Raw genomic sequence first — 57,671 nt, forward strand, 5'->3', positions numbered from 1 at the left:
GGCACAGTAGGTGTAGGGGATAGTTGTGCACCAAGCAACAATACGATTAATCCACGTTTTAAAATTCTAGCGGATACTTTATTAGCTGCTGGTTATGTGATTGTGGCACCTGACTATGAAGGTTTAGGTACTAGAGGCATGCATCCATACCTTAATTTAGGAAGTGAGGCTAAATCTGCAATTGCAGCAGTTAAAGCTGCTAAAGATCATTACGGTAGTCAGTTAAATAGTTCATGGATGTCAATTGGGCAGTCTCAAGGAGGCCATGCTTCATTAGGAACAGCTGAATTTGCTAATAACGACACTAACTACAAAGGAGCTGTTGCAACAGCACCAGCTTCTAGCCTTGGCGATATTATTTCTAAAATTGCTCCGCAAGCAATTAGAGACATTCTTCAGAAAGAGCAGGCTGGTACCGCACCTGTTGGTACGGCTGTGGAAGTGTATGCCGAGCTACTTGCATATGCTGCATATACCACAGTGGGTATTACTGCTTATGAACCTAAATTTAATTATCGTGCAATCTTTCAACAACGTTCTCAAAGTATAGCTGAGTTTGCAGAAGGCACTACGGGTGAAAATGGAGTCTGTTTAACTGATTTGCATAATAAATTTGCAGATGATATTCGAGATTTTCTTGCGACTAATACTGGTAAAACAGTTCTAGATTATCCAGGCCTAGCTGGTAATTTCCAGGAGAATCCAACGGTACAAAAATTCTTGGTAGATAATCAACCTGCTACCAAAAAAATTAATTCACCAGTCATGATTGTTCAAGGTACTGCGGATATGGCTGTACCATATCCTGTTACTAATGCCTTACAAGAGGGACTTAAAAAAATGGGAACTGATGTGACATTTGTACCTGTTGTTGGAGCTGCCCATACTCAGGCGATTGTATGTAGAAATGCTGAAATTTATCAATTTGTTCAATCTAAGATGCCAGCTAAAACAAATATAGTGCTTGATCCATCAGTAATAGATGCTAGTAAGAATGTTGAATGTACTGGAATAGCACAATAATTTTTTGTATTTAAAATCTTCAAATTAAAAAGGTCCTGAAAAGGGCCTTTTTTGTTATATTGTTACACAGTTTGATTTGATACTATTTGAGTTTGAAGAACTTATGAGCCAGCAACCTGTTGAAAAAAAATCTGTTCCTTGGTTATTAATGGGATTAGGTTTACTTATTCCTTTTCTAATTATTGGAATACTTTTCTTGGCTGCAAAAAGCGATGCTAAGAATAAAAAACAATATGAACAACAGCGTTTAGAGATGGCAAAAAGAATAGCTGAGAAAGAAGCTGCAAATTCTGAATCGAAATAGCTTGTTAATGAATATCCTTTTGTAATTGGCGTACAGTAGGAATATTTGTGTAACGCTTTACAAGGTAGCCTGCTTCAGTAAGCATTTGATCACGAATACGGTCTTCTTCTACTTTTTCAAGATGGGTAGGGTCATCTAGTTCAATGATGGCCATGACTTCCATCTTGTCGTTGAGCACAACAAAGTCAGTAACTTTACGATTGAACTGACTACGAATTTTATAGTCATTACTGGTAATTAATGCGCTAAACGCCACTTGTGCTAACACATGATAATTTGGAAAACTTTGTTTTAAACGTATAAACATTTGAGTTTCAAAGTTTGTAATGACAGGGCGAGCAAAGAATTTTTGTTTTGGAAATAAATAAGGGCGTAAACAAACAAGAAGAAAAATACAGGTGCTTACGCAACCTAAAACAATAAAAAATAAGTGACTCGATTCGAACATGTGAAGGCATCATACAAATAAAAACCCACTCATGATGAGTGGGTTTTTAAGAATCTTGGCTCTCCCACCTGGGCTCGAACCAGGGACCTGCGGATTAACAGTCCGTCGCTCTACCGACTGAGCTATGGGAGAATCTGGAAAAGGATTTTAGGCAGGAAAGAGGGCTGGGTCAAGCCTTAATAACAGAATTAGAGTGAATATCTAATCGTTTGGTTTAAAAATACTCGAAACATTGATTTTATTCAAAATAATGAAAAATTATTAAATCATTAGAAAAGAAAAAACCCGCAATAAATGCGGGCTTTTAGAATCTTGGCTCTCCCACCTGGGCTCGAACCAGGGACCTGCGGATTAACAGTCCGTCGCTCTACCGACTGAGCTATTGGAGAATCTGATGCGCATTTTATGGATGAAATCTAAAAGCGTCAATAAGAATATTAAAGAAAATGAATCGTTTGCTTGATTAATATGCTTTTGCTGTATTAAAAATAAAAAAACCACCCCAAATAGGGTGGTTTTTCATAAAGAAATAAAATTATTTCTCTACACCAGCTGGTTGACCTGCAAGTTTTGCATTTGCATAGTCCCAGTTCACAAGGCTTTCTAGGAAAGTTGCGATGTATTTAGGACGTAAGTTACGGAAATCGATGTAGTAAGCATGTTCCCATACGTCAATTGTTAATACAGCAATTTGGCCATGTGCAAGTGGAGTGTCTGCATTAGAAGTTTTAGTAATAGATAATTTACCGTTTACTTCATCAGCAACTAACCAAGCCCAACCTGAACCGAATTGAGTTGTTGCAGCAGCAGTAAATTCTTCTGCAAACTTTTCGTAGCTACCAAAAGCTTCGTCAATTTTAGCAGCGATTGCGCCAGTAGGCTTACCACCACCATTTGGCTTCATGCTGTTCCAGTAGAAAGTGTGGTTCCAAACTTGAGCAGCATTGTTGAAAATACCAGCTTTAGATGCATCACCAGCAGTCGCTTTAATGATTTCTTCTAAAGTTTTACCTTCAAGGTCAGTCCCTTTGATTAAGTTGTTTAAGTTAACAACATAGGTATTGTGGTGTTTATCGTGATGGTATTCTAAAGTTTCTTTACTAATATGTGGCGCTAAATCATCATAGCCATATGGAAGTGCAGGTAAAGTAATGGTTGTCATGTTCCTATTCCTTGCATTTGCTGGGTTATACAATTAAGTGGCTCTATTGTAAATGATTCTGGTAACAATAGGGCATCGTTTTAAAGAACTATACACAATAAAGATCTAATTAATACGCATAACACAGATTGAAAAAAAGACTTAATTAAATCGGATTATTCAATTCAAAATATTCAGCTTCAATTGAAAACTGTTTTGAGATCGCTTGTGCCAAACGCTGAACTCCATAACGCTCAGTAGCATGGTGACCACAGGCGAAATAGTGAACCCCTAATTCTTTTGCTTCATAAAAAGTTCGTTCACTGACTTCACCTGAAATATAAGCATCACAATTTTGCAAAGCAGCTTTAGCAATAAAATCTTGAGCGCCGCCTGTACAGAAGCCTACTTTTTGAATGCTTTGCTTTTCTGCTGGCAAATGAATCACTTTAAAATCAAAACTGTTTTGAAGCTGTGCTTTAAACTCATCTACAGAAACTGCTTGCTCTAAATAACCAATATTACCAATCGGATGTTTCTCGGTTAAATCGAGTGGTTCTAAATTCTTCAAGTTTAGTTTTTCTGCAATCGCTACATTGTTGCCCAAAGTTGGGTGTGCATCTAAAGGTAGATGATAAGCGACTAATGAAATATTATTTTGAATGAGTTTTTTAATGCGGTTGCCTCGCATTCCAGTAATTGGATACGGTTCACCCTTCCAAAAATAACCATGATGTACGAGTAATAAATCTGCATTTTGAGCAATTGCTGCATCAATCGCATCTTCGGAAGCAGTAACCGCACAAACGATACGTTTTACTTCAGTTGAACCTTCAATTTGCAGGCCATTTGGTGCGTAATCTTTAAATTCTGCCGCTTTTAAGGTTTGGTCGCACCACTGAATAATTTCATGCAAATTTGCCATGATATTTCCTGAATTGAGTAGTAAATAATTGCTAAAGCTATAGAAACATATTTTGTTGTGTAACTAAAGCTAGACAAATCTTTTTTGACTTTTTTATGTATATCGACATATTTAATTTAAAATGCTTAACTGAAAACTCTTTTTGTTCAATATATTAATTTAATTAAAAACTTCTTTGCGTAGAGGATATGAACGTGCGCCGCACCTTTACATGGTTACCTTGGGTGTTACTTATTATTGTAATTGCCAGTTTTATTGCATGGCAAAAATACCATCAGCCGAAACCAACTGTTGCAGTTGATGGGGTGCAAATGCCTGCTGAGAAAGTTGAACCACTCGTTGATACTTCGCGAGCGGGCGGGGTGGTATCTTATAGCGCTGCAGTAAAAGTTGCAGCGCCAGCAGTTGTTAATATTTTTACGACCCAGAAAGTTAAACAAAATCATCCATTATTAAGTGATCCGGTCTTCCGTGAGTTTTTTGGAAATCAGGTTCCTGAACAACAACAGCAAAATGAAAATAGCTTAGGCTCTGGGGTTATTGTACGAGCTGATGGTTATATTCTGACGAATAATCATGTGATTGCTCAAGCTGATCAGATTGTAGTTGCATTACATGACGGCCGTCGTGCAGAAGCAACGATTGTTGGAACAGACCCTGATACTGATTTAGCTGTAATTAAAATCGATTTAGATAAATTACCTGTATTGCCATTTAAGTTGAGTGGTAATGAAGTAGGTGATGTGGTCTTAGCAATTGGTAACCCATTTGGCGTAGGCCAAACGGTAACTCAAGGTATTATTTCTGCGACTGAACGCTCTGATTTAGGCATTAATACCTATGAAGACTTTATTCAAACAGATGCCGCAATTAACCCAGGTAACTCTGGTGGAGCATTAATTGATGTGGCTGGGAATTTAATCGGGGTAAATACTGCTATTTTCTCTCAGTCAGGTGGTTCTTTAGGAATTGGTTTTGCAATTCCTGCTAAAGTTTGCCAACAAGTTTTAAACTCGATTTTGAAAGATGGCCGTGTAGTCCGTGGATGGTTAGGTATTAGTTTAGTACCGCCTACACAAGAAGACGTATTAACACCTAAACAGCAAATTGGTGTTGTGGTTGCAGATGTCTTGAAAAATGGTCCAGCTGCATCAGCAGGTATTAAGATTGGTGATAAAATTATTCAGGTGAATAACCAACAAATCACTTCAGCATCTCATTTGATTAATTATGTTGCATTACAAGCGCCTAACAGCGAAATTAATGTAATGGTCGAGCGAGATGGGAAGCAACAAAACTTTGTGGTGACAGTAGGGGAAAGAAAAAACCAAAATACTCAATCGCAATTTATACCGCTGCCTAAACAGTAAAGATAAAAAAGCCTCGTAATGAGGCTTTTTTCTTGGTGTTAATTAAGTATGAGATAGTGCTTGATGCTGATGTTTGAACTCAGTTAAAGCATCAATACGGTACTGAATGAGCATTTCACCAATCTCAGCACCTTTAATGTTTTCAGGTAAATCCTGAACTTTAATAGAGCGAACGATTTGCATCGCATCCAACATGTACTGAGCTTGTGGATAAGGTCGGTCTTCTAAACCTAATCTTCCTTTAGCATCACATTCACATGCTTGTACAAAAGCTTCAACTCTCTCAGGACGACGTAATACATCTAGACGCTGTAATAGACGCCATACTGTTCCCGGTTTTAACGACATAATTTGATGACATTTTAGGTGTTCTTTACACACTGATAATGCCAACTGTCTAGTTTGAGTTGGAACTTTTAAACGTTCACATAACTCGGTAACAGGTTTTACTCCACGTTCTTCATGCATGATATGGCGAGGAAGTTCGTTAGCTGGAGTCAATGCTTTACCCAAATCATGTACTAAAACAGCAAATCGAACATCAAGTGAATAGTTTGATTTACAAGCTTGCTGTAATGACATTAAGGTATGTATGCCGCAGTCCACTTCTGGATGATATTCAGGGCGCTGTGGTACACCAAATAATGCGTCAATTTCAGGGAAAAGATGTTTCAACGCCCCACAGTCACGTAATGTCTGAAAATAAACATCCGCATGATCTTCTAAAAGTGCGCGAGAAGTCTCTTTCCATACACGTTCTGGTGTTAAGGCATCAAGCTCACCTGATTCGGCCATGGTTTGCATAAGCTGCATTGTCTCTGGCGCAATCTGAAAACCATATGAAGAATAGCGAGCCGCAAAGCGTGCAACACGTAAAACACGTAAAGGGTCTTCAGCAAAAGCTTCTGAAACATGACGCAAAGTTTTATTTTCTAAATCGGTTTGACCACCATATGGATCGTATAATTTGCCATCTTGATCCATTGCTATGGCATTGATGGTTAAATCACGGCGAATTAAATCTTCTTCTAAACTTACTGTGGTATCGGTAAAAAATTGAAAGCCGTGGTAGCCTTTACCAGATTTTCTTTCAGTACGTGCAAGTGCATATTCTTCTTTCGTTTCGGGATGAAGAAACACAGGAAAATCTTTGCCTACAGGTTGAAAACCTTGGGCGAGCATGTGTTCCGGCGTTGCACCGACAACAACATAATCTTTTTCTTGATAGGGATGCCCAAGTAAAAAATCACGGACGGCACCGCCTACTAAATACACTTGCATGAAAAAACCTCTATTCTTCAAGCAATCATGCTACAGAATAGAGGTTTTCTCAAGTCATTAGAGATGCTTTTCGTAAAAAGCAGTTTCTAAATTACTTTTCTTGTTGTTGGATTTCAGCAACAGTTAAAGCAGTCATATTGATAAGACGACGAGTTGTTGCTGTAGGTGTCAAAATATGAACAGGTTTTGCTGCACCAAGTAAAATTGGACCAATAGTAACGTTGTTACCAGAAGTTGCTTTCAACAAGTTAAATGAAATATTTGCTGCATCTAGGTTTGGCATAATGAGCAAGTTTGCCGAACCTTTGAAACGTGAGCCAGGGAATGCAAATTGACGAATGTTTTCGTCTAATGCTGCATCACCGTGCATTTCACCTTCAACTTCAAGCTCAGGAGCTTGCTCAGATAAAATACGATAAACTTCACGCATTTTTTGAGCACTTGAGTCAGTCTGGTCACTACCAAAACTTGAATGAGAAAGCAGGGCTACACGCGGAGTAATACCAAAACGACGTACTTCTTCAGCTGCTAAAATAGTCATTTCAGCAAGTTGTTCAGCAGTCGGGTTTGTATTTACGTATGTATCAGCAATAAACAAGTTACGATCTTCAAGCATTAATGCATTTAAGGTGAAGAAGTTATTCATACCTTCTTTTAGACCGATGACATTGCGTACAAAGTCAAGGTGAATGTTATAGCTACTGTAAGTACCACATAACATACCGTCTGCTTTACCGAATTTAACCAGTAGAGATGCAATTAATGTTGAACGGCGACGTGCTTCACGTTGAGCATATTCAACAGTAATACCTTTGCGTTGCATAGTTTGATAGTAGTCTTTCCAAAACTCTTCATACATCGGGTTTTGTTCTTGATCTACAATCTCAATGTTTACGCCATGTTGTAAACGTAAGCCTAATTTTTTGATATTAGCTTCAATTACAGCAGTACGACCTACTAAAATTGGTTTAGCTAAATCTTCATCAACTGCGATTTGCACTGCACGTAATACGCGCTCATCTTCACCTTCAGCATATGCGATGCGTTTAGGATCAGTTTTTGCTTGAGCAAAAATCGGTTTCATCAAGAATGCAGAGTTATAAACAAACTCAGATAATTTTTGACGGTATGCAGAGAAATCTTCGATCGGACGAGTTGCAACACCTGAATCCATTGCAGCTTTAGCAACAGCAGGGGCAATTTCTAAAATTAAACGTTGATCAAGTGGACGTGGAATTAAGTAGTCACGGCCAAATGAAGCAGATTTTTCGCCATAAGTTGCTGCATCTGCTTCTACGTGTGCCATACGTGCAATTGCATGTACACATGCAATTTTCATGTCTTCATTAATCGTTGTTGCACCAACGTCAAGCGCACCACGGAAAATGTAAGGGAAACATAATGCGTTGTTTACTTGGTTTGGATAGTCAGAACGACCAGTTGCCATGATTACATCAGGACGTACTTCATGTGCATGTTCAGGTAAAATTTCTGGATCTGGGTTTGCCAAAGCAAAAATAATAGGGTTCTCAGCCATCTGTTTCACCATTTCTTTGGTGAGAATACCAGCAGCAGAAAGACCCAAGAACATATCAGCACCAGCCATTACTTCATGTAACTGAGTCGCTTTAATGTCTTGAACATAACGTTTTTTCGATTCATCCAAGCCTTCACGTGAAGTAGTGAGTAGACCGCGAGAATCGGCAACAATGATATTTTCTTTATTTACGCCTAAAGCACAAAGTAAATCTAAACAAGAAAGGGCAGCAGCGCCTGCACCTGAAGCTACAATTTTGATTTCATCAATTTTCTTATTTACAAGTTGCAATGCATTAAGCAAAGCTGAACCTACAATGATACTTGTACCGTGTTGATCGTCATGGAATACAGGAATTTTCATGCGTTCGCGAAGTTTCTTTTCGATATAGAAACATTCTGGCGCTTTAATATCTTCGAGGTTGATACCACCGAAAGTTGGCTCAAGAGAGGCAACAATATCTACAATTTTATCTGGATCGTTTTCTGCAATTTCGATGTCAAATACGTCAACACCAGCAAACTTCTTGAAAAGTACGCCTTTACCTTCCATTACAGGTTTAGACGCTAATGGTCCAATATTACCTAAACCAAGAACAGCTGTACCGTTACTGACTACGGCAACCAAGTTTCCGCGAGCTGTATATTTAGCAGCAGCAGATGGATCACGTTCAATCTCTAAACATGGCGCAGCAACTCCTGGTGAGTAGGCTAGAGCCAAATCTCGTTGGTTGACAAGTTGCTTACTTGGGGTGACGCTGATTTTCCCTGGGTTTGGATATTCATGGTAATTTAAAGCGGCCTGTTTTAAAGATTGATCGTCCATCTGAGTCTCTATTTGATACAAAAAAGCAAACTAGTCAAATTGCTCATTTAGGGAGAGGCAACTCGCTTCTTTAACTATGCTTTAATTTTTACCAATTAAGAGAATAGTAGACGAATTGCCAATAGCCCCGTGGTGAGCTAAATGCTAAAGAATATAACACTACTTCTTTATTTCTCACAGTCAAAAACGCTCATTTTTGGAAAAAGCAGCATAGGTAAAATAGATGATTAGAACAATTAAGAAATATGCGGATTTGTTTGTAGATAAGGAATAATCTGCTCGGCAGGAATAGGGCGACTAAAGAAATAGCCTTGTAAAAAATCACATTGCTGTTTTTGTAGATAGGTGACTTGTTCTTTTGTTTCTACACCTTCAGCAACCAGTTTAAGTCCCATACTTTTACCCATCGCGATCATTGCATTTACTATTGCTTCTTGTTTGTGATCACCAATTTTAGAAATAAAAGCACGATCAATTTTTAATACGTCAATTGGGTACTCTGTCAGATAGGCTAAAGATGAATAACCCGTACCAAAGTCATCTAAGGCAATGGAGATATCTCGTTGTTTTATCGCATGTAATAGCGTTTTTACATTGGCAGTATTGTCTAGAAGGGCTGACTCTGTAATTTCAAGTTCGAGATCTGAACCTTGAATATTATATTTTTGCAAAACCTCATCTAAGTCGTTGAGTAATAAGCCTCGATGTATTTGTTGAGCGACAATATTTACAGAGACTTGAATATTGATATAACCAGCATTTTTCCACTCTTGGAGTTGCTTTCCAACTTTATCTAAAACAACTTTCCCAATATCTGAGATCAGGCTACTACGCTCAGCAAAAGGTATAAACATATTTGGCAGGATTAATCCTTTTTCAGGATGCTGCCAACGAATGAGTGCTTCAAAACTAATAATTGATTGATCGTGTAGATTAATTTTGGGCTGGTAATAAATGACAAATTCATCATTTTGGATGGCTTTACGTAGCTCTTGCTCTAAATCGGCAGTTTTATATGAGTGATTTGTTTTATTGCAGTAATAGCAAATTGTATTACCACCTAAACGTTTTGCCTCGGAAAGAGCTTGCTCTGCATGATTGTTGAGATGATCAATTTGTCTGCCATGTTCAGGAAAACATGCAACACCGATAGATGCGGTAATAAAATATTCGTGATTATCAATGTAAAAAGGTGCATTGAGTGCTTGTAAAATGTTTTGGCAATATTGCTCAACATTTGGATGAATTGGCGAAATTTCATAAATGATTGCAAAATCATCACTATTTAAATAGGCGACTAAAATCGCATTGATATTGATTAAGCGTAATCTTTGTGCGAACTGTTTAAGTAACTCATCACCACTATCATTATTTAAAAATTCATTGAAAGCTCGGAAGCGGTCAATATTTACCCGTATTAATGCTAGATTTTTAATGTTATATGAAGGGTTTACAAGATATTGATGTAATTGATTGTAGTAGTAAAGACGATTAGGCAGATGGGTGAGGCTATCGTAGTTTTTTAAGTAAGATAGGTGCTGCTCTTGGCGCTTTTGCTCAGTGAGGTCGCGTGCAAATCCAATATAATTGGTAATTTGATTGAATTCATCTTTGACCACATTGATATGCAACCATAAATATACGCTTTTACCAGAACTAAACTTTTCATCAAACTGGCCCATATATTCTCCTGTCTCCAGAAGTTGTTGCGTTATTGATGTATGAAACTGTTGTTGTAGTTCTTTTTGATTAATTGTAATGCTAAATAGTTCTTTATTCAGAAGTTCTGACTTAGAAAATCCGGTTAATTTTTCGTAGTAGGGATTACTATCAATATAGTTTAGGTGCTCATCTAAAATAAATATTCCTTCCGCAGCTTGCTCGAGCACAATTGCAGATAGTCTTAGATGTTCTTGGTCCTTTTTCTCTTGATGTATATCGCGGGTCATTCCTACCATACGAAGCGCTTTTTGTGTCTTTGGATCTCTAGTGATGACACGGCCTACATCATGAATCCATCTCCAAGAACCATCTCGACGTAAAATTCGAAAGGTGATATTAAAATGATCTGTAACGCCTTCCAAATGTTGTTTTAAACGTTCGTCAAAAAGTTTTTTATCGCTTGGGTGTATACGATCTAATATGGTATTGAGATGAATAACGGCGGTTTGAGTTTGTTTTTGTTGATCGAAAAATGTAATTTCCAATCTTTGACTTTCAATATCCCAATCCCAAGGTCGAATACCCGCAGTTTCATGTGCAAAAGCTAAATTATAGTGATGGCTTTCGAGTTGCTCATTCATTTTGGTGAGGTCATAGGTACGTTCACGTACTTTTTGCTCAAGTAAATGATTATTAAATTGAAGCTGGGCTTCAATATCTTTGGACTTATTCACTTCTTGTTGGAGTTGTACACATAATTCTTCAGCCCATTGGGTATGCTGGTCTGAAATTTGAACAAGCTGTTTATTTTTTAATAATAATTGAGAGATCTTTTGGTAATTGCGTTGAGTTGCATATGCACAAAGCACAGTTGCTACAAAGGTGAGGTTATAGGCGAAATAAAAAGGTAGCTGAGTTATGGGATTATGTGTGAATTGAGCAATTAATAGAGGGAGGGTACTAGGAATAAATAAGAGATAAAAATATCGGGGTTGCTGTGTTAAAAAAGTAAGGCCAATGATATGAGCCGAAGTAATAAATAAAGCAATTAAAATATGAGCATCTGGTAGTGCAATTAAGTCAGGAGGTAGATAAAAATGAATAATTGTGACATTTATTCCAATTAAAATTCCTGATAATAAACAAATACTTTGTAAGACACGATCAGCTTTTTTTGTAAAATCAATCGTGCGATAGTGGGTTAAAATATTTGGAATAAATAATAAGCAGACAAGAGCGACGACGGTAAGGCCAATAGACCAGCTAAATATTGTTATTGTAGATGAAAAATAGTAAGAAAAAATACCATATGAAATGAGGCACAGTAATATCAGGCTAATTAAATACCAGCGGATATATTGAGTTGAAAGTTTCAGCTGTTCAATTTTTGTTTGATGCTGTAGATATTCTTCCTGAAGCCCAGACATAAGATTTTTCTATCCTATTTTTTTACATATATACAGAAAGAATCTGATTTATCAGTGAAAAAGAATTTGAAATTTTATTCATACAATAAAAGTAAGTTGACTTTAAATAATGATTTAATCAATGTGCAGAGAACTTAGGTGGATAAAAATCGATAATTTAAAATAGACAAGGCAACAACAGGGGCAGTTTCTGTACGCAAAACTCGGTCACCAATGCACCAGTTCATAAATCCAGCTTGATTGGCTTGGGTAATTTCATTTTCACTTAGGCCACCTTCTGGGCCAATCAATAAGGCAAGTTCAGGCTGTATTCCCGCCAATACATCTTTTTGTTCTTTTTCTGGTGCTAAAACAAATTTAGATTGAGGAAGCTCAGAAGAACTTAACCATTCATGAAGAGAAATAGGCGCTAATACTTCTGGAACTAAGTTCAAGCCACATTGTTCACATGCTGCAATTGCAACAGCTTGCCAATGATCTAATTTTTTTTGATCGCGGTCGTATTTTAAGCGCATTTCACAACGCTCACTTGTTAGCAATTGAATCTGACTTACACCCAATTCAGTGGCTTTCTGAATGGCATAATCCATTCGATCGCCTTTACTCATGACTTGACCTAAAACAGCTTTAAAAGGGGCATCACGGTTTGCAGGGTTAAAATTCTCAATGGTGACAAACGCATTTTTTTTATTAATTTCGGACAAAGTCGCGAGATATTCACCACCTTGTCCATTAAATAGAGTCGCTTGTTCTTGTAGTTGTGCACGTAAAACACGCACCCAATGATGGAATACTGATTCTGTCAGTTGAATTGTTGAGCCAACTGTAAGTTCAGTTTCGATAAAAAAACGATTCATTGGGTACGCCTTACAAAATTAATTTAAACCAAGGTCAACAACAAGCTGACGAGTTGGTTCGACTTGGTTCATTGAGTAGAAGTGTAAGCTTGGTGCACCACCTGCAATGAGGCGTTCGCATAGCTTAACAACAACTTCATGACCAAAAGCTTTAATACTTTCACTGTCATCGCCATAGGCTTGTAATTGCTTACGAATCCAGCGAGGAATTTCAGCACCAGTACCATCTGCAAAGCGAATTAAATTACTTGCATTGGTAATAGGCATGATACCAGGAGCGACTGGAATGTTAATTCCAGCTTTTTCCAAACGCTCTATAAAATAAAAGTATGAGTCTGGATTAAAGAAGAATTGAGTAATTCCTGCATTGGCACCAGCTTGTACTTTTTCAATAAAACGTTGGATATCTGAGTCAAGGCTTTCGGCTTGAGGATGCATTTCTGGATAAGCCGCAACCTCAATATGAAAATGGTCGCCTGAGTGCTCACGAATAAAACGTACTAAATCTTGAGCATAAGGAAGTTCGCCAAGACCAACCTGTCCAGATGGTAAGTCACCACGTAAAGCGACAATACGGTCAATGCCTTGAGCTTTGTATAAATCGAGTAGTTCAGCAATACGCGTCTTATCATCACCAATACAAGAAAGGTGAGGGGCAACAGGAGTGCCTTTACCATTGAAATCTTCAATAGCAGCAAGTGTGCGTTCACGAGTAGAACCACCAGCACCATAAGTAATCGAGAAAAACTCTGGATTTAATTGCTGTAATTCTTGGTGAACAATACGAAGTTTTTCAGCACCGGCATCAGTTTTTGGCGGAAAAAACTCAAAAGAAATAGGTGTACGTTTAGTCATGTCAAATCCTTGTAAACAGCGAAACATTTTTAGAAAAAAGGGCAGTCGGTTCACCGTCTGCCCTTATGTTCTTAGTATTTGTAAGCGTCAGATTTGAATGGCCCCTCAACAGCAACGCCTAAATAATCAGCTTGCTCTTGAGTTAACTGAGTAAGTACACCACCGAAACCTGCAACCATTGCAGCAGCAACTTCTTCGTCAAGTTTCTTAGGAAGAACTTCTACGCGAATTTTTGCAGCTTTTTCACTTGCAGGTAGGTCGGCAAATTTCTCTTGGAATAAGTGAATTTGACCTAAAACTTGGTTAGCAAAAGAACCGTCCATTACACGTGATGGGTGACCAGTTGCATTACCTAAGTTTACAAGGCGGCCTTCAGAAAGAAGGATAAGGTAATCGTTTTCGTCTTCTGAACGATAAACTTGGTGAACTTGTGGCTTAACTTCAACCCACTTGTAACCACGTAAATAAGCCGTGTCAATTTCTGTATCGAAGTGACCGATGTTACATACAACTGCACCAGCTTTTAAGCTGTCTAACATTGCTGCATCGCACACGTGGTAGTTACCAGTAGTGGTTACAACAAGGTCAGTATTTCCAAGTAAGTCGTGGTTAATATCTTCTTTTTTGCCTGTTTGTACGCCGTTTTTGTATGGAGATACAACTTCATAGCCGTCCATACATGCTTGCATTGCACAAATCGGGTCAACTTCGGTTACACGAACGATCATGCCTTCTTGGCGTAAAGATTGAGCAGAACCTTTACCTACGTCGCCATAACCGATCACAAGTGCGCGACGGCCAGATAAAAGCATGTCAGTTGCACGTTTGATTGCGTCATTTAATGAATGACGGCAACCATATTTGTTGTCGTTTTTAGACTTGGTAACTGAGTCGTTTACGTTGATCGCAGGAACTTTCAAAGAACCGTCTTTCCACATTTCGATAAGACGTTGAACACCTGTTGTGGTTTCTTCGGTAATACCGTGAATACGTTCTAAAAGCGCAGGGTATTTTTCATGAACAAGAGCAGTTAAATCACCGCCATCGTCCAAGATCATGTTGGCATCCCAAGGTTGGCCATTTACATTAATCTGTTGCTCTAAACACCATACATATTCTTCTTCAGTTTCACCTTTCCAAGCAAAAACTGGAATACCGCGAGCAGCAATTGCTGCAGCAGCATGGTCTTGAGTTGAGAAAATGTTACATGATGTCCAGCGTACTTCAGCACCTAATTCAACAAGCGTTTCAATAAGAACCGCTGTTTGAATAGTCATGTGAATACAACCAAGAATTTTTGCACCAGCAAGTGGTTTTGAAGCTGCATAGCGTTTACGTAAGCCGATCAAAGCTGGCATTTCTGCTTCAGCAAGTTTAATTTCTTTACGGCCGTAATCAGCAAGAGAGATGTCAGCAACTTTGTAATCTGTAAATGAAGCATTAACCGCGTTCATCAGGATCTCCTAGGAAAAAATAGTATTGATCATTCTGTTCGCGGATGCCGTTGTTGGTTAAAACGAGCGTTTAACCGATCGTCGAGCCTGGCAAATTGATCTTTAGTGCCGATCAATTGTCGCAGCATCCCTCGACTAGCGAAACATTGTACTTGGAAAAGCTTTTAGTGCCAATCCAGTTTTGTTTATTATCTGCGTAATTATCACTTTAGATTCTAATTATGGCATTAAATATTCCCGAGTCGTTGGCAAGCCTAGAGTCAAACTGTGGCGTTTTTGCAGTTTGGATGGTGCTTCAGCATCATGGAGTACAAATTGATGTGGTTGAGCTGATTAATGTTTGCCGACACGATGAAGGAGGCACCTATACTATTGCCTTAGCTGTTGCTTTAAAGAAACTAGGATTTGAAGTGTCATTTCATTCAGATGAGGATCCTAGCATTAGCCAAAGCGAACGAATGAGCTATAAAGAAGCAAAGGTATTAAAAATTCCAACTGGACCAGCACTAAGCTATCAAGATATTCAAGCTGCAATTGAAAATGGAAAAATGGTGATTGTCTATTACGATACTTTAGCAGGTGTTGGAAATCAGTCGCTCATTTATTCTATAGATCAAAATGAAATCTGCTTTTTTGATAGTTTTGAACCTATGTCAGCGGCAGTTTTTGAAAAGCAGCGTCAAGTAGAGGGGATTTGCCGTCAGGCTATTGTGATTGATGATTGTAAGTTTCAGATGCATTCATCCAAATTGAATTAGATAAAAAGAGCCAGTAGAGTGCTGGCTCAATTGAAGTTATTTTTGTTGATATTCTTGAATCACTTCTAAAGCAGCGCGAAAAGCTTCTTGTGTAGCAGGGGCGCCGCAATATGGCAGGCTGTGTAATAAAGTTTCTTGAATCTCTTCAACTGTACAACCATTGTTGAGTGCACCACGAACATGGCCTTTGAGTTCAGTTGGTGATTTTAGTGCCGTGAGCATTGCCAAAGTAATTAATGAGCGATATTTACGAGGTAGCACACCTTCACGTTGCCAAGTCGATCCCCATGCATGCTCGTTAATCCAGTCTTGCACAGGCTGGGTAAAGGGTACGGTATTTTCTTGTGCACGCTTTACAAAAGCTTCTCCCATCACTTCTGTGCGAACTTTTAATCCATTTTCGTAATCTTGCTTAGACATTAATTTCTCCTAAAAATAAAAGCGTCGATTGACGCTTTTATGGCTGTTTATTAATTAATGCGAATCAAGTGTGATTGCAATAGTGAATTAGTGGAGGCATCAGTCACTAAATTTGATGAGGGTTCGACAAAGGAAGATCTTTATTTAAATCTTCATCAAACACATCTGTAAGCATGCTATCGAATCGAATTGCGTTGTATTGCAATAATTGTTGAGCTTCGCTTTCAGAAATAAAGCCTTCTTTTATCGCTTGTGCAATATTCTCTTCGAAAGTAAGTCCCGTAAATTTGCCTTTAGATTCAGCTTTTTTAAACTTATCCCAAAGTGGTTCAAGCGTTCGCAGGATTTGGAAAGTATGCTCTAAACGACCAGTTACATCATCGGCTTTGGTTGAATAAAATACATGATGTTTAAGCTGCTCTCTAAAAGGATGCTCCTGCATCATAAGTTCAGCGACTTGCTGTTTTAACTCATCGTCAGGTTTTGAAATGACACGTCCAAGAGGGAAACAGATCCATTTTACAAATGCTGCTGGAAGTTTAGCTGGGAAGTTTTCAAATAATCCCCAAAATGCTTCCTGAATATTCAAGAGCGCTTTTTGTAGAGCTAATTTAGCGTGAAGTTGTTCAGCTTCAGTTTTTTGTCCAGCTTCATAAAATTTTAATATCGCAGTAGAAATAAAGAGGTGCGCGTGAATATCTGCCAAGCGACCTGATAACATTTCTTTGCGTTTTAAGTCGCCTGCAAGTAGGCCAAGTGACATATCTGAAACAAGTGCGAAGTTGGCACTAAAACGATTAATCGTTTTATAGTAACTTGCAGTGAATTGATCTGCTGACTGAGGCGCATCGCTTGAGCCACCTGTCCAACCGTAGGCAAATGATCTAGCACCGCGGTTAAAGGTATAGGCTAAATGTTTAAATAACAAATCATCGAATTTTTTGACTGAGTTATTTTTATCTTCAGATTGAAGGAGTTGTAACTCTTCAAATAGATAAGGATGACAACGCATTGAGCCCTGACCAAAAATCATCAATGAACGGGTCAAAATATTTGCACCTTCTACCGTAATAGCAATTGGAATTGCTTGATAGGTAAGGGCAAGGAAATTACGTGGTCCAAGTTGAATAGCACGTCCTCCAGCAATATCCATTCCGTGATTTACGACTTTACGCATCGTTTCAGTTGCATAATATTTTGCCATAGCAGTCATCACGGCAGGTGTTCCACCTTGGTTTAGGCCACATGTCACTAAATAACGAAATGCTTCAAGCATATAGGCATCGCTGGCAATTTCACTGGTTGCTTCTTGTACGCCTTCAAATTTACCGACAGAAATATTAAATTGCTGGCGAATTTTCGCAAAAGCACCAACGGTTAAATAACTCATTTCACCTGCGGCTGTTGCTAGAGCTGGAAGGGAAATACCACGGCCTACACCTAAACATTCCATGAGCATTCGCCAGCCTTTTCCGGCATTTTCTTGACCACCAATAATCCAGTCAATAGGAATAAAAATATCTTCTCCTTCTACTGTTCCATTCATAAATGGTGAACCAGGATAATGGCGTGCTCCTATTTTTACACCCGTATGACTTGCAGGAATTAAGGCACAAGTAATACCGTATTCTGTTTTGTTTTTATCTCCCAGTAGGCCTTCTGGGTCATAAAGTTTAAAGGCTAGACCAACAACGGTGGCAATTGGCGCAAGCGTAATCCAGCGTTTAGAGAAATTCATGCGAAGTCCAAGGACTTGAGCACCTTCATATTCACCGTAGCAAACAACACCTGAATCTGGAATGGCGCCTGCATCTGAACCTGCTTCTGGGCTGGTTAAACCAAAGCATGGGATCTCTTCACCTTTAGCAAGGCCCGGTAAATATTGCTGTTTTTGTGCATCGGTACCGTAGTGCATGAGTAGCTCACCTGGTCCTAACGAGTTTGGAACCATACAACTCACAGCTGTGGTGAGTGAGCGGGAAGCAATTTTGCTCATAATACGGCTTTGGGCAAATGAGCTAAATTCTTTGCCACCAAAGGACTTTGGAATAATGAGGCCTAAAAAACCTTTATCTTTAATAAATTGCCAAACTTCTGGTGGTAGATCTTTTAAGTGATGATGGATCTCCCATTCATCTAGCATGCTACAAAGGAGCTCAACTTCATTGTCGATAAAACTTTGTTCTTCTGCTGACAAAGTTGGGTAGGGGTAATTTTCAAATTGTGACCAATCGGGTGCCCCCATAAATAATTCTTTTTCCCACCAACTGGTACCTGCCTCTAAAGCTTCTTGTTCAGTCGTACTGATGCTCGGCATTGAGTTTGCTAAAGTTTTATATGCAGGTTGAGTAATCAGATTAAAGCGTAATGGTGCAAATAAAATAATGATACTAAGGACAATAAGGGGAATACCTAAAAGGAGAGCCCATGGCGTTAGTATGAGTGCAGTAAGTATGGCTACAGCAATCGTAATAACACTACCAATGGTTCTGTTTAGATTAAAAAAGAAAATTGCCCATATTGCAAAAAGCTGAATGACAACGCTTAAAACAAAGAGTAGGAAAATCATACTTGCTCCTTGCTAGATAAGCCCTCAAGTTAGAAGTTACAAAAAAGCGAGGAGAGATTTAAGGCTTAACTAGCTAATTTTTAATGCTGTTTAAATTTAATTTTTTATGTCGCAATTGATGTATATGCTAGAGCAGGGATATATCGTACTTTTAGATATAAGATATTTTTAAGTGAAAGTGTAATGGGTTGTTTTATCGATTTGTCAAGAAATGTTATTGATTTTCTTATACAAATAAAAAGCCCTCTAACGTAGAGGGCTTTTATAGATATTTAATTTTTAAGCTTCGACAACTTGAACAGCGATTTTTTTAGCTGGATCTACTTTGCGACGAACTTCCGGCACTGGTTCACCGTGGTATTGACGATCAGCAAAGTAACTTGAACGAACCATTGGTGCAGACCAAATATTTCTAAAACCAAGTTTACGGCCATGCTCTGCATAACGTTCGAACTCTTCTGGCGTTACAAAGCGGTCAATTGGCGCGTGTTGTTTAGAAGGTTGTAAGTATTGACCAATAGTCACATAGTCAACATCATGAGCACGCAAGTCATCAAGCAAAGCAATAACTTCTTCTTCAGTTTCACCGATACCCACCATCAAACCACATTTTGTTGGGATATCAGGGCAATATTCTTTAAACATTTTTAATAAGTTTAAAGAATGTTGATAGTCTGAACCTGGGCGCATTGCTTTATATAGACGTGGCACAGTTTCGATGTTGTGGTTAAATACGTCTGGCGGACATTCAGTCATAATGCGTAAAGCAATATCCATACGTCCGCGGAAATCTGGTACTAAAATCTCAAGCAATGTATTTGGGCTTAGTGCACGAGCTTCTTTGATACAGTCCACAAAGTGTTGTGCACCGCCGTCAAGTAAGTCATCACGGTCAACCGAAGTAATTACTGCATATTTGAGCTTAAGATTAGCAATTGTCTCTGCCATGTGACGAGGTTCATCTGCATCGAGTGCATTTGGACGACCATGTGCTACATCACAGAAAGGGCAACGACGTGTACAAATATCACCCATGATCATGAATGTTGCTGTACCACCACCAAAACATTCTGGTAGGTTTGGACAAGCAGCTTCTTCACAAACGGTATGGAGTTTTTGAGCACGTAAAGTGGTTTTAATACGCTGAACTTCTTCTGGTGCCGTCATCTTGACACGAATCCAGTCAGGTTTACGCGGCACTTCAACCGTAGGTACAACTTTTACAGGAATTCTTGCGACTTTTTCTGCGCCACGAAGTTTTACACCCTGTTCAGGTTTACGGTGTTCTGACATATTTAACTTTTCCACTCGTTTATAGAGACATTGACATTGTATTATAGCGAACTTCTGCAGTTAATAGCGGAAAATAACTATTCATATAATAAATGTGGTTATTCAGAAATATAGGGTTGAGAAATACATAAATTCACCGCATATTAGCCATAATTTATTATAAAATATAGTCATTCAAGTGAGGAAGGAGCTTTCAATGCCACGTAAAAAAGAGGTCGTTAGTGGGAATTTCGTTAAATACGATGCGGTAGTTCTCGGTTCTGGACCTGCAGGTGAAGGCGCGGCAATGAAGCTTGCAAAAGCGGGTAAGCGTGTTGCAATTGTAGATGTGCGTGATCAACTGGGTGGTAACTGTGCACACGTAGGTACCATTCCAAGTAAAGCATTACGTCAAACAGTTTCTAGTATTATTCGCTATCAGCGCGATCCAATGTTTCAAAAAGTAGGTGAATGGAAACAGTTCACCATGAAACAGGTTTTGCGTAATGCACACAAAGTAATTCAACAACAGGTTGATACGCATACACGTTTTTACGATCGCAATAAAATCGGTGTATTCCACGGCCGTGCATATATTCAAGATAAAAATACAGTTTTAGTTTTTAGCCATGAAGGCATTAAAGAAACAATTATCTGTAAGCAAATCGTGATTGCTACAGGTAGTCGTCCTTATCATCCGCAAGGTTTAGACTTTGATCATCCTCGCGTATTCGATTCGGACAAAATCCTTGATCTTGATTATTCAATTCAAAAAATCATTATTTACGGCGCAGGTGTTATTGGCTGTGAATATGCCTCAATCTTTATTGGTCTAGATCATAAAGTTGACTTGATTAATACTCAGCAAAAATTATTAAGTTATCTAGATGATGAAATTGCTGATGCATTGTCTTATCACTTGCGTGAACAAGGTGTATTGATTCGTCATAATGAGCAAATGGATCACCTAGAAACGTTTGATGACCATGTTGTACTACATTTACAAAGTGGTAAAAAGATTAAAGCCGATGCGATTCTTTGGTGTAACGGTCGTTCAGGAAACACTGAAGGCTTAGGTCTTGAAAATGTTGGCTTAGTACCAAATAACCGTGGTCAACTTTCAGTAAATGATCAATATCAAACTGAAGTTGAAAATATTTATGCTGCTGGTGACGTGATTGGTTGGCCATCACTTGCTTCTGCTGCTTATGACCAAGGGCGTTGTGCTGGCGCAAACATGAGTGGTGAAGATGCGAAGCCAGTACGTGATATCCCAACAGGTATTTATACTATTCCAGAAATCTCATCAATTGGTAAAAATGAACAGGAACTAACGGAAGAGAAAATTCCGTATGAAGTAGGTCAAGCTTCTTTCCGTCATTTGGCTCGTGCGCAAATTACCGGTGATACAGTGGGTGAGTTAAAAATTCTTTTCCATCGCGACACTATGGAAATTTTAGGTATTCATTGTTTTGGTAATAACGCTGCCGAAATTATCCACATTGGGCAAGCAGTTATGCACAGCCCAAACAATACCTTGAAATATTTTGTTGAAACAACGTTTAACTATCCAACAATGGCAGAAGCATATCGTGTAGCTGCGCTTAATGGTATGAATCGTTTGTTTTGATTTTAAATAAGTTTTTCATAAAAAAGCCCGCAAACTTGCGGGCTTTTTTATTTTCATTAGACCATAGGTTTTTTATATTTTTATGACAATTTGCAGTATGCGTCTGGCTGTCTATATCTCTAGTGGGCACAAAATGCTTGATTAAAATATACAAATAAATCAGGAGTTTGTTTCCATAAAATGATTGAAGAGGCCAGCAGAGTAATCACGAGCAAAGTCATAATTGTTTTCAAAAGTAAGGCATTATGCGTCATGGATAACAGCCTCCTCATTTACAAAAAAATGTACGATTACCCCTAATATACTCAAAGCTATTGAACATAGCCAAATTGCATTGTAATTACCTGTTAAGTCATGGTTAACACCGCCAAGCCAGCCGCCAAAGAAAGAACCGACTTGATGGGTGAAAAACACAATACCACTTAACATTGAAAGGTATTTAACACCAAACATATTTGCCACGATGCCGTTGGTAAGTGGAACTGTAGAGAGCCATAGTAGCCCCATAATGACGCCAAAAGCATATACCGTATAAGTGCTTAGAGGTAATAGTAAAAAGGCGATGATTGCGATGCCTCGGCTACCGTAAAGTGCCATTAATAATTTAGGTTTTGAGAATCGATCTCCTAACCAACCTGCCCCATAAGTCCCCACAATATTAAATAACCCAACTAAAGCAAGAAACACGGTACCTGTAGCTGCATCAAAGCCGTGATCGATTAAATAGCCCGGCAGATGAACACCTAAAAAGACCACCTGAAATCCGCAGACTAAAAATCCTAAAGCTAACCACCAGAATGGCTTATGTTTTCTAGCAATATTCAGTACTTGTTTAAATGTGAGCTGTGGTTGAGCAATTGCTTTTGGTGTTTGATTGCTTGGTCCTTTTAGCATCCACGCTAGGGGAATGATAAACGCAATTAACAGTGCACTCACCATTAAAGCTGACGACCATCCTACCGTTTTAAGCAAGAGAAGGGTGGAAGGTAGCATAATAAACTGACCAAAAGAGCCTGCTGCACTGGCAATACCCATTGCCATACTTCTTTTTTCTGGAGGGGCAGCTCGGCCTACTGCACTCAGTAAAACCGTAAAAGAGGTTGCTGATAAAGCTAAACCAATAATAAGGCCTAAGCTTAAATTTAAAATGAGTACACTTGAACTAAAAGCCATTAAAAGTAGGCCTAGGGTATAAAGTAAGCCACCAACAGCAACCACAACTTTACTGCCATATTTATCTGCAATTGCTCCAGTAAAAGGCTGAACAGCTCCCCAGATCAGGTTCTGCATGGCTATCGCAAGACTAAAAACATGCTGTCCCCAGCCAAATTCATGGCTCATGGGTACAAGGTAGAGACCGAAACCATGACGGACACCTAATGAAAGGGCCAGAATAATTGCACTGCCAATCAGCATATAGATGAGGGACTGAGAAAATTGGTTGCCAGTTTTAGTCATGATTAATGGAAAATTATAATAATGATGATTTATTGTAGAAGATATATCGAAAAATATCGATATAGTTGGAGGGAATATTTAAGAAGAATTAAAAAGTTCTGAAGAATCGTATTTTATGAGAAGAAAATTAAAGAAGCAGACATCATTTTGATCTCTGCTTCTTGTAAAAATTAAGCTGCGGAATTACGTTCAAGTAATGCTTGTTCAAAAAGGACTTGTTCTTTTTCTTTATGTTCAGTCGTGAAGCGAATTAGAATTACGCTACAGCCTGCGACCATAACCAAACCACCTAAAATAAATAGACAAGTTTGAACATCTAGCAAACCTTTTAATAAGAAACCAGCTGCAACAGCACCCACATTGCCACCTGCGCCAATAATGCCTGCAACACCACCTAAAGCATTACGATCAATAAATGGTACGAGAGCATAAGTCGCGCCACAAGCCATGTGAGTAAACAAGGCAAAAATGGTCATAGAAATAATTGCAAGAGCGACCACATTCATTTGAGAGAAAAGAATCAAGAATAAACCTTCACCCAAAATCATGAGTACCAGTACTTTAGTGCGGCCATCTAAACCTTTTTTGAGTGCGACTTTATCGGAAATAATACCGCCAAGTGCACGAGCAAAGAGTGCAAGAAGACCAAATATCCCCGCGGTTAAACCAGCAGTTTTTAAATCCATTTTGAAATGATCAACATAGTACATTGCTGCAACGTTATGGATAAAAATTTCAATCCCGAAACATGCACCGTAAGCCACAAATAAAATCCAGACACGGTAGTTACGGGCAGCTTGCATCAAAATTGCCATGCCACCTTTTTTACCACTGCCAACTTCAATCCCTTGTGCGCGGACTTCTTTGAAGTTTCCTTGAGGACAGTCTTGGGTGAGTTTCCAGTAAAGAATACCAACAATGACCATCATTACGCCTGGTACGATTAGTGCAACACGCCAGCCCATAGTTTGTTCGACACCGAACATGACAATTGCACCAAGTAATAAAGGCATTAGAGCTTGGGTTGCACCGCCACCAGCATTACCCCAACCAGCTGCTGCCGCATTTGCTGTACCTACAACATTAGGTGCAAACATAACGCTTGTATGATATTGCGTAATAACAAAGCTTGCGCCAATTGCACCAATCAGTAAGCGGAAGAATAAAAAAGACTCATAACTGTTAGCAGCAGCAACCCCAAATACAGGAATACTGCCAAGCAAGAGAAGAGCTGTATAGGTAATCCTCGGGCCATATTTATCACAAAGTGGGCCGACAGCGAGTCGTACTAAAATCGTAATTGCAACGGCGGCAATATTGATATTGGCAATTTGGTCTTTGGTTAAGCCGAACTCACCTTTAATAACCGGCATTAATGGTGCGCAAGCAAACCATGCGAAGAAGCACACAAAGAATGCGAGCCATGTCATGTGGAAAGCGCGCATTGCAGGAGTAGAAAAGCTAAATAATTTTATTTCAGTTGCTTTTTTTGCATCTAGATTGATATTTGAAGACATACGCCGTCCCTCTGAACTGAACGAAATTTTAATTTGCATGGCAATTTATTGCCTATCTGCAGACCGATCAGAGCGGACATCGTTGGCCGTCTTGGTTTATTCATTGAATCATCGTTGACTCATCTCGCTATGAATAAAGCAAAGCTTGTGCCAAAAAATTAATTTTACTAAAAAGGAAAAATTACTTTCTAATTCTATTGAGTTAGTTTATTAAAAATAAAATTAATTAAAAAACAGAAATAAATCAGTAAATGCTCATAAGAGAGGAAGGCGGTAAATTTTTTCAATCGGCTTTATAAAAGTGCTCATTTTTTTAGCATTTTGATTTAAAAAGAAGCAAAATATAGAAAAAAAGAAAGCTATAAAAACGTGCATAAGTTTTTATAGCTTTGGGTGACACAAAAATTAGAAGCGGTAACCGACACCAACATATGTAATGAGTGGGTCAATATCAATTTTGGTATTCGCTTTAATTAGCTCTTTACCTGTATTTTGGTCAGTCACATATATTTTTGCTTCACTATTCATTTTGGAATATGAAACTGAACCAACAGCAAACCAGTTTGGGTTGAAGTCATAAGATGCACCTAGAGTCACAATAGGGGCAAAAGTATCGGTTGCTTCTAGTTTAACGATAGGATTTGCTGATGATGTGTTGCGATCTAATGCTGCACCAGCTTTACCATCATGGATATTCTGGATCATGTGACCCGCTTGAATTAAATCGGCCTCAATACCGGGATTCATTTTTAAATCATTAAAGTATGCATACATCACGCCAGCTCCGATATAAGGACGGAACTTATTTACCCCTGATTTACCAAATTGATAATGTAGTTCAACGGCTGGTAACCATGCACGAGCAGTCGCAGCCTTACCTCCCTGAGAAAGATCAGTAATATGCAGGTCTTGTTTTAAAGGAATATCTCCCCCCGCCTCGGAAATTCCATCTCCTATGATTCCTCCTATTAAAGATCCGTCTTTTAGAGGAGTCGCTTTTCCAGAAAGGGGAGCATAAATATTACCTTTTCCATTAATATCTACTTTAGGAGGAATACCACCTTTAATTTCTAAAGATAAATTGTCCGTAAAGTTGTAATTAAACATAAGACCAACAGTATCAACATCAGCAGCTTCTAAGCCAGAACCTTGTTGTTGCCATTGAGAAAGACCATTAACTTCTGCTGTACCTGCAAGTGATGAGGGAAGAGTGTCTGTAAACTTATCAAGAAGGCTAATAGTGCTATACCAGAATTTTCCTGAAGTTTTACTTTGGTCGATTGCATCTAAAACGGCTTTTGTAGATACATCTCCAACTTTAGATGTTGTACCTTCTGCAACGCTAGTATTGATATTGACAGGGTTTCCTGAGCCTTGAGGCATAGCATGGAGCCAACCAGCAGAGACAGAAAAACGTTTGAAGCCATCGCCATCTTTAAAACTAAAATATGGTGAAGCGGCATAAGTGAATGTTGGCAGAGCAAAAAAGGCAGCTGTCATACAAAATAATGACTTTTTCATCATAAAAGGACTCCATGTCCGACATTTGTTTACTGATTTTTATTGAGCCCACCATACCCTGTTTTATTGAATAGATTGTGTATTAAAAATTAATAATTGTAATTTTTTTGAAATATTTGTTTATATTTGGAAAGATTTATTAATAAAAAGTACATAATAAATAATAAAAGGCTACACAAAGTAGCCTTTTATTTAAGTTTTTTAAATTATTGGTTGAAGCGAGATAAGTCTTCTTCTGGACGAGCAGTTAAGACTTCAATGCCTGTTTGGGTAACTAAAATAGTATGTTCATATTGAGCTGAAAGTTTATGGTCTTTCGTTACGACAGTCCATTTGTCACCTAACAATTTAGTTTGCCATACGCCAGCATTTACCATAGGTTCAATTGTAAAAGTCATACCTGCTTCCAGACGCATACCTGTACCAGCTTGACCATAATGGAGTACTTGAGGTTCATCATGGAAAACAGTTCCAATACCGTGACCACAATATTCGCGTACTACACTAAAACGTTCTGATTCGACATACTTTTGGATTGCATGGCCGATATCACCTAAATATGAACCATCTCTAACAGTTGCCATCCCACGATACATCGCTTCTTGAGCAACTTTGCATAGACGGTTGGCTAAAATAGAAGTTTCACCACCAACGACATACATCATGTTGGTATCGCCGTGATAACCATCTTTAATGACAGTAACGTCAATATTAAGGATGTCACCATTTTTTAAAATTTTATTTTCAGAGGGAATACCATGACAGACAACATGGTTAACCGAAGTACAAATAGAGTGTTGAAAAGCAGGGCGCCCAGGAGCTCCACCATAGCCTACACATGCAGGAATAGCATGTTGCACATTTTCAATGTGATTACGACAAATGGTATCAAGTTCAAGTGTACTTACACCTGCCTTAATATGGGGCTTGATCATCTCTAGAACTTCAGCCGCCAGTCGTCCTGCAATGCGCATTTTTTCAATTTCATCTGGAGTTTTGATTAATCGACGTGGAGCTGTATAAGTACTGTTCATGATCTCTAAAAACTTTTGGTAATTTACAAGCGTCTATGGTATAAATAGCCGCCCATTTTATCAAATGCTTTTCGTGAATATCTTTTACGAACAATTTTGATAGATGGAGTAAAAAATCCGCACATATATCGTCACATTACTCTGGGTGCCCGTAAAAAGGTGGAGAATGCGGATATATGGAGGCCTAACCCAACTTTTAAGGTAAAGAAAATGGCAGATTACAACGTAAGCATGCGCGACCTTCTTCAAGCAGGTGCGCACTTTGGTCACCAAACTCGTTTCTGGAACCCAAAAATGCGTCAATACATTTTTGGCGCGCGCAACAAAATTCACATCATCAACCTTGAGCACACTGTTCCTGCGTTAAATGATGCTTTGAACTTCGCTAACCAATTAGCAAGCAAAAAGAACAAAGTTTTGTTCGTTGGTACAAAACGTGCTGCTTCTAACATCATCCGTGAACAAGCTCAACGCGCTGGTCAACCATATGTAGATCACCGTTGGTTAGGTGGTATGTTGACGAACTGGAAAACACTTCGCCAATCTATCAACCGTTTAAAAGATCTTCAAACTCAATCTCAAGATGGTACTTTTGCTAAGCTTACTAAACGTGAAGCTTTAGAACGTGCTCGTGAGATGGAAAAACTTGAGCGCTCTTTAGGCGGCGTTAAAAACATGGGTGGTTTACCTGACGCATTATTTGTAATCGACGTTGATCACGAAGCGATTGCAATCAAAGAAGCTAAGAACTTAGGTATTCCTGTTATCGGTATCGTTGATACAAACTCTAACCCAGACAACGTTGATTACGTTATTCCTGGTAACGATGATGCGATCCGTGCAGTAACTCTATATGCTTCAGCTATGGCTGACGCAATTCTTGCTGGTAAAGAATACGCTCAATCTCAAGCGAACGCTCAAGCAAAAGGCGATGACGCTGCGAAAGACGCTTCTGAGGCTTAATGCGTTTTGACGCAGGCTTGTCATTTTTGCGACATGTAATGGTGGCAAATTAAGCGTCGAGAGTGCAAACGGCCCAGAGTTTCTTTGGGCCGTTTTTGTTGAAAAGATTTATTTTCTACCGATTTTAGGAGATCAACATGACTGCAATTACTGCAAGCATGGTAAAAGAATTACGTGACCGTACTGGTCTTGCAATGATGGAATGCAAAAAAGCATTAACAGAAGCGAACGGTGACATCGAGCTTGCTATTGATAACCTTCGTAAATCTGGTCAAGCTAAAGCTGCTAAAAAAGCTGGTAACATTGCTGCTGACGGTGCAATCACAATCGTTCAAGAAGGCAACAAAGCAATTTTAGTTGAAGTTAACTGTCAAACTGACTTCGTTGCTAAAGACGAAAACTTCTCTAACTTCTCAAAAGCTGTTGCTACTGCTGCTTTAGCTGCTGGTGAAACTGATGCTGCTAAAATCGCTGAATTAAAATTAGCAGACGGTCAATCAGTTGAAGAAGCTCGTATTGCACTTGTTCAAAAAATCGGTGAAAACATCCAAGTTCGTCGCGCGAAAATCGTTGAAGGCGAAAACTTGGCTATCTACAAACACGGTTTAAAAATCGGTGTTGTAGTTTCTTATACTGGTGATGCTGATACTGGTAAAGGTATTGCAATGCACGTTGCTGCATTCAACCCAGTAGCTGTAAATGCTGAAGCTGTTCCTGCTGACCTTATCGCTAAAGAAAAAGAAATTGCTGAAGCGAAAGCGTTAGAATCTGGTAAGCCAGCTAACATCGTTGAGAAAATGGTAACTGGTTCAGTTGATAAATACTTGAACGAAGTTGCTCTTGATCGTCAAATGTATGTAATCGACAATGACAAGAAAGTTGCTGATGTATTAAAAGCAACTGGTACTACTGTTGCTGAATTCGTACGTTTCGAAGTTGGTGAAGGTATTGAGAAGAAAGCAGAACTTAGCTTCGCTGAAGAAGTTGCTGCTGCTCAAGCTGCTGCGAAGTAATTCGTATCACAATAAAAAAAGCCCCATTGGGGCTTTTTTTATCTCAGTTAAAATAAGGGTATACAATGACAAATAAAAAAAATCTCAGTATTGGTGGTGTGATTATTTTATTGATTGCTGCGTATTTTGGTCTGGATTTATCTGGGCACAAGCAAAGTCAATTACCATCATCAACTATACCCGCAGCTCAGCGTAATGAAACTACACTTTCAAATAATGGAGTGGACACTGTAAAAGCTGCTTATGAGCAGAGACAAAGTAATGTTCAAGTGCAGGGAAGTGGTCGAGTCAAAGCAATTTTAAGAGATGATAATGATGGGTCAAGACACCAGAAATTCATTCTAGTATTAAAAAATGGTCTTTCAATTTTGGTTGCACATAATATCGATTTGGCACCTAAAATTTCTAATCTAAATAAAGGTGACATCGTTGAGTTTTATGGCGAATATGAATACAACTCAAAAGGTGGTGTACTACATTGGACTCATCGCGATCCACAAGGTCGTCATGAAGGTGGATGGCTTAAACATGACGGACAGATCTATCAATAAAGCTCAAGTGAACGTTTAATCAGATTATTTTCATAGAGCAATTTTGTTCTATTCAGTTTATTAAAACGTGCTATGGTTTTTTTATTGAATAGATGAGACGTATTTATGCAGCGGGAGCAAGCCGATTATCTGCATGTGCGAGAGTTGGGCGGTTTAGAGTTATTAAAAGCACATTATCACCAAACACAATTTTCAAAGCATACTCATGAAGGGTACTGTATTGGTGTGATTGAAGAGGGAGCACAGTCTTTTTTTAGGACGGGACAGCTACATGTAGCTCCTAAAGGCGATATTATTTTAGTCAATGCTGACGAGATTCATACTGGTTCATCGGCTGTTGAATCAGGGTGGCGTTATCGAGCGATCTATCCAATACCTGAAATGTTAGCAGAAGTTAGTCAAGATTTTTTTGAAAATCCGCATGGCGCACCATGGTTTCCTCAAGCCGTGATTCGCGACCTAGGTTTGGCTCAACAGCTTTGCTTACTTTTTGATTTATTAGAACAAAAAGATAATTTTCTACTCAAAGAAACGATGTATTTAACAACTTTAGCTTGTCTTATGAAGAGACATGGTAAATCAAATCATACTTTTTGTGAGTTACCAGAAGCATATTCAAAAATATTAAGAGTTAAAGAATTACTCGTAGAAATGCCTGAAACAAACTTTTCTTTACAAGATTTGGCTGACATGGTCGGCTTGAGCGCTTGGCATTTCTTAAGGCAATTTAAAAAATATGTAGGTCTGCCACCTCACGCTTGGCTTGTACAAGCACGTTTGCAAAAAGCAAGACAGTTATTAAAACAGGGGGACCAAATTGCCATGGTGGCACAACAATGTGGTTTTTCTGACCAAAGCCATTTTAACCGTCACTTTAAAAAAGCAATGGGCGTCACACCCACTCAATATGTAGCAAGTTTGAACATATAAATAAATTAGTTTTAAAGCAATTTTATCCAATATAAGTCGGCACTCATCAAGCATGGTATAGAGATGTTTCTTATATTGGATTTTATATATGAATATTCAGCTTAATCAGCCAGTTGGGTTTTTAAAAAATAAGCCATCCTATTTATTTTTACGTGGCGCAATGGATATTTTGCCCTTATCAATTTCTGTTATTCCGTGGGCAATCTTAGCGGGATCTATGGCAATTCATGCAGGATTATCTTTTTATAAAGCACTAGCAATGTCTGGACTCGTCTTTGCTGGAGCTGCTCAGTTGGTTAGCTTAAGCATGGCTATGGAAGGTGCATCTGTTTTTACAATTTATTTGACTATTTTCTTTTTAACGGCTCAACATTTTATTTATGCATTAACTTTAAGAAATGACATTTCTATCTTATCTCTACCTAAACGATTGAGTTTAGGTTTTTTATTAACAGATGAATTGTTTGCGGTGAGTGCTCCATTTGAAAAAAGAAGTTCGGAATATCTGTTGGGAGCAGGACTGTGTTTTTATTTATTTTGGGTTGCTTTTAGTTTGGTGGGAATACTGCTGGCGACAGTGATACCTGATCTTTTAAATTACCATTTGGATTTTTCGATCGTTGCTATTTTTATTGCCATGATTGTGCCGTTATGTAAAGGATTTCCGGTCATAGCTGGTGTGCTAACAACTTGTTTAAGTGGGTTTTTATTTAAATTTTATCAAATTGAGGGTGCGATTTTACTTTCAGGGTTGATGGGAATGTTAATTGCTGTTTTAACTGAAAAAATAGGTAAGGAGCAATAATATGTCTTGGTTTATGATTTTAGGCTTGGCAGCAATCGTCTTTTTTAATCGCTATTATTTTTTAGAACCTCAAGTAAAAATTAAACTGCCGCTTATTCTGAATAAGATGCTTAACTATTCTGCACCTTGTTTGTTAACTGCAATTTGTATTCCAGTTATTTTTTTCGATGGTAATCATTTAAGAGGCGTGATAAATAATCCTTATATTTATGCAGCAATCTTTTGTATTGTAATCGCTATGTACCTAAAAAAAGTTCTTTTAAGTGTGATAGCAAGTTTAGGAGTTTTTTATTTTATAAATTTTCTAATAAATTACTAACATGCAAAAGCTGAATCGAAAGGATTCAGCTTTAAGTTAATCTTTAAGCAAGAGCTTGTTTTTGTCTGCTTTTCCATTTAGGTAAGATTTTTGAGAGATAAGCATCCATACACCAAACTGGTCCAATTAGTAGGAATTGTAAATCTTTAAAGAACGAGGGCTTTTTGCCTTCGACTTTATGTCCGTAAAATTGTCCAACCCAAGCAATCACAAAAATAGCGATATAAAACCCGACTCCTACAGGTAGGGTGTAAATGAGCCATGCCATAACAACAAGTAAGGCAGCCATTGCCACAGCAAGTACAAGATCTAAACGTGCATAAAATACTAAGGTCAACACAAGTAATAAAGCAGTAAGCAATGTGCTGAAATGCGCAATGATTCCAATAATAGAAAATAAAATGGCGGGAACGCAAAGCCAGTGAATTTGTTTATTGGTTGGATTTTGATGACTTTCACTATATTCATCAAACCATTCAGTAATGGATTTCATTGGTAGCACACTCCTTGTTTTAACTTCGATTTATTTTTGTGAGTATATTTTAGCCTGTTCTTGAGGATCTCGACAAGAAACCAACACTATTCAACTATAGGGAGCGTTGTATTAAAAAAACTAAGAAAGGGCAAACGAAAAAATAATATGACTGTGGTTGAAAAGGTGGTCAATTCGACCTCAAGAATGGGGCAATTTTTCATAATATTTTTTCTGTGTTGCTAAATGATGAAATCATCTAAAAAAGCGTAATTTTGAGATTGATGGGAAAATTGTATGAAAAAGCTCTACTCATCTACTCTAAAAACGCCATAAATAGCCTTTATTTTGGAAAAATGGTACTAGTGTAGCGCAAATTTAAAAAAGACGCTCTAAACGCAAATTAGACGTAAAATTAACTGGTATTAAATAAACATGGTTTTTTGTTTAAAAAATATTCAAATTCAGAGCTAGATAAGGGGCAAAAAAGAGGATTTTTTAACTTTACGTTAGGAATTATTTTGATAACTTAAAATATAAAAAAGCCGCAGAAAAAATTGCGGCTTTTTACATGAACTCGAGAGGCTATAACTTATGAAGTTGGGCCATCAACACGCTCAATATTTACTTTAGCAGTTCCAGCATTGGTAATACCAAGACGTTTAGCTGCACCGTATGATAGGTCAAGTACACGGTTGCCATGGAAAGGACCACGGTCATTTACTTTTACAACCACACTTTTACCATTGTCTTTATTCGTTACTCGAATGTAACAGTTCAACGGTAGGCTACGGTGAGCAGCAGTTAAAGCATTCATGTCGAATGTTTCACCACTTGCAGTTTTACGGCCATGGAATTGGCGGCCATACCAAGATGCCATACCAGTTTGGCTAAACTTACGAACAGTGTTTGAAGCTACTGTGTTAAGTTTTTCAATCACTGAAGGCTCATCTTCAGGGATTTCAATTTTTGCTGCGATAGCTTGACGACGGATTTGATCGCCAGAACGTTCAGTGATTGAAAGACTGTTAATGTTAGAAAAACGAGAATTAAAGTTTTGAGTATCTTTACTCAATACACGTGCTGCTAGATTAGGACCATCTACATCACTGTTTAATGATGATGACTGCACCATTTCAGCGTGCAGTGGGGCCATACTTAAACTAGCCGTCAGTGCAAGAACGTATTTCAGCGATAACTGCATTTGTATAAACTCCTGAGAACATGTACTTTTTCTTTCAGCCATTGACTGAAATTTAAAGTGAACATGCCTTATTATTCACTTTTGCAATTGCTATATTGGGGTGGATAATATTCATCGGTTACGGAGAGTGTCTAGTCTTTAACGAGAAATCTTTACAAAAAGGGCAAAAACTTACAGTTTTAGGATAAAAAATAATCAATAATGTAACAAGTTATTAAAAATGTATGTATTGTGATCTATTTAACAAAAATATTTATTGACTTTTACATAAAGCATAAAAAAGCTAGCCTATCGGCTAGCTACTTCGGTGCCTAATAACCATACAGCTGTAGCATACATGCGGCTCTTGTTATAAGTCGTAATCACTTGAAAATTCGGGTAAGTTAAATAGTAAATTGGTCCATTATAGTCTTGTAATTGAATAACATTCACCATATCGAGATCATCAATTTTAACTAAAGGATTCAATGGAGAAATACCAAGTGTCTTTAATGCACCATATGGGAAAGGTTGCGTTAAATCTTTAGCAATAATACTTTCTGGATTTGACCCAGTGTAACGAGCCATAAACCCGATCGGTTGGTCGCGTTGCCAACCTTGTTTTGCTAAGTAGTTTGCAATTGAACCAATAGCATCTTCTGCTGAGTTTCTTAAGTCGATATGTCCATTGCCGTCATAATCCACCCCATATTTACTAATATTGCTTGGCATAAATTGTGGATAGCCAATCGCACCTGCATAGGAACCTACAATACTATTTGTTGGATAGCCTTCTTTATAAGTCCAAGCAATAAGAGCAGCTAGCTCATCACCAAAATATTCAGCACGGCGAGGGTAGCCAAAAGCAAGCGTAGCTAAAGCATCACGTGTAATAAAAGAACCTTTATTTGCGCCATAACCTGTTTCAACGCCCAAAATACCTAAAATGACAGCTTGAGATACGCCATATTGTTGTTCTGCACGATTTAACGCATCTGCATATTGATTTTTAAAACGGACACCACGTTGAATTGTGCCTTCGACCAAGAACATAGAGCGATAATCATACCAAGGCTTACTTTCACCCGGACGAGTCATAATATTTAGAATGTTTGGTAAATTTTTTGCACCACTCATGGCTGCATCGACTTGATCGCTACTTAAGCCATAAGCATTCATCGTTTTTTGTTTAAAATTCAAATAATCAGGATGTGTTGCAAAATCGTTGGCCTGAGCGAAATGACTTGTACTGATTAAGCCAGTACACAAAGCGAGCATTTTTAAAGTTTTATTTAAGTGTTGAGACAACATATCGTTTTAAAATTCCAGATTATCGATGTGTATGAATGGACATGACTAAACCAAAGGTGGCCATTAAAGTAATAATAGCTGTTCCGCCATAACTCATAAAAGGTAAAGGAACACCTACTACAGGTAAAATACCACTGACCATTCCCGCATTTACAAATACATAAACAAAAAAAGACAAACCAAAGGCGCCAGCAACTAAACGTCCATAGTTATGGAAGCTTTGTAAACCGATCTGGAATGTTCTAAAAATAATGGCAAAATAAAGGATTACTAAAATAAGTACACCGATGAGTCCAAATTCTTCGGAATATGCAGCAATAATAAAGTCAGTATGTCCTTCGGGTAAAAAGTGTAAATGTGATTGGGTGCCTTCAAGGAAGCCTTTACCTGAAAAACCACCAGAACCAATTGCAGTTTTAGATTGAATAATATTCCAACCCGTACCGAGTGCATCTGCCTCTGGATCAAGTAAGGTTAAAACCCTTTGGCGTTGATAGTCGTGTAAAAGAAATTCCCACGCAATTGGAATTACGATTGCTGCACATGCGGCAGCTGCACCAATCATTCGCCACGATAGTCCACTTAAAAATAAGACAAATATACCGCTTGCTAATACTAAAAGTGATGTCCCTAAATCAGGTTGTTCTGCAATCAGTAAAAAGGGAATACCAATTAACATTAAAGATAAAATAACTTGTGAAAAACTAGGGGGAAGAGGTTTTCGTGCTAAAAACCATGCAATCATCATCGGCATGCCGATTTTCATGAACTCACTGGGTTGGACACTTCCGAAACCGGGAATATCAATCCAACGCTGAGCACCCATTCGGACTTCACCGAATACCATAACTGCCACAAGCGAAAATAGGCCAAACAAATAAAAGTAGGGGGAAAACGCTTGATAGACCTTAGGCGGAATTTGGGCTAGACCAAACATCACTAAAAAGCCAATACCAAAACTCATGGCTTGTTTACTGACCAGCCCTACATCCTGCGCCGAAGCACTATATAGTACCGTTAAGCCTAATAGCGCATTTAACAGCAAAAATAGACATAACCACGGGTCAATGTGGAGTTGTTGCCACCTTGATGGTTGCATAGCGGTGCTAAGACCATCTCGAGGAGCTTGGCGTAAAAACTTATATTGTGGGCTAGGAGACATGCGGCGTTAACTAGGTCAATCAGTGCTTGGCGCATGCTAACATAAACCTGATTAATGGCAATGTATATCAATATTTTGCAATAAAAAAACCTAGCTCTCGCTAGGTTTCCGATAGGCTATTTCTTATTAGTTAAAGAATAGACTTTCGTGATATTCAGCCATCGCTTTTAGTTCAGTGCGATTTAAGCTAGGGATGAGTTTGTCGATCGCAATATGAACTGCTTTTGTTACAGCTGCCGCACCAATATCAGCTGCTTTACGCTTGATCATGCCAAGGTCTAATGTCTTATTAAAATCAGACATAAAATGTTTAACCATAGCATCTCCAAACTGTTTATACAGTTCAGCCAATGCAGCTTTATTGATATCGTTACCCGCCTTAAGCTCAGTGAAGTTATGCTGAAGATTAGTGACTAAGCTAGGATCTAGAGTTACACCTACTTTATATTGACCTTGTGGATCTTTAAATAAGCTTTTTTCAGAGAACTCTACTGACTGTTTAACAACATCGTTTGGCGCTTTGCTTAACAATTGTTTTAAAAGAACAGCGACTGTTGATTTGACATAGCCTGCTAGTTTTTCGGCAGTATCGCGCTTTTCACTTGCAGGGAAGTGCTGAACTAACTGAATTAAGACATTATCAATAATCTCTTCATTAAGTTGTAAAGCAATCTTATCGCGAAGTGGGTATAAAGGCTCACTAGAATTTTTGTTCGCAATTCCAGTTTGTATATCGTTCAATAAGCCTTCAGAAGGGGTAAAACCAAAAAACGGCATGGTGTATCCTCAAATTATTCGTTTTATTGTCGTGCCAATCGAATCGGTTTTGGCATCCATGAAAGATCCGATACTCGGCAAGGGTTAATATCAAGTCCGCCGCGACGAGTATAAGTTGCATAAACCATCAGCTTTTCAGGCTGCAAATTTTGCCAAATATCCGCAAAAATCTGCTCGACACATTGTTCGTGAAAGCCGTTATGCTGACGGTACGAGATAATATAAGCTAAAACACTACGATAACAAGGTTTTTTGCCCTTAAAACGGATAAAAACTGTACCCCAATCTGGTTGTCCCGTGACTGGGCAGTTACTTCTTAAAAGATGAGAATATAGTTCAATTTCGACTTCTTCATCAGACGCATCTCGTTTTAAAAGAGTCGCATCTGGATGTTGCTCTAAACGCTCTGGATCTAAGTCATCAATACAAATGCCTTGAGGTTTAGAAATCTCTAAATCATCTACTTGAAATAAGGTTAACTCAACTTTTGCACCGGCCGCAGCCGATAAGTCTTTTTCAACTGTTTCAATAAATGATTGTTTAGAGTCAAACTGTGTGAAGTTAAGGCTATTGAAGTAAAGCTTTAATGACTTTGATTCAATCAAATTTGGTGAAGAAGCTGGCAGTGTAATTCTGCCAATAGCAACTTGCGGGATAGCATGAGCGTTTAACCATGAAATTTCAAAAACATGCCACCAATCTTTACCTTGTGTAATACCTTCAATATGCGAATAGGCTTCACGAGACTGAGCACGAGCAATTGGAAATAAAACATCAGGTTGATAGTTAGTTGGATATTGAGTTTCTTTACCCAATAAAGACTGTTCGACACTCATTCACGCATTCCTGAACCACGAGCAAGTAAATAGTAGGCAATTCCGTAAAGTACAGCACAGCATAATGTCACAATGATTAAAGAGAACGTAACGTTCACGTCACTATGACCTAAAATGCCGAAACGGAAAGCGTTAACCATATACACAATAGGATTAATTAAAGAAAGTTTTTGCCAAAAAGGGCCAAGTGCACTAATAGCATAGAATACACCACCTAAATAGGTTAAAGGTGTAAGGACAAATGTTGGAATAATAGAAATATCATCAAATGATTTTGCATAAACTGCATTAATAAAACCACCTAATGAGAAAAGAACCGAGGTAATTAAGACTGTATATATAGTTACGAACCAGTTATGTATAAAGAGGTCTGTAAAGAACATGCTCATTGTCGTCACAATTGCTCCGACCAATACACCACGGCAAATACCACCAATGACATAGCCCCACAAAATAATATGTAGTGGTACGGGACTCATAATCAGTTCTTCAATGCTCTTTTGGAATTTCACACTAAAGAAACTTGAAGATACGTTAGCATAACTGTTGGTAATAACCGCCATCATGATGAGGCCGGGTACGATAAACTGCATGTAGCTCACGCCGCCCATTTGTCCAATGCGCGAACCAACCAAATTACCAAAAATGACAAAGTACAAACTCATCGTGATCGCAGGTGGTAACAAGGTTTGCGGCCAAATACGTAGAAATCGGCGTACTTCTTTACGAACTAGAGTCCAGAGGGCAATTTGCAGTTGGCTAAAATTCATTTTGCCTCTCCTTCAAGATTTTTCTCGACCATTTTGACGAATAGCTCTTCTAGACGGTTCGATTTGTTACGCATACTACGAACACGAATACCTTGTGATTCTAAAAGTTGGAATAAGTCATTTAATGTATGTGCTTTATCCATTGTCACTTCTAAAGTGCTGCTATCAATTAAGTTGAACTTCACACCAATAATATTTAACTGGAGTGGGGCAATGGGTTCTGCCAAATCAAAAATAAAAGACTCTTCACTCAGCTGGTTTAAGAAACTTTTCATGCTGGTGTCTTCTTTAATGACACCGCGGTCAATGATAGCAATTTGACGACACAACATTTCTGCTTCTTCGAGATAATGTGTAGTCAAAATAATAGAAGTACCGCTTTCGTTCATTTCGGTTAGAAAATCCCACATAGAGCGGCGTAATTCAATATCAACACCCGCAGTAGGCTCATCTAAAATAAGAAGTTTAGGTTCATGCATCATGGCACGTGCAATCATGAGTCGGCGCTTCATACCACCTGATAGCATACGTGCTTGTATATTGCGTTTTTCCCAGAGGCCTAGCTTTTCTAAATAATGCTCGGCACGTTTTTCTGCAATCTTTTTATGAATGCCGTAATAGCCAGCTTGGGTGACTAAAATATCGAACGCTTTTTCAAACTGTCCAAAGTTAAATTCTTGAGGGACAACGCCAAGTTGTTGTTTTGCCAAGGATGGGTGAGTGTCGAGATTGTGTCCAAAAATCTCAACTGTTCCTTCGGTTTTTTTCGTGAGGGAACTGATAATACCAATGGTTGTTGATTTGCCGGCACCATTTGGGCCTAACAACGCATAAAATTCACCTTCAGGCACAGTGAGGTTAATACCTTTTAACGCCTGAAAACCATTACGATATGTTTTGGACAAATCTCTTAAAACCAAAGCATCAGTCATGAAATTCTCACATTATGAAAGAGGGGTATATTTTGAGCGATAATGATTAATAAACCAAGTAAAATAGTCGGAATTTTATAAAATTGAGATAAATTTATGAAGTTATTATATATAAACTGGTGCGCCCGGCGGGGATCGAACCCACGACCCCAGGCTTCGGAAACCTGTACTCTATCCAACTGAGCTACGAGCGCACATGTGTGGGCCACATCATAGGAAAAAAACACCAATAGGTAAAGCACGAAATAGGTAACAAGTGGGTTTAATGCTTAATTAAACAGCAACTTGTTGTTTTTTTTAGATGCGTTGTTGAATAAGTTGAATTGAATAATTAATAGAATGGAGCGTATGTGCTAGCTCATTAGGCGGAATACGCGACTCCTGTAAGCTGGTAATCCATTGCATTTGGCACATTTTAAGCTCTTGAAGCGTTTTTATTTGTTCTATTTTCTGAATAAGTGGTTTTGCCATAAGCCCACAATATTGACTCAAGCTTTGCTTCATCAACTGTTGTATTTCTTCAAAAGAGAGCTGTTGAACTGGAATTGGTGGCTGGGTATTTTCAGTATTTGTAGATTGCAAAGATGGTAATTGAGTAACCTGAATTTCACTAACTATATTGTCACTTTTATTCTCATCTATAATATTTTTTTGATGAGCTTCTATTGTAGTTACGGATGATGGTGGGAAATATATTTGTTCATTTAATTCTGAATAATTTTCGCCAGAAGGAGCAATGAGTTTTAAGTCGATAAGCTGTTGAATAAGCTCTGGAGATGCAATACGTTTTTTAAATTCGCTATTTAAATTTTGAAAATCTTCGTGATCTATTAATAGTAGTAAACGTCTTTGTTTTGCATTTAAAGTAATGTTGCGTTGTTGAAGCGCGACTCTTCCTAAATTGGTTCGATAAAAACCAGCCATCATTCTTCCCCAAATAAAAAATAAATCAGACTGTCCAATTTTCTTGGTTGAACAGTACTGTTTTTAATAAAATATAAATGGGGTTAACGATAAAACTCAAAAATGACAATATGATGAAGAATTGATGAATATCATCTATTTAAGTCTTTAAAATGCGCCTTCTAACGCTTTACGTAAATAGACGTCAAGTTCATCTTGACGTAATAACCATTGAATATAGTCTTTAGGAAGTTCAGCAATTGCTGTGCCTTTATGCTTACCAAAATTAATAGTCGTAGGGATACGTGCTTCTTCAGAAACTCGGTAAAGCTCTTCAATGTCTTGAATATTTAAATGATAGACAATATGCATCAAAATATTAGCAGTCAAAATAATATCTGCATCGGCTCGGTGCGCGCCTTTGAGCAATTCTCGCGCTTTAACGCTGCCTTGAGAAATCATATAGATGAGTGCAGAAATATTATGCGCTTCTGCATCAGGCCAAGTTTTACGCGCTAAAGCTAGAGTACAAATCGGTTTGATATGAGAGACATCCACGCCACAACGAGCAATCGCGGCAATATCGTAATCAATATTGTGACCAATAATATAAGTTGTAGTCTCTGGCAATTTAAAAGTTTTATAGTGGGGCTGGTTTTCTAAATCTGACTCTAATATATGGTGTACTGCCATAGCCGCGTAAGAGATAGGTGCACTAACCTGATAAAGTTGATCAAACAATTTGCTCTTATCTAAGGTGAGCTTGCCTTCATTAATTTCAATTGGGGCATACGCAATTTCAATAGGCAAACCATTTAGTGTATGTGTTTCTGTATCTAAAATAATGGTTTGCATAACTGGCCCTTTAATCAATCACGAGTAATCAAGAATGTTAACAGTTGGCTACCCACTTTAAAACATGAAGTGAGGTCTGAGAGTAGCGAGAACGTTAATTTATATTAAAAATAAAGTTTTCAGAGATTAATTTCATCCAATAGAACTTGCGGAAAATAAAGATTAGGCGTAAATATTTTTAAGACATTAGGAAATGTTGATTAAAAAACTAAAGCAAAACAAAAATGGAATTTAAGGGAAGATATACCAATGAAAATGAACCTATTAATAACGAGCGTTCTTAGCACGAGTTTATTTTTAGTCGCTTGTGGAGGAGGGAGTAGTGATGATGGCCCAGCTCCTACTAATCCATCTGGGACTCCAACCAATAATATTCAAAATCCAGTCGTTAAAGACGAGGCTTACACAAGCACCAACTTAGGATCAGTTGCCGCAGAAAGTAGTATTTTGACTTATAAAATGTTGGGTCAAAGTGGTCAAGAAGTGCAGGCAACCAGTTTGGTATTTACACCAAACACTCCACCACCAGTAGGCGGTTGGCCAATTGTGGTTTGGGCACATGGCACTACGGGTGTGGCAGATACTTGCGCACCAAGTAAGGCAGCTTTAGCAGATAGTACAAAAGATTTAATTAGTAAATTACTAGCTGCAGGTTATGTTGTGGTCGCACCTGACTACGAAGGTTTGGGTACCCCAGGCATACATCCATTTTTAAATATTAAAAGTGAGGCTTTTTCAATTACAGATGCCGTGGTTGCGGCACGTAATTATTTATCACAACGTAATTTATTAACCTCAAAAAAATGGTTAACAGTAGGACATTCTCAGGGTGGGCATGCTGCATTAGGTGCTGCACAATATGCGAGCCGTGCACAACTAGACTATAAAGGTACAGTAGCGGTAGCACCTGCTTCTAATCTAGGGGGTATTTTAGTAGATGGAGAGGCGCAAGTTGCGAATGCACCGATAGATATTAAAATTGCAACCTATGCACAGCTTGATACATATACAGCTTTGGTTACAGCTGGCATTCGCAACACACAACCTGCCTTTAATTATTCACAAGTCTTTACTTCACAAATTTCAAGTATTGCCGCACAAGCAGAAAACCTTTGTTCAGGACCATTGTATGGAGCCTTTTATGAGGGTATGAGTAATTATGCTAAAGACCATAATGGCACACTAGATGGCTTTACACGTACACAACCTAATTTTATGGCTGTGCCGTTAGTTAAAACGTTTTTGGAAAAAGATTCGCAGCCGTTACAAGTAAAAGTCACTACTCCAATCATCATTTATCAAGGGATAGCTGATCCTACAGTACCTAAATTAGCAACTGATCTATTGATATTTAATGCCACTACCTTAGGCACTAAAATTAATAGTTATGTGACGGGTAACTGGGACCATGGCACGGTGATGAGTAATAATGTAGATAATATTGTTGGAAATGTTCAGTCTTTACTGGCAGCTCAATAGAGTCATTGATATTTAATACTTTTTTAGTATTAGCGAGAGCTAAAATTAATGATAGAGAAATTTAAAATATAAGCTTTAAACGAGCTTTTTAATTGATTTATAAACAATGGCTCATTTTTTATAAAACTTGAGCCATTTTTATTTAAAACTGAGCTAACTTCATTCTGTTTAATTATAAAGTTCATGCTACAATATGCCGCAATCTTAGCACGGCTTAAAAGCCCTAATTTATAGGACCCCCGCTAATGTTTGCCAATATTTCCATTTCTGAATTTGATCCAGAATTAGCTCAAGCAATTGCTTCTGAAGGTGAGCGTCAAGAAGCACATATCGAGTTAATTGCATCTGAAAACTATTGCTCTCCTGCTGTGATGGAAGCGCAAGGATCAAAACTTACGAACAAATATGCAGAAGGTTATCCAGGCAAACGCTATTATGGCGGTTGCGAGTATGTGGATATCATTGAGCAAATGGCGATTGATCGTGCTAAAGAACTTTTTGGTGCAGATTACGCAAACGTTCAACCACACGCTGGTTCACAAGCTAACTCTGCTGTTTATTTAGCGCTTCTTAACCCGGGCGATACAGTTTTAGGTATGAGCTTAGCTCACGGTGGTCACTTGACTCACGGTGCAAAAGTAAGCTTCTCTGGTAAAACTTATAATGCAGTTCAATACGGGCTAAACGCTGAAACTGGCGAGATCGATTACGAAGAAGTTGAACGTTTAGCGTTAGAGCACAAGCCACGTATGATCGTTGCTGGTTTCTCTGCTTATAGCCGTGTTGTAGATTGGCAACGTTTCCGTGACATCGCGGACAAAGTTGGCGCTTACCTTTTCGTCGATATGGCTCACGTTGCAGGTCTTGTTGCTGCTGGTGTATATCCAAACCCAGTTCAAATTGCTGACGTAACAACAACGACGACTCACAAAACACTTCGTGGTCCACGTTCTGGTTTAATCCTTGCGAAAGCGAATGAAGAAATTGAGAAAAAACTTCAATCAGCTGTATTCCCTGGTAACCAAGGTGGTCCATTAATGCATGCGATTGCTGCTAAAGCAATCTGCTTCAAAGAAGCTATGTCTGATGACTTCAAAGCTTACCAACAACAAGTTGTGAAAAATGCTCAAGCTATGGCTGAAGTATTCATCGCTCGTGGTTATGATGTTGTTTCTGGCGGTACAGACAACCACTTGTTCTTGTTATCTTTAATCAAGCAAGATGTAACTGGTAAAGATGCAGATGCTTGGTTAGGTGCTGCTCACATTACTGTGAACAAAAACTCAGTTCCAAATGACCCACGTTCTCCATTCGTGACTTCTGGTATCCGTATCGGTACTCCAGCAGTAACAACTCGTGGTTTCGGTGAAGCTGAAGTTCGTGAACTTGCTGGTTGGATCGCTGACGTGATTGACAGCAAAGGTGACGAAAAAGTTATTGCTGACGTAAAAGCGAAAGTTGAAACTGTTTGTGCAAAATTCCCTGTATACGCACAATAAGTTGTAAATATAAAAAAAGCGCCGTATGGCGCTTTTTTTATCAAGTTAATTAGATAAGAATTAACTTTTAGATTTTACCGATGACTCGGCATTATGCCAGCCACCACCTAATGCACGGATTAAATTTACACTAGCCATCATTCTAGTGCCGTTAAGCTGTGCAGAAAGTTGTTCTTGTTGCAAAATAGTCCGATCCGAATCAATCACATCAAGATAGCTAATAGCACCTTCTCGATAACGTAAATGAGACAGTTGATTTGCATGACGAGAAGAGGAGAGTGCTTGATTTTGAGCTTGAATTTGCTGATCAAGTATTCTTTGATCTGATAAACCATTTTCAACTTCGCGAAATGCATTCAACACAGTTTGGCGATAGTTTGCCACGCTTTCTTCATAGGCAGCTCGTGCTTGAGCAACTCCAGCCTTACGTTGTCCACCGTCAAATAATGGCAAAGATAAAATAGTACCTGCCACTGGACCAAGTAAGAATGTACGGCTCGACCATTTACCCAACTCACCTAAACTTGATGATTCATAACCGAGTGCACCTGTTAGGTCCAGTTTTGGGAAGAAAGCAGCACGTGCAATTCCAATACGCGCATTATCTGCTGCCATAGCATGCTCGGCAGCCGCAATGTCAGGTCGTCTTTCAAGTAAAGCCGAAGGTAAACCTGCTGGCAGACGAATGCTGTTTGCAGTTAAAGGTTGAACTGCCAAGCTAAACTCAGCAGGTGTTTTGCCTAATAATACTGCAAGAGCATGCTCTGCATTGGCTCTGTTACGAGCAATATTTAATGCATTGGTTTGTGCTGTAGCAAGTTCGGTCTGTGCGCGAGAAACATCTAATTCACTGACTAAACCATTTCTAAAACGTGTTTGAGCTAAGTCGCGTGTCTCGCCAAGCAGTTTAATAGTGCGATTATAAATTGCTTGTTCAGCATCAAGCTGACGAATGAGAAAGTAGCCTTGGGCAACATCTGCTTGTAAGGCTAAAAGCGCCGATTGATATAGAGCTTCTTGTTGCTGTACATCAGCTGTTGCTGCATTGACACTACTGGCAATACGGCCAAATAAATCGAGCTCATATGAAACATTGGCTTGAGCACGCCATAAGGTCTGTGCAGACGTATGAGCATTGTCATCTAGACCCAATGAAGCGGGAGAAGGTTTTTGACGAGTCGGTCCAAAGCCAGCACCAATACTTGGCAAGCGTTCAGCTTGTGCTGCTGAACGTAACGCACGTGAAGCTTGAATATTAGCCGCTGCCGCTTTAAGGCTCTGGTTTCCAGAAATGGCTTGTTGTTCGAGCTCATTCAATTGAGCATCATTAAAAACACGCCACCATTCACCTCGAACCTGCTGATCGGCAGGTTGGGCAATCTTCCAGTTATTGTCTTCAAGTTTAGGGTCAGACTCTTTAAATTTGACGGGAACTATGACCTTTGCAGGTTGATATTCCGGTGCCAAAGAGCAGCCTGCAAGCAGGCTTCCCATGAGTGAGGACAATAATAAGCTTTGTTTTGCTGTAGCCATTAAATGTCCTCCTTAATGATCATGTGGGGTAGATAAAGGTGCTTCATGAACTGCTGCCGAATGCAATTTATGTTTGCTGTTCAATGTGCGAATCAGGACATAAAAGGCAGGGGTTAGGAACAAACCAAACAGCGTTACACCGATCATGCCGAAGAACACTGCAATACCCATCGCATGACGCATTTCAGAACCTGCACCAGTTGAAGTAACCAGTGGTACGACACCCATAATGAATGCAATAGAAGTCATTAAAATTGGGCGTAAACGTAGACGACTTGCTTCAACTGCCGCTTTGAATGCAGTCGCACCTTGCATTTCGAGTTCCCGTGCAAACTCAACAATTAAGATGGCATTTTTACAAGCCAGCCCGACAAGCACCATCAGACCAATTTGGGTAAAGATGTTGTTATCTCCGCCTGTTAGCCAAACACCTGTTAGAGCCGCCAAGATTCCCATCGGTACAATTAAAATGACTGCTAAAGGCAAAGTTAGACTTTCATATTGAGCAGCTAAAACCAAGAACACAAGTAATACGCTAATTGGGAATACCCAGAGTCCTGCATTACCAGCCAAGATTTTTTGGTAAGTTAAATCTGTCCATTCAAACTTGATACCACGTGGTAGAGTTTGAGCAGCAATACGTTCAACCGCAGCTTCAGCTTGGCTAGATGAATAACCTGGGGCAGGGCCACCGTTAATATCTGCTGAGGTATAGCCGTTATAACGAACGACCATTTCAGGACCATAGGTTTGAGTTACATTTACCAATGAAGATAACGGCACCATTTGTCCCGCACTGTTTCGGGTTTTAAGCTGCAAAATATCTTCAGGGTTAGCACGGAAAGGAGCATCTGCTTGTGCTCTAACCTGATAAACACGTCCAAAGCGGTTAAAGTCGTTAACGTACTGAGAGCCTAAATAAATCTGCATGGTGTTGAAAACATCTGTCACGGCAACACCTTGTTGCTTGGCTTTCACACGGTCCAGATCTACATTTAGTTGAGGTACGTTAATTTGATAACTTGAGAACATTGGACCAAGTTCAGGGGCTGATTGTGCTGCTTTCATAAAGTTTTGTGCAGCATCATTCAAGGCTGAATAGCCTAAGGCACCTCGGTCTTCAAGTTGTAGTTTAAAGCCGCCCATGGTCCCTAAACCCATCACTGGTGGTGGTGGGAAAACTGCAATATATGCATCTTGAATAGCTGAATATTTCTGGTTAAGAGCACCAGCAATTGCATTGGCAGATAAGTCTTTAGCCTTACGTTCGTCGAATGGCTTTAAAGTCACAAAGACAATACCTGCGCTAGAGCTATTAGTGAAACCATTAATTGAGAGGCCAGGGAAGGCAACGGCACTTTCTACACCAGGCTGTTTAAGTGCAGTGTCACTCATTTTACGAATCACCGCTTCAGTACGATCTAATGAAGCGCCATTTGGTAGTTGAGCAAAGCTAATCAAGTATTGCTTGTCTTGAGCGGGCACGAAGCCACCCGGAACAATATAAGAAATCCCAACGGTTAAGCCTAACAGTGCTGCATAGACACCCATTGCTGATGCTTTATGGGAAATGACACGACTTACACCTTTACCATAGTTGTCTGACGCACGTGTAAATACACGGTTAAACAGCGCAAAGAAACGTCCAAATAGACGGTTCATAATGCGTGTTAATGCATCAGGTTTAGCATCATGTCCTTTTAGTAACATGGCTGCCAAAGCAGGAGATAGGGTAAGGGAGTTAAATGCCGAAATGACCGTTGAAATGGCAATGGTCATGGCAAATTGTTTATAAAATTGTCCCGTTAAGCCTGTCATAAAGGCAAGAGGTACGAACACGGCAACGAGCGTTAAGGCAATGGCAATAATCGGTCCGCTCACTTCTCGCATCGCGCGATAAGTTGCATCTCTTGGGCTTAAGCCTGCTTCAATATTCCTCTCGACGTTTTCGACGACGACAATCGCGTCATCGACCACAATGCCGATGGCAAGTACCATCCCGAACAGTGATAGCGCATTGATTGAGTAACCAAAAGCGAGCATGAGCGCGAATGTACCAATAATTGAAACTGGTACAGCAAGCAATGGAATGATTGAGGCACGCCATGTTTGTAAGAATAAAATAACAACCACAACAACCAGTGCAATCGCTTCAAGTAAAGTATGAACAACCGCTTTAATACTGGCACGTACGAACTGAGTCGGGTCGTACACAATGTCGTATTTAATTGAAGATGGGAAATCTTTTGAAAGCTCCTTCATCGTGCTACGCACTTGATCGGAAACTTGTAAAGCATTAGCACCCGGTGCTTGGAAAATTGGAATCGCGACTGCTTGTTTGTTGTCGAGTAATGAACGTAAGCCGTATTGTGAAGCTGCGAGTTCAACACGAGCAACATCACCCAATCGGGTAACCGCACCATCTGGTGCAGTTTTTAAAATGATATCTGCGAATTCTTGTTCAGTCGTTAAGCGGCCTTGAGCATTGACTGAAAGCTGTAAAGGTGAATTACTTGGTGATGCACCGATTGTACCCGCTGCAACCTGAATATTTTGTTCACGGATTGCATTCACAATTTCGGTCGCGGTGAGGTTACGCTGTGCTACTTTTTGCGGGTCGAGCCATACGCGCATCGCGTAGTCACCAGAACCAAATAATCCGACTTCACCAACTCCTTGTAAACGCGCTAAACGGTCTTTCACGTTGAGTACCGCATAGTTACGTAAGTAGGTCATGTCATAGCGACTATCTGGTGAGGTCAGATGCACTACCATGGTTAAAGTCGGTGAGCTTTTTAAGGTAGTAACACCTAAACGCTGTACGTCTTCAGGTAAACGAGGCATGGCCTGAGACACACGGTTTTGAACCAGTTGTTGCGCTTTGTCTGGGTCAATACCTAGTTTAAAGTTCACCGTAATGGTTAGGTTACCGTCGCTGTTTGCTTGAGATTGCATGTACAGCATGTCTTCAACGCCGTTGATTGATTCTTCAAGCGGAGAGGCAACGGTTTCAGCAATCACTTTTGGGTTTGCACCCGGATATTGAGCACGTACCACCACAGATGGCGGAACAACTTCTGGGTATTCAGAAATCGGTAACTGGAATACCGAAAGCAGACCGGCGAGTAAAATCAGTACTGATAACACACCAGCAAAGATCGGCCGATCAATAAAAAATTTAGAAATATTCATATTTGATTAACCTTTTGCCGGAGTTGATGTTTTATCTGTTGGCTGAGGTTGAGAGGTAGTACTGCTAGCAGTGATTTGTGCATTTGGCATAGGAACGAGGTGTGGGGTCACAGGGTCACCCGGACGAATCCGTTGTAAACCGTTCACTACAATACGATCACCCGCTTGTAATCCGCTATTCACGATTTGCAAACCATCTTGTTGCGCACCGAGTTTTACTTCACGGTAGGCTGTCTGATTTTTAGCATCAACTACTACGACAAAGCGTTTATCTTGATCGACCCCAACTGCGGTTGGGCTAATCAGAATTGCTGAACGAGGTTGACCACCGCCTAAACGGATTCGTGCATATAGGCCCGGTAATAAAACTCCGTTTGGATTATCAAAAGTCGCACGAACACGAATCGTGCCTGAGGTTGCATCTAGGTTATTGTCAATTGAGTTGATGGTACCTTCACGAGAGAAACCAGTTTCGTTGGCAAGTCCCATATAAACAGGAACTTGTGCAGAATTACGCTGGTTACTGATGTATTTCAGGTAGGTTTGTTCATCAACATCGAAAGATGCATAAAGGCGAGATACAGATACTAAACTTGTTAAAACCTGTGCTCCGTTACCTGCAGAAACTACATTGCCGACGGTCACCTCGGCACGGGAAATTCGACCGCTGACAGGCGCAGTAATACGGGTGTACTCTAGATTTAAGCGGGCAGATTGAACTGCTGCTCTAGCTGCTTGTAGGTTGGCACTGGCTGAGCGTGCATCATTTTGAGCTAAATCTAGCTCTTGACGTGAGACAGCATTACTTTGAATTAAACGTTGAATACGAGAAAGATTAGAACCCGTATAAGTGACTTGTGCTTCAGCTGAAGCGAGTTGAGCTTGGGCACGATTCAGTTCTGCCTCGAAAGGCCGTGGATCAATGGTAAAAAGTAAGTCGCCTTTTTTTACGAGACTGCCATCTTTGAAGTGAACGGCAATGAGTTTGCCGGAAACTTGGGGTCGAATATCGACTTGATCAATGGCTTCTAAACGACCGGAGTATTCTTGCCAGTCAGTAATGGTTTTGCTGATGACATTAGAAATATCAACAGTTGCAGCTTGTTGGGCAGAGGTCGGTGCAGCTTTTGCATCGGCATTTTCATGTAAAAACATAAAACTGCCTCCTGTTGCTAAGAGGGCAACAAAGATGGCAGACAGTGCGAACTGTTTGCGGGAAAATGACATGAGGTGCTCCTAGTTATTTGGATACCTGTTTTCAGACTTTTAGTTTTGGTCCGTATGGGAGAAACAGGGTTTATGGGATGGACGGAGCATAAAAGTTTGTCAATCACGAATAAATATATTAAATTCGATAACACTATTCGTATTTTTATAACAATTGATGTGTTTGATTAAAAAATGCATTGATTGATAGGAGTGTGCGTGTGGATCTATTTCATGCCATGAAAGTATTTAACAAAGTTGTCGAAACAAATAGTTTCAGTTTAGCGGCTGACAGCTTAGGCCTACCGCGTGCTTCAGTGACGACAACCATTCAGGGTTTAGAGAAACATTTACAGGTTCGATTGCTTAACCGAACAACCCGTAAACTTAGTTTGACACCGGATGGAGCGGTTTATTATGAGCGTACTTCGCGAATTTTAGCTGATGTCGAAGATGTAGAATCAACTTTTCATGATTCGGAGCGTGGACCACGAGGAAGACTGCGCATTGATGTTAAAGCTTCAATCGGGCGGCTGATTCTGATTCCGATGCTTTGTGATTTTCATGCCAAATATCCTGACATTGATTTGGTCATAGGAATGAGTGATCGTCCGGTCGATTTAGTTCAAGATGCGGTGGACTGTGTCATTCGTATTGGTCAATTGAAAGATTCAAGTTTGGTTGCACGTCGTATCGGAACAATTCAGTGTGTGACTGTAGCTGCACCACGTTATTTGATGGAGCATGGGGAACCTAAAACCATTGAGGATTTACAAAAACATCAGGTCGTGCATTACTTTAATAGCCGTACAGGACGCAATATCGACTGGGATTTCATGGTGAACGGTGAGATTCATAGCGTTGGTGTGAAAGGGCGTGTTTCTGTCAATGATAGCGATTCATATATTGATTTGGCAGTGCAAGGTTTTGGCTTAATTCAATGCCCATATTACATGGTAGCCAAACATTTGGAATCTGGAGCGCTTAGGGAAGTACTGACTGAATGGTTGCCTGCACCTATGCCAATATCAGTCGTTTACCTACAAAATCGTCATTTATCACCTAAAGTTCGAGTCTTCGTAGATTGGGTGGCTGAATTATTTGCAGGTTGTCCTCTATTGAGTGGTTGTTCAATGTCATTGGATCAAAAATGTGAATTTGCCAGTGCTAAAGAACATAACCATGAATACACCATTCGGACATTGGTTGAAAATGAAAATATGGCGGAAGCTTATACACTTAAAAACTAATTTAAAATTTGAGTGATTTTTCAACATTTAAACAGTTAATACAATCCATTGTTAGAACACCTTCATAAATCCTTAATTTACTGGTATAGAAATTGCAATTATTTCGGCAGAAGAGTAATTTAGAAATTGCTCAAGTTTTTATCACCTTATTAGGATTTTAAGGAGAAGCTTCAAGATGGCAAGCTTTATGAAAAAAATGTTCGTTTCAACAACCTTAGTTTTGGCTGCTGTTGCAACGAATGTTCAAGCAAAGGATTGGAAGGTGATTCGTTTTGGTACTGAGTCGTCTTATGCGCCGTTTGAATATAAAACACCAGATGGCAAGTTAACTGGTTTTGATGTTGATTTGGGTAATGCGATTTGTGCAAAACTCAAAGCCAAATGTGTTTGGGTTGAAAACTCTTTTGATGGGATGATTCCAGCACTTAAAGCGAAAAAATTTGATGGCATTCTTTCATCAATGACAGTCACTGATGAGCGTGCAAAACAAATTGCATTTAGTAGCAAAATCTACAATACACCAACCCGTATGGTTGCAAAAAAAGGCTCGCCGTTATTGCCTACCGCTGCCTCTTTGAAAGGTAAACGTGTGGGTGTACAGCAGGGCACAATTCAAGAAACTTATGCTAAAACCTATTGGGCGCCAAAAGGTGTAACGGTTGTACCTTATCCAGTCCAAGATTTGATTTATCAAGACATGATGTCAGGTCGCTTGGATGCAACTTTACAAGATGCAATTATGGTTGACGGAGCTTTCTTAAAACAACCAAAAGGTAAAAACTTCAGTTTTGCTGGTGGTAATGTGGTTGATGCAAAAACACTAGGTGTAGGCGCAGCTATTGGTTTACGCAAAGAAGATGCGGATTTAAAAGCCAATATTAATAAAGCACTCGCTGCAATCATTGCAGATGGTACATACAAAAAACTCGAGAAAAAATATTTCTCCTTTAGCATTTACTAATGATGTGAAAAATGTCGGCTTAAAGCCGACATTTTTAGATCTATTCTCATCTCATCAATATTAGATATTGTTTTTAAGGAGAAGATGAGTCATGTTTTTTTCTGGCTTTGGGCCACTCCTGCTCAGCGGGACATGGATGACCATACAGCTTGCGTTGTTATCACTTTTACTTTCTGTGATTATTGGCTTAATTGGTGCGAGCTCAAAACTCTCTGGCATTAAAATTTTACGTTATATAGCGACAGCTTACACCACGCTCATTCGAAGTGTGCCTGATTTGGTCATTATGCTGCTGTTATTTTATAGCTTGCAGTTGGGTCTCAACCAAATTACTGAAGCACTGCAAATGGACCAAATTGATATCAACCCATTTGTGGCGGGTGTGATTACTTTAGCGTTCATTTATGGTGCATATTTTACCGAGACCTTTCGTGGTGCATTTCAATCGGTTCCTAAAGGCCAAATTGAAGCAGCAATGGCCTATGGAATGACTCCGTGGCAGGTTTTTCACCGTGTATTATTCCCTCAAATGATGCGTTTCGCTTTGCCTGGTATTGGTAATAACTGGCAAGTTTTGATTAAGGCGACCGCACTAGTTTCTATTATTGGCCTGACTGACATTGTAAAAATTACACAAGATGCGGGTAGAAGTACCATGCAGTTGTTCTTTTTCAGCATCGTGGCTGCTGCCATTTATTTAGCGATTACCACCGTGTCGAACCTGATCTTAATGTGGCTTGAACGTCGTTATTCTGCTGGTGTGAGGAAGGGGCAATTATGATTGAAATCCTTCAACAATATTGGCAGGCATACCTTTGGACCGATGGTTTGCAAATGACTGGCGTAGCGATGACTGCTTGGTTATTGGTGCTTTCTATTGGTATTGGATTTGTGCTTGCTGTGCCTTTATCACTTGCACGAGTATCAGAAAATCTTTGGTTGCGTGGCCCAGTTTGGTTATATACCTATGTTTTTCGTGGCACTCCACTTTACATTCAATTGCTGATTATTTACTCAGGTATTTACAGCTTTGATTATATCCATGAACACCAGACTCTTGATGCTTTTTTTCGAGAGGGCATAAATTGCACCATTTTGGCATTCGCGCTCAATACTGGTGCATATACAACTGAAATCTTCGCTGGGGCGATTCATTCTATTCCCCATGGCGAGATTGAAGCTGCACAAGCTTTCGGTATGTCAAAATGGAAACTCTACACTCGCATTATCATTCCATCGATGTTACGCCGTGCTTTACCGTTTTACGGCAATGAAGTCATTTTAATGTTGCACGCGACAACCATTGCATTTACAGCAACTGTTCCTGACATTTTAAAAATTGCGCGTGATGTGAATGCGGCAACCTATGACACTTTCAATGCTTTTGGAATTGCCGCGGTGTTGTATGCAATGCTGGCTTTTATTTTGATTGGGCTATTTCGTAAGCTTGAAAAACGTTGGTTGGCATTTTTAAAGCCATCGAATCATTAGGAGACATAAATGGAACAAGTTGCAAAACTAGTGATTCGCGATTTACATAAGAAATTCGGCGATCATGAAGTGCTTAAAGGAATATCACTTGATGCAAATGCCGGTGATGTGATTAGTATTATTGGTTCATCGGGTTCAGGTAAAAGTACTTTACTCCGCTGCATTAACTTTTTGGAACAACCGAGCAATGGCACGATTAAGCTCAATGGTGAAAAACTACGCACAGTCTTTGATAAAAAAGGCAATTTAAAAGTAGTTGAACCAAAGCAACTACAAAAAATGCGTACGCAGCTCATGATGGTATTTCAGCATTTTAATTTGTGGTCTCACATGACAGTGCTGGAAAATGTCATTGAAGGGCCGATTCACGTACTTGGGGTAAAACGTGCTGAAGCTGAAGAGCGTGCAAGGAAATATCTGCGTAAAGTTGGGCTACCTGAAAGTGTTGAAAGTAAACATCCGGCATTTTTATCTGGTGGTCAGCAGCAACGTGTAGCGATTGCTCGTGCTTTGGCTATGGAACCAGAAGTTATGTTGTTTGACGAACCAACCAGCGCGCTTGATCCAGAGCTGGTGGGTGAAGTACTAAAAGTAATGCAGGGCTTGGCTGAAGAAGGACGTACTATGATTGTGGTGACACATGAAATGGGCTTCGCGCGTCATGTATCTAATCAAGTGATTTTTTTGCATCAAGGAAAAATTGAGGAGCAGGGCCATCCTAATGAAGTACTCAATAACCCGAAAAGTGAGCGTTTAAAGCAATTTTTGACGGGCAGTTTGAAATAAGTTGTTCCTACCGAGTAAGGTGAAATTTTATAAAAGAATTCGCATCTTACTCGGTTGCTTTTAAATTATATTTTATAGATGAGTATTTTTAGAAAACACATTAATAATGATAATACCTGCAATCATTAAAGTAAGACCAATACAGGCCGCCAAGTCTAAATGCTGTTTGTAAAATATCCAGCCAATTGCAGAAATTAAAATAATACCCGCACCCGACCAAATGGCATATGCAATCCCGATCGGAATTGTTTTTAGCGTCAGGGATAATAAATAAAAAGCAATTGCATAGCCCACCACCGTAACGATGGACGGAATGGGAACAGTAAAACCTTGAGATGCTTTTAAGGCTGAAGTTGCAATGACTTCACAAGCAATCGCAATTGCTAAATAAAGATAAGACATGGGGAGCTACGCCAGAAAGAGTTTTAATCAATCTATATGAAATGTTGAAATGGTTAGACCAGTTTTAACGATTGTGCAATTTTTGGGGTACAAAAATACCAGTAAAACAAACTGAACTGATCATTTGATTTTATCATTAGCAAAGTGGCTTAAGCTATTTATTCATTTATTTAATCATTGATCTGTATAGTCATTTAAGAGGATCAGAAACCTTAGCCTGATCCTCGATAGACTTTTTAAGAGATAGATTCGCCGAGTATATTTAAATCCTTAAATTTCTCTAGCAGTTGCTCTTTATTTTCAATATGTGCAGGGTCTGGTTTTATGCAATCGATAGGGCAAACCGCCTTACATGTGGGTGCATCATAAAAGCCTACACATTCTGTACAACGAAGTGGATCAATTTCATAAACTTTGTTGCCTTCAAAAATAGCTGTATTGGGGCATTCCGGTAAGCACATATCACAATTGATACAGTCATTCGTAATCAAAAGTGCCATGTTTAACTCGCTGAATAAGCTAATGTTGAGGCAGTAATGTTTTCCTTAGCATGCGGCAAATTTCGTATGAGTAGGGCATATCTAATATCAACAGCTTGTGAAAGTGGAATCTCAACAAAATACCCCGAACCTTTAGCATCTGTAATTAGGTTACCTTTTAAATCGCGCATTTCGGTTAAGGTAAAGGTGATATTGCCTTGAGGCGTCATCAGCTCAAGTGAGTCGCCCACCACAAAACGGTTTTTAACTTCAATGCGAATATAATCGCCGTGACGTTCTAAAACCTCTCCACAAAATTGTTGGTAGTCGAAATGCGATGAACCATCAGCATAGTTTTGATATTCGCTATGCACATGACGTCTCAAAAAGCCTTCGGTATAACCACGGTTTGCCAAACCTTCGAGTTGGTTCATTAAGCTTGGGTCAAATGGTTTGCCTGCTAAAGCATCATCAATAGCTTTTCGATAAATTTGGGCGGTACGGGCACAGTAAAAATAGGATTTAGTACGGCCTTCAATTTTTAGTGAGGCAATCCCCATTTTGGTTAAACGATCTACATGTTGTACCGCACGTAAATCTTTAGAGTTCATAAAATAGGTGCCGTGTTCATCTTCTTCGGCAGCAAACATTTCTTCATCATTACGTTGTACAAGCAAAGTTTGAGATGAAGTTGTCTCTGATTGTGCTGATGAGCAGCAAGACTTTTCTGACTCATTGAGCTGAGTAACTGGAATCACATCTCCATTTGCATCTTCTTGGGCTTCATACAACTTATAGTCCCAACGGCAAGCATTGGTACAAGCACCTTGGTTGGCATCACGTTTATTCATATATCCAGAAAGTAAGCAGCGGCCTGAGTAGGCCATGCATAGAGCACCATGTACAAAAACTTCAAGTTCAATATCGGGTACGTATTGCTGGATTTCTTCTATTTCTTCTAAAGATAACTCACGCGATAAAATCACACGGCTTAGACCGTAATCTTTCCAAAACTTAACAGTGGCCCAATTAATAGCGTTGGCTTGAACTGATAGGTGAATTTGCACATCAGGAAAATGCTCTCTCACCATCATGATTAAGCCCGGGTCAGACATAATGAGTGCGTCCGGCTGCATGGCTATAATTGGTTCAAGATCACGAATAAAGTTTTTTAATTTGCTGTTATGCGGTTGAATGTTCACCACAACATAAAACTTTTTGCCCAAAGCGTGGGCTTCATCAATTCCGATTTTTAGGTTGTCATGATCAAAAGCATTATTACGAACACGTAAGCTATAACGTGGTTGGCCTGCATATACTGCATCTGCACCATAGGCAAATGCATAGCGCATGTTTTTAAGTGAACCTGCGGGAGAGAGAAGCTCAGTTTTCATAAAATAAAAGGCATAAAAAATATATGGTTTTATTTTATTAACTCCGCATTTGGGATTCAACCTACTGAATTAGTAGGGATTTGACCAATATCTTTTTGTACGGGCATCATATTTTTTGCTAGCTCTCCTAAGCGCATCAAAGCATTTAACATTTTGGGATTTAACTCAAAACAAGCTGCAATACGTAAACAATGACTAAAACGTTTATCAGCTGAACACAAAATTCCCGGCATACATAAGATTTTTTCATCCATGGCCTGATGGAACAGTTCTAGTGTGTCAATTGATTCGGGGAGCTCTAACCATAAAATAAATCCCGCTTGCGGACGACTGACTCGGGTACCGAGTGGGAAATAGCGGCAAATATAAGATTTGATAGTGTCAATTTGTTGTTGATAGCGTTTTTTGAGTTGACGTAAATGCAGGTCATAACCACCATTTTCTAAGAAAAGGCCTAACGTTTCTGTGAGTAAAGCTGGCTCGGCAACAGTGGTTGTAAATTTAAGCTGCTGCACAATATTACGAAAGCGCCCAGCTTCTAACCAACCAATCCGATAATCAGGTGCTACAGTCTTGGTATAGCTCCCACATACCAAAACCCATCCGTTTTGGTCAAACGCTTTGATGTTGGGCAAGAGAGGCTCGGTGAGTTGCAATTCGGCATACATCGCATCTTCAATAACAGGAATCTGAAACTGATTAGCTAACTCTGCCAAGCGACGGCGGCTGCTCTCAGGCATGCTAAAACCGAGAGGATTGTGTCCTGTCGGAATGGTTAAAATGACTTGTACACTTTGAGATTTTAAGAGTTCTTCAAGTGCATCCAGACACATACCTGTATGTGGTGAGGTCGGCACTTCTACAATTTTTCGACCTAAATTATGAAGGAGTGGGTACAGGTTGTGAAATGTAGGAATCTCAAGAGCTAT

At 39.2% G+C, this 57,671-nt stretch carries 52 protein-coding genes and 3 tRNA genes (1 of these 55 running past the window's edge); 18 read left to right on the top strand and 37 right to left on the bottom strand.

Annotated features, from left to right (window positions below; translation table 11 throughout):
* Both J536_RS09875 and J536_RS09880 read left to right on the top strand, forming a co-directional pair.
* The coding region (locus tag J536_RS09875; RefSeq protein WP_032062811.1) for a lipase family protein at positions 1–1,023 on the top strand (1,023 nt) is incomplete at its 5' end.
* Between the two features lie 103 nt (positions 1,024–1,126).
* A complete protein-coding gene (locus tag J536_RS09880) occupies positions 1,127–1,327 on the top strand; it encodes a hypothetical protein (protein WP_000082753.1) in 201 nt (66 codons plus the stop codon).
* Between the two features lie 4 nt (positions 1,328–1,331).
* Here the strand turns inward: J536_RS09880 and J536_RS09885 are convergent, their stop codons facing one another.
* The 5 genes from J536_RS09885 to J536_RS09905 all read right to left on the bottom strand — a co-directional run bounded on the left by J536_RS09885 (position 1,332) and on the right by J536_RS09905 (position 3,841).
* A complete protein-coding gene (locus J536_RS09885) occupies positions 1,332–1,775 on the bottom strand; it encodes a DUF2726 domain-containing protein (RefSeq protein ID WP_005068176.1) in 444 nt (147 codons plus the stop codon).
* Positions 1,776–1,831: 56 nt separating this feature from the next.
* Positions 1,832–1,907 (bottom strand) — tRNA-Asn (locus tag J536_RS09890).
* Positions 1,908–2,088: 181 nt separating this feature from the next.
* A tRNA-Asn gene (locus tag J536_RS09895) sits at positions 2,089–2,164 on the bottom strand.
* 146 nt (positions 2,165–2,310) lie between these two features.
* Positions 2,311–2,937: a superoxide dismutase gene (locus J536_RS09900; RefSeq protein WP_000208083.1), complete on the bottom strand. Its 627-nt coding sequence runs from the start codon at positions 2,935–2,937 to the stop codon at positions 2,311–2,313.
* A 145-nt stretch (positions 2,938–3,082) separates the two neighbouring features.
* Entirely contained in the window at positions 3,083–3,841 is a 759-nt protein-coding gene (locus tag J536_RS09905) for a Nif3-like dinuclear metal center hexameric protein (protein WP_001284932.1), read from the bottom strand.
* A 194-nt stretch (positions 3,842–4,035) separates the two neighbouring features.
* Here J536_RS09905 and J536_RS09910 point away from each other — a divergent pair, with 194 nt between their 5' ends.
* Positions 4,036–5,211: a S1C family serine protease gene (locus J536_RS09910; protein ID WP_032055385.1), complete on the top strand. Its 1,176-nt coding sequence runs from the start codon at positions 4,036–4,038 to the stop codon at positions 5,209–5,211.
* 42 nt (positions 5,212–5,253) lie between these two features.
* Here J536_RS09910 and J536_RS09915 read toward each other — a convergent pair whose 3' ends face one another.
* The 6 genes from J536_RS09915 to ahcY form a co-directional block, all read right to left on the bottom strand.
* Positions 5,254–6,492: a multifunctional CCA addition/repair protein gene (locus tag J536_RS09915; RefSeq protein ID WP_017398614.1), complete on the bottom strand. Its 1,239-nt coding sequence runs from the start codon at positions 6,490–6,492 to the stop codon at positions 5,254–5,256.
* A gap of 91 nt (positions 6,493–6,583) precedes the next feature.
* A complete protein-coding gene (locus J536_RS09920; protein WP_002118176.1) occupies positions 6,584–8,854 on the bottom strand; it encodes an NADP-dependent malic enzyme in 2,271 nt (756 codons plus the stop codon).
* Between the two features lie 236 nt (positions 8,855–9,090).
* Positions 9,091–11,943, bottom strand: a complete 2,853-nt coding sequence (locus J536_RS09925; RefSeq protein WP_032062813.1) for a putative bifunctional diguanylate cyclase/phosphodiesterase — start codon at positions 11,941–11,943, stop codon at positions 9,091–9,093.
* A 134-nt stretch (positions 11,944–12,077) separates the two neighbouring features.
* Positions 12,078–12,800 carry a 16S rRNA (uracil(1498)-N(3))-methyltransferase gene (locus tag J536_RS09930; RefSeq protein ID WP_014207254.1) on the bottom strand — a complete coding sequence of 241 codons (723 nt, stop codon included), beginning with the start codon at positions 12,798–12,800 and terminating at the stop codon, positions 12,078–12,080.
* Positions 12,801–12,818: 18 nt separating this feature from the next.
* The gene (gene metF, locus J536_RS09935) at positions 12,819–13,655 is read right to left on the bottom strand and encodes a methylenetetrahydrofolate reductase [NAD(P)H] (protein WP_000167014.1); all 837 of its coding nucleotides are present in this window, start codon (positions 13,653–13,655) and stop codon (positions 12,819–12,821) included.
* Between the two features lie 71 nt (positions 13,656–13,726).
* Positions 13,727–15,109, bottom strand: a complete 1,383-nt coding sequence (ahcY, locus tag J536_RS09940) for an adenosylhomocysteinase (protein WP_032055391.1) — start codon at positions 15,107–15,109, stop codon at positions 13,727–13,729.
* Positions 15,110–15,330: 221 nt separating this feature from the next.
* Here ahcY and J536_RS09945 point away from each other — a divergent pair, with 221 nt between their 5' ends.
* Positions 15,331–15,867: a cysteine peptidase family C39 domain-containing protein gene (locus tag J536_RS09945; protein ID WP_032055393.1), complete on the top strand. Its 537-nt coding sequence runs from the start codon at positions 15,331–15,333 to the stop codon at positions 15,865–15,867.
* Between the two features lie 36 nt (positions 15,868–15,903).
* On the opposite strand, the gene J536_RS09950 is transcribed toward J536_RS09945, so the two are convergent.
* The 3 genes from J536_RS09950 to lipA form a co-directional block, all read right to left on the bottom strand.
* Positions 15,904–16,287 (bottom strand): carboxymuconolactone decarboxylase family protein, encoded by a 384-nt coding sequence (locus tag J536_RS09950; RefSeq protein ID WP_032055395.1) that lies wholly within the window; start codon positions 16,285–16,287, stop codon positions 15,904–15,906.
* Positions 16,288–16,393: 106 nt separating this feature from the next.
* Positions 16,394–18,856, bottom strand: a complete 2,463-nt coding sequence (locus tag J536_RS09955) for an acyl-CoA dehydrogenase (RefSeq protein ID WP_032055399.1) — start codon at positions 18,854–18,856, stop codon at positions 16,394–16,396.
* 279 nt (positions 18,857–19,135) lie between these two features.
* On the bottom strand, positions 19,136–20,149 hold the full coding sequence (gene lipA / locus J536_RS09960; protein ID WP_002118167.1) for a lipoyl synthase: 1,014 nt from the start codon (positions 20,147–20,149) through the stop codon (positions 19,136–19,138).
* Positions 20,150–20,345: 196 nt separating this feature from the next.
* On the opposite strand from lipA, the gene sthA reads away from it, so the two are divergent.
* Entirely contained in the window at positions 20,346–21,758 is a 1,413-nt protein-coding gene (gene sthA / locus J536_RS09965; RefSeq protein ID WP_002118117.1) for a Si-specific NAD(P)(+) transhydrogenase, read from the top strand.
* Between the two features lie 243 nt (positions 21,759–22,001).
* Here sthA and J536_RS09975 read toward each other — a convergent pair whose 3' ends face one another.
* The 4 genes from J536_RS09975 to map form a co-directional block, all read right to left on the bottom strand.
* Entirely contained in the window at positions 22,002–23,216 is a 1,215-nt protein-coding gene (locus tag J536_RS09975) for an MFS transporter (RefSeq protein ID WP_032062815.1), read from the bottom strand.
* A 170-nt stretch (positions 23,217–23,386) separates the two neighbouring features.
* The gene (locus J536_RS09980) at positions 23,387–24,733 is read right to left on the bottom strand and encodes an MFS transporter (RefSeq protein ID WP_005068199.1); all 1,347 of its coding nucleotides are present in this window, start codon (positions 24,731–24,733) and stop codon (positions 23,387–23,389) included.
* A gap of 405 nt (positions 24,734–25,138) precedes the next feature.
* Positions 25,139–26,257 (bottom strand): OmpW/AlkL family protein, encoded by a 1,119-nt coding sequence (locus tag J536_RS09985; protein WP_032062817.1) that lies wholly within the window; start codon positions 26,255–26,257, stop codon positions 25,139–25,141.
* A gap of 203 nt (positions 26,258–26,460) precedes the next feature.
* The gene (gene map, locus J536_RS09990) at positions 26,461–27,288 is read right to left on the bottom strand and encodes a type I methionyl aminopeptidase (protein ID WP_002118165.1); all 828 of its coding nucleotides are present in this window, start codon (positions 27,286–27,288) and stop codon (positions 26,461–26,463) included.
* Positions 27,289–27,498: 210 nt separating this feature from the next.
* Here map and rpsB point away from each other — a divergent pair, with 210 nt between their 5' ends.
* The 6 genes from rpsB to J536_RS10020 all read left to right on the top strand — a co-directional run bounded on the left by rpsB (position 27,499) and on the right by J536_RS10020 (position 31,869).
* On the top strand, positions 27,499–28,251 hold the full coding sequence (gene rpsB / locus J536_RS09995) for a 30S ribosomal protein S2 (RefSeq protein WP_002118204.1): 753 nt from the start codon (positions 27,499–27,501) through the stop codon (positions 28,249–28,251).
* Between the two features lie 137 nt (positions 28,252–28,388).
* Complete coding sequence (tsf, locus tag J536_RS10000) at positions 28,389–29,264, top strand: translation elongation factor Ts (protein WP_002118238.1); 876 nt, start codon at positions 28,389–28,391, stop codon at positions 29,262–29,264.
* A gap of 65 nt (positions 29,265–29,329) precedes the next feature.
* Positions 29,330–29,815, top strand: a complete 486-nt coding sequence (locus tag J536_RS10005) for a DUF3465 domain-containing protein (RefSeq protein ID WP_032062818.1) — start codon at positions 29,330–29,332, stop codon at positions 29,813–29,815.
* A gap of 105 nt (positions 29,816–29,920) precedes the next feature.
* On the top strand, positions 29,921–30,745 hold the full coding sequence (locus tag J536_RS10010) for a helix-turn-helix transcriptional regulator (RefSeq protein WP_032062819.1): 825 nt from the start codon (positions 29,921–29,923) through the stop codon (positions 30,743–30,745).
* A gap of 88 nt (positions 30,746–30,833) precedes the next feature.
* Positions 30,834–31,550 (top strand): AzlC family ABC transporter permease, encoded by a 717-nt coding sequence (locus tag J536_RS10015; RefSeq protein ID WP_032062821.1) that lies wholly within the window; start codon positions 30,834–30,836, stop codon positions 31,548–31,550.
* 1 nt (position 31,551) lies between these two features.
* Complete coding sequence (locus J536_RS10020; RefSeq protein WP_032062822.1) at positions 31,552–31,869, top strand: AzlD domain-containing protein; 318 nt, start codon at positions 31,552–31,554, stop codon at positions 31,867–31,869.
* A 43-nt stretch (positions 31,870–31,912) separates the two neighbouring features.
* Here the strand turns inward: J536_RS10020 and J536_RS10025 are convergent, their stop codons facing one another.
* The 11 genes from J536_RS10025 to J536_RS10075 form a co-directional block, all read right to left on the bottom strand.
* Positions 31,913–32,362, bottom strand: a complete 450-nt coding sequence (locus J536_RS10025; protein WP_002118194.1) for a DUF962 domain-containing protein — start codon at positions 32,360–32,362, stop codon at positions 31,913–31,915.
* Between the two features lie 571 nt (positions 32,363–32,933).
* Positions 32,934–33,545 carry a septal ring lytic transglycosylase RlpA family protein gene (locus tag J536_RS10030; protein WP_002118141.1) on the bottom strand — a complete coding sequence of 204 codons (612 nt, stop codon included), beginning with the start codon at positions 33,543–33,545 and terminating at the stop codon, positions 32,934–32,936.
* 288 nt (positions 33,546–33,833) lie between these two features.
* Positions 33,834–34,835 carry a lytic murein transglycosylase B gene (gene mltB / locus J536_RS10035; protein WP_005068218.1) on the bottom strand — a complete coding sequence of 334 codons (1,002 nt, stop codon included), beginning with the start codon at positions 34,833–34,835 and terminating at the stop codon, positions 33,834–33,836.
* Between the two features lie 19 nt (positions 34,836–34,854).
* Positions 34,855–35,997 (bottom strand): rod shape-determining protein RodA, encoded by a 1,143-nt coding sequence (gene rodA / locus J536_RS10040; protein ID WP_017386541.1) that lies wholly within the window; start codon positions 35,995–35,997, stop codon positions 34,855–34,857.
* Positions 35,998–36,123: 126 nt separating this feature from the next.
* A complete protein-coding gene (locus J536_RS10045) occupies positions 36,124–36,774 on the bottom strand; it encodes a hypothetical protein (protein ID WP_002118229.1) in 651 nt (216 codons plus the stop codon).
* Positions 36,775–36,797: 23 nt separating this feature from the next.
* On the bottom strand, positions 36,798–37,610 hold the full coding sequence (gene queF / locus J536_RS10050) for an NADPH-dependent 7-cyano-7-deazaguanine reductase QueF (protein ID WP_014207239.1): 813 nt from the start codon (positions 37,608–37,610) through the stop codon (positions 36,798–36,800).
* Positions 37,607–38,380, bottom strand: coding sequence for an ABC transporter permease (locus J536_RS10055; protein WP_002118099.1), 774 nt, complete (start codon positions 38,378–38,380; stop codon positions 37,607–37,609). The genes queF and J536_RS10055 overlap by 4 nt, the downstream gene beginning before the upstream one ends.
* Complete coding sequence (locus J536_RS10060; RefSeq protein WP_002118101.1) at positions 38,377–39,312, bottom strand: ABC transporter ATP-binding protein; 936 nt, start codon at positions 39,310–39,312, stop codon at positions 38,377–38,379. The genes J536_RS10055 and J536_RS10060 overlap by 4 nt, the downstream gene beginning before the upstream one ends.
* Before the next feature lie 117 nt (positions 39,313–39,429).
* Positions 39,430–39,506, bottom strand: a tRNA-Arg gene (locus J536_RS10065).
* A gap of 103 nt (positions 39,507–39,609) precedes the next feature.
* The gene (locus tag J536_RS10070; protein WP_078225148.1) at positions 39,610–40,239 is read right to left on the bottom strand and encodes a hypothetical protein; all 630 of its coding nucleotides are present in this window, start codon (positions 40,237–40,239) and stop codon (positions 39,610–39,612) included.
* Positions 40,240–40,383: 144 nt separating this feature from the next.
* Entirely contained in the window at positions 40,384–41,070 is a 687-nt protein-coding gene (locus tag J536_RS10075; protein ID WP_032055433.1) for a putative quorum-sensing-regulated virulence factor, read from the bottom strand.
* A 249-nt stretch (positions 41,071–41,319) separates the two neighbouring features.
* Here J536_RS10075 and J536_RS10080 point away from each other — a divergent pair, with 249 nt between their 5' ends.
* On the top strand, positions 41,320–42,549 hold the full coding sequence (locus J536_RS10080; RefSeq protein WP_032062823.1) for an alpha/beta hydrolase: 1,230 nt from the start codon (positions 41,320–41,322) through the stop codon (positions 42,547–42,549).
* Between the two features lie 29 nt (positions 42,550–42,578).
* Here J536_RS10080 and J536_RS25040 read toward each other — a convergent pair whose 3' ends face one another.
* Entirely contained in the window at positions 42,579–42,734 is a 156-nt protein-coding gene (locus J536_RS25040) for a hypothetical protein (RefSeq protein ID WP_078225145.1), read from the bottom strand.
* Positions 42,735–42,794: 60 nt separating this feature from the next.
* Between J536_RS25040 and glyA the strand changes: the two genes are divergently transcribed.
* Complete coding sequence (gene glyA, locus J536_RS10085; protein WP_002118126.1) at positions 42,795–44,048, top strand: serine hydroxymethyltransferase; 1,254 nt, start codon at positions 42,795–42,797, stop codon at positions 44,046–44,048.
* A 60-nt stretch (positions 44,049–44,108) separates the two neighbouring features.
* On the opposite strand, the gene J536_RS10090 is transcribed toward glyA, so the two are convergent.
* From J536_RS10090 to adeF, 3 genes are read right to left on the bottom strand one after another with little or no spacing between them, the layout of a single operon-like run.
* Positions 44,109–45,581: an efflux transporter outer membrane subunit gene (locus J536_RS10090; RefSeq protein WP_032055438.1), complete on the bottom strand. Its 1,473-nt coding sequence runs from the start codon at positions 45,579–45,581 to the stop codon at positions 44,109–44,111.
* Between the two features lie 12 nt (positions 45,582–45,593).
* Positions 45,594–48,773: a multidrug efflux RND transporter permease subunit AdeG gene (gene adeG / locus J536_RS10095; protein ID WP_032062826.1), complete on the bottom strand. Its 3,180-nt coding sequence runs from the start codon at positions 48,771–48,773 to the stop codon at positions 45,594–45,596.
* Positions 48,774–48,779: 6 nt separating this feature from the next.
* Entirely contained in the window at positions 48,780–50,000 is a 1,221-nt protein-coding gene (gene adeF, locus J536_RS10100) for a multidrug efflux RND transporter periplasmic adaptor subunit AdeF (RefSeq protein ID WP_032055441.1), read from the bottom strand.
* Positions 50,001–50,200: 200 nt separating this feature from the next.
* Here adeF and J536_RS10105 point away from each other — a divergent pair, with 200 nt between their 5' ends.
* The 5 genes from J536_RS10105 to J536_RS10125 all read left to right on the top strand — a co-directional run bounded on the left by J536_RS10105 (position 50,201) and on the right by J536_RS10125 (position 54,467).
* Positions 50,201–51,229, top strand: coding sequence for a LysR family transcriptional regulator (locus J536_RS10105; RefSeq protein WP_032062827.1), 1,029 nt, complete (start codon positions 50,201–50,203; stop codon positions 51,227–51,229).
* A 175-nt stretch (positions 51,230–51,404) separates the two neighbouring features.
* Complete coding sequence (locus tag J536_RS10110) at positions 51,405–52,190, top strand: ABC transporter substrate-binding protein (protein ID WP_014207231.1); 786 nt, start codon at positions 51,405–51,407, stop codon at positions 52,188–52,190.
* Positions 52,191–52,281: 91 nt separating this feature from the next.
* Positions 52,282–52,971, top strand: a complete 690-nt coding sequence (locus J536_RS10115) for an ABC transporter permease (protein WP_032055444.1) — start codon at positions 52,282–52,284, stop codon at positions 52,969–52,971.
* Positions 52,968–53,681, top strand: a complete 714-nt coding sequence (locus tag J536_RS10120; RefSeq protein WP_032055446.1) for an ABC transporter permease — start codon at positions 52,968–52,970, stop codon at positions 53,679–53,681. Before J536_RS10115 ends, J536_RS10120 begins: the two co-directional genes overlap by 4 nt.
* Positions 53,682–53,690: 9 nt before the next feature.
* Entirely contained in the window at positions 53,691–54,467 is a 777-nt protein-coding gene (locus J536_RS10125; RefSeq protein ID WP_032055447.1) for an ABC transporter ATP-binding protein, read from the top strand.
* Positions 54,468–54,539: 72 nt separating this feature from the next.
* Here J536_RS10125 and abeS read toward each other — a convergent pair whose 3' ends face one another.
* From abeS to J536_RS10145, 4 genes are all read right to left on the bottom strand, one after another.
* Positions 54,540–54,869, bottom strand: coding sequence for a multidrug efflux SMR transporter AbeS (gene abeS / locus J536_RS10130; protein ID WP_004700493.1), 330 nt, complete (start codon positions 54,867–54,869; stop codon positions 54,540–54,542).
* A 236-nt stretch (positions 54,870–55,105) separates the two neighbouring features.
* Positions 55,106–55,369 (bottom strand): YfhL family 4Fe-4S dicluster ferredoxin, encoded by a 264-nt coding sequence (locus J536_RS10135; protein WP_002118193.1) that lies wholly within the window; start codon positions 55,367–55,369, stop codon positions 55,106–55,108.
* A gap of 2 nt (positions 55,370–55,371) precedes the next feature.
* Positions 55,372–56,742, bottom strand: a complete 1,371-nt coding sequence (yegQ, locus tag J536_RS10140) for a tRNA 5-hydroxyuridine modification protein YegQ (protein WP_032055448.1) — start codon at positions 56,740–56,742, stop codon at positions 55,372–55,374.
* Positions 56,743–56,798: 56 nt separating this feature from the next.
* A protein-coding gene (locus J536_RS10145) for a PLP-dependent aminotransferase family protein (protein ID WP_080776755.1) crosses the window boundary here: on the bottom strand, positions 56,799–57,671 show its 3' portion. 594 nt of this gene lie beyond the right edge of the window; the window shows 873 of its 1,467 coding nt (coding positions 595–1,467); its start codon lies off the right edge, out of view; its stop codon occupies positions 56,799–56,801.

The organism is Acinetobacter sp. 809848, from assembly GCF_000581275.1.
Taxonomy (GTDB): Bacteria; Pseudomonadota; Gammaproteobacteria; order Pseudomonadales; family Moraxellaceae; genus Acinetobacter; species Acinetobacter pittii.

Excerpts from the sequence above, each read along its gene's own strand:
- J536_RS09880 (WP_000082753.1), top strand. The coding sequence starts at position 1,127 with ATGAGCCAGCAACCTGTTGAAAAAAAATCTGTTCCTTGGTTATTAATG.
- J536_RS09885 (WP_005068176.1), bottom strand. The coding sequence starts at position 1,775 with ATGTTCGAATCGAGTCACTTATTTTTTATTGTTTTAGGTTGCGTAAGC.
- J536_RS09900 (WP_000208083.1), bottom strand. The coding sequence starts at position 2,937 with ATGACAACCATTACTTTACCTGCACTTCCATATGGCTATGATGATTTA.
- J536_RS09905 (WP_001284932.1), bottom strand. The coding sequence starts at position 3,841 with ATGGCAAATTTGCATGAAATTATTCAGTGGTGCGACCAAACCTTAAAA.
- J536_RS09915 (WP_017398614.1), bottom strand. The coding sequence starts at position 6,492 with ATGCAAGTGTATTTAGTAGGCGGTGCCGTCCGTGATTTTTTACTTGGG.
- J536_RS09920 (WP_002118176.1), bottom strand. The coding sequence starts at position 8,854 with ATGGACGATCAATCTTTAAAACAGGCCGCTTTAAATTACCATGAATAT.
- J536_RS09925 (WP_032062813.1), bottom strand. The coding sequence starts at position 11,943 with ATGTCTGGGCTTCAGGAAGAATATCTACAGCATCAAACAAAAATTGAA.
- J536_RS09930 (WP_014207254.1), bottom strand. The coding sequence starts at position 12,800 with ATGAATCGTTTTTTTATCGAAACTGAACTTACAGTTGGCTCAACAATT.
- metF (WP_000167014.1), bottom strand. The coding sequence starts at position 13,655 with ATGACTAAACGTACACCTATTTCTTTTGAGTTTTTTCCGCCAAAAACT.
- ahcY (WP_032055391.1), bottom strand. The coding sequence starts at position 15,109 with ATGAACGCGGTTAATGCTTCATTTACAGATTACAAAGTTGCTGACATC.
- J536_RS09945 (WP_032055393.1), top strand. The coding sequence starts at position 15,331 with ATGGCATTAAATATTCCCGAGTCGTTGGCAAGCCTAGAGTCAAACTGT.
- J536_RS09950 (WP_032055395.1), bottom strand. The coding sequence starts at position 16,287 with ATGTCTAAGCAAGATTACGAAAATGGATTAAAAGTTCGCACAGAAGTG.
- J536_RS09955 (WP_032055399.1), bottom strand. The coding sequence starts at position 18,856 with ATGATTTTCCTACTCTTTGTTTTAAGCGTTGTCATTCAGCTTTTTGCA.
- lipA (WP_002118167.1), bottom strand. The coding sequence starts at position 20,149 with ATGTCAGAACACCGTAAACCTGAACAGGGTGTAAAACTTCGTGGCGCA.
- sthA (WP_002118117.1), top strand. The coding sequence starts at position 20,346 with ATGCCACGTAAAAAAGAGGTCGTTAGTGGGAATTTCGTTAAATACGAT.
- J536_RS09975 (WP_032062815.1), bottom strand. The coding sequence starts at position 23,216 with ATGACTAAAACTGGCAACCAATTTTCTCAGTCCCTCATCTATATGCTG.
- J536_RS09980 (WP_005068199.1), bottom strand. The coding sequence starts at position 24,733 with ATGTCTTCAAATATCAATCTAGATGCAAAAAAAGCAACTGAAATAAAA.
- J536_RS09985 (WP_032062817.1), bottom strand. The coding sequence starts at position 26,257 with ATGATGAAAAAGTCATTATTTTGTATGACAGCTGCCTTTTTTGCTCTG.
- map (WP_002118165.1), bottom strand. The coding sequence starts at position 27,288 with ATGAACAGTACTTATACAGCTCCACGTCGATTAATCAAAACTCCAGAT.
- rpsB (WP_002118204.1), top strand. The coding sequence starts at position 27,499 with ATGGCAGATTACAACGTAAGCATGCGCGACCTTCTTCAAGCAGGTGCG.
- tsf (WP_002118238.1), top strand. The coding sequence starts at position 28,389 with ATGACTGCAATTACTGCAAGCATGGTAAAAGAATTACGTGACCGTACT.
- J536_RS10005 (WP_032062818.1), top strand. The coding sequence starts at position 29,330 with ATGACAAATAAAAAAAATCTCAGTATTGGTGGTGTGATTATTTTATTG.
- J536_RS10010 (WP_032062819.1), top strand. The coding sequence starts at position 29,921 with ATGCAGCGGGAGCAAGCCGATTATCTGCATGTGCGAGAGTTGGGCGGT.
- J536_RS10015 (WP_032062821.1), top strand. The coding sequence starts at position 30,834 with ATGAATATTCAGCTTAATCAGCCAGTTGGGTTTTTAAAAAATAAGCCA.
- J536_RS10020 (WP_032062822.1), top strand. The coding sequence starts at position 31,552 with ATGTCTTGGTTTATGATTTTAGGCTTGGCAGCAATCGTCTTTTTTAAT.
- J536_RS10025 (WP_002118194.1), bottom strand. The coding sequence starts at position 32,362 with ATGAAATCCATTACTGAATGGTTTGATGAATATAGTGAAAGTCATCAA.
- J536_RS10030 (WP_002118141.1), bottom strand. The coding sequence starts at position 33,545 with ATGCAGTTATCGCTGAAATACGTTCTTGCACTGACGGCTAGTTTAAGT.
- mltB (WP_005068218.1), bottom strand. The coding sequence starts at position 34,835 with ATGTTGTCTCAACACTTAAATAAAACTTTAAAAATGCTCGCTTTGTGT.
- rodA (WP_017386541.1), bottom strand. The coding sequence starts at position 35,997 with ATGTCTCCTAGCCCACAATATAAGTTTTTACGCCAAGCTCCTCGAGAT.
- J536_RS10045 (WP_002118229.1), bottom strand. The coding sequence starts at position 36,774 with ATGCCGTTTTTTGGTTTTACCCCTTCTGAAGGCTTATTGAACGATATA.
- queF (WP_014207239.1), bottom strand. The coding sequence starts at position 37,610 with ATGAGTGTCGAACAGTCTTTATTGGGTAAAGAAACTCAATATCCAACT.
- J536_RS10055 (WP_002118099.1), bottom strand. The coding sequence starts at position 38,380 with ATGAATTTTAGCCAACTGCAAATTGCCCTCTGGACTCTAGTTCGTAAA.
- J536_RS10060 (WP_002118101.1), bottom strand. The coding sequence starts at position 39,312 with ATGACTGATGCTTTGGTTTTAAGAGATTTGTCCAAAACATATCGTAAT.
- J536_RS10070 (WP_078225148.1), bottom strand. The coding sequence starts at position 40,239 with ATGATGGCTGGTTTTTATCGAACCAATTTAGGAAGAGTCGCGCTTCAA.
- J536_RS10075 (WP_032055433.1), bottom strand. The coding sequence starts at position 41,070 with ATGCAAACCATTATTTTAGATACAGAAACACATACACTAAATGGTTTG.
- J536_RS10080 (WP_032062823.1), top strand. The coding sequence starts at position 41,320 with ATGAAAATGAACCTATTAATAACGAGCGTTCTTAGCACGAGTTTATTT.
- J536_RS25040 (WP_078225145.1), bottom strand. The coding sequence starts at position 42,734 with ATGAACTTTATAATTAAACAGAATGAAGTTAGCTCAGTTTTAAATAAA.
- glyA (WP_002118126.1), top strand. The coding sequence starts at position 42,795 with ATGTTTGCCAATATTTCCATTTCTGAATTTGATCCAGAATTAGCTCAA.
- J536_RS10090 (WP_032055438.1), bottom strand. The coding sequence starts at position 45,581 with ATGGCTACAGCAAAACAAAGCTTATTATTGTCCTCACTCATGGGAAGC.
- adeG (WP_032062826.1), bottom strand. The coding sequence starts at position 48,773 with ATGAATATTTCTAAATTTTTTATTGATCGGCCGATCTTTGCTGGTGTG.
- adeF (WP_032055441.1), bottom strand. The coding sequence starts at position 50,000 with ATGTCATTTTCCCGCAAACAGTTCGCACTGTCTGCCATCTTTGTTGCC.
- J536_RS10110 (WP_014207231.1), top strand. The coding sequence starts at position 51,405 with ATGGCAAGCTTTATGAAAAAAATGTTCGTTTCAACAACCTTAGTTTTG.
- J536_RS10115 (WP_032055444.1), top strand. The coding sequence starts at position 52,282 with ATGTTTTTTTCTGGCTTTGGGCCACTCCTGCTCAGCGGGACATGGATG.
- J536_RS10120 (WP_032055446.1), top strand. The coding sequence starts at position 52,968 with ATGATTGAAATCCTTCAACAATATTGGCAGGCATACCTTTGGACCGAT.
- J536_RS10125 (WP_032055447.1), top strand. The coding sequence starts at position 53,691 with ATGGAACAAGTTGCAAAACTAGTGATTCGCGATTTACATAAGAAATTC.
- abeS (WP_004700493.1), bottom strand. The coding sequence starts at position 54,869 with ATGTCTTATCTTTATTTAGCAATTGCGATTGCTTGTGAAGTCATTGCA.
- J536_RS10135 (WP_002118193.1), bottom strand. The coding sequence starts at position 55,369 with ATGGCACTTTTGATTACGAATGACTGTATCAATTGTGATATGTGCTTA.
- yegQ (WP_032055448.1), bottom strand. The coding sequence starts at position 56,742 with ATGAAAACTGAGCTTCTCTCTCCCGCAGGTTCACTTAAAAACATGCGC.